Genomic DNA, 55,222 nt, shown 5'->3' with positions numbered 1-55,222 from the left:
GAGGGAATCCACATCGAGCGGCGCACCGGTGCCTCCCGGACGCTTGGTCTCGGACGGCGGCAGCAGGATCAGCATGAGGATCGGACTCCGGGAACGGCAACGCCGCCCGGCGGAACCGGGCGGCGTTGCGACGTGTGTCAGGACTGCAGGCTGGCGTGGCCGGCGACGATCCGCAGTTCGTCGGCCTCCATCGAGAGGAAGCCGTCCTGCGCGCTGGCGACGACCTTCGTGCCGTCCACCTGCGTGATGCGGACCTGGCCCTCGGCGAGGATGGCGAGAACAGGCTCGTGACCGGACATGAAGCCGATCTCGCCCTCGACGGTCTTCGCGACGACGAGGGATGCCTCACCGTGCCAGACCTCCTCCTCGGCGGAGACGAGGGTCACCGTCAGTGCCATGTCAGCTGTTCTCCTTCTGGATCTTCGCCCACTTCTCCTCGACGTCGGAGATGCCGCCGACGTTGAAGAACGCCTGCTCGGCGACGTGGTCGAAGTCACCCTTGACGATCGCGTCGAACGACTCGACGGTCTCCTTGATCGGGACCGTGGAGCCCTCGACGCCGGTGAACTTCTTCGCCATGTAGGTGTTCTGCGAGAGGAACTGCTGGATGCGGCGCGCGCGGGCGACGACGACCTTGTCCTCTTCCGAGAGCTCGTCGACACCGAGGATCGCGATGATCTCCTGGAGCTCCTTGTTCTTCTGGAGGATCTGCTTGACCGCGGTCGCGACCCGGTAGTGGTCGGCACCGATGTAGCGCGGGTCGAGGATGCGGCTCGTCGAGGCGAGCGGGTCGACGGCCGGGTACAGACCCTTCGACGCGATCTCACGGGAGAGCTCGGTCGTGGCGTCCAGGTGGGCGAACGTCGTCGCCGGAGCCGGGTCGGTGTAGTCGTCGGCGGGAACGTAGATCGCCTGCAGCGAGGTGATCGAGTGACCGCGCGTCGAGGTGATGCGCTCCTGCAGCACGCCCATCTCGTCGGCGAGGTTGGGCTGGTAGCCCACCGCAGAGGGCATACGGCCCAGCAGCGTGGAGACCTCGGAGCCGGCCTGCGTGAAGCGGAAGATGTTGTCGATGAACAGCAGCACGTCCTGCTTCTGGACGTCGCGGAAGTACTCCGCCATCGTCAGGGCAGAGAGGGCGACGCGCAGACGCGTCCCCGGCGGCTCGTCCATCTGGCCGAACACGAGGGCGGTCTTGTCGAAGACGCCCGCCTCCTCCATCTCGTGGATGAGGTCGTTGCCCTCACGGGTGCGCTCGCCGACACCGGCGAACACGGACACACCACCGTGGTCCTGCGCGACGCGCTGGATCATCTCCTGGATGAGGACGGTCTTGCCGACGCCGGCGCCACCGAAGAGGCCGATCTTGCCACCCTGCACGTACGGGGTGAGGAGGTCGATGACCTTGATGCCGGTCTCGAACATCTCGGTCTTCGACTCGAGCTGGTCGAAGTTGGGGGCCTGACGGTGGATGCCCCAGCGCTCGGTGATCTCGATGGTCTCGCCGGGCTCGGCGTTGAGCACCTCGCCGGTCACGTCGAAGACGCGACCCTTGGTGACGTCGCCCACGGGCACGCTGATCGGGCCGCCGGTGTCGCGCACCTCCTGGCCGCGGACCATGCCGTCGGTGGGCTTGAGGGAGATCGCGCGCACGAGGTCGTCGCCGAGGTGCTGCGCGACCTCCAGGGTGATCTCCGTCGACGCGCCGTCGATCGTGATGGTGGTCTTGAGCGCGTTGTAGATGTCGGGGATCGAGTCGTGCGGGAACTCGATGTCGACGACGGGGCCGGTGACGCGCGCGACGCGACCGACGACCGTGGTCGCTTCAGCGGTGGCGGTGGTGGTCATGATGTGTCTCTTTCGGTGTGGTCGTTACTTGCCCGATGCCAGGGCGTCGGCGCCGCCGACGATCTCGGCGATCTGCTGCGTGATCTCGGCCTGACGCGCGTTGTTGCGCAGGCGGGTGTAGTCGGTGATGAGCTTGTCGGCGTTGTCGCTGGCCGACTTCATCGCCTTCTGCGTCGCGGCGTGCTTGGCCGCGGAGGACTGCAGGAGGGCGTTGAACACTCGGCTCTGGATGTACACCGGCAGGAGGGCGTCGAGGACGACCTCCGGGCTCGGCTCGAACTCGTAGAGCGGGTACACCTGCGACGGAGCGCCCGCCTCGGCCTCATCGGCTTCGACGACCTCCAGCGGCAGCAGGCGCACCGTTTCGGGCGACTGCGTCATCATGCTGACGAAACGGTTGTACACGAGGTGGATCTCGTCCACGCCGCCGTCTTCACCGCCGAGGTCGTACGCCTCCAGCAGCGCGCCGGCGATCTGCTCCGCCGTGTTGAAGTGCGGAGTGTCGGTGTCGCCCGTCCACTCCCCTGCCCACGGCATCTGCCGGAACTGGAAGTAGCCGACCGCCTTGCGTCCGACGAGGAAGTAGACCGGCTCGCGCCCCTCGCTGCGCAGCAGCTCACCCAGCTGCAGACCCTCACGGAGGATCTGCGAGTTGAACGCGCCCGCGAGACCGCGGTCGGACGCGAAGATGACGACCGCGGAACGGCGGATCACTTCACGCTCGGTGGTGAGCGGGTGCTGGACGTTGGAGTGCGTCGCCACGGCGGCGACGGCCTGCGTCACGGCCCGCGCGAAGGGCGAGGACGCGCGCACGCGCGCCATCGCCTTCTGGATGCGCGAAGCCGCGATGAGTTCCATCGCCTTCGTGATCTTCTTGGTCGTCTGAGCAGAGGAGATCTTCTGCTTGTAGACCCGGAGTTGTGCGCCCATAGGTTCTGCGTCTCAGGTGTCAGACGACGCGGCTCAGCCGCGACGTCCCTTGACGATCTTCTCCTGGTTCACGTCGTCGACGTTGGCCGCCTCGACTTCCTCGTGACCGGGCTTGTTGATGGCCTGGCCCTTGCCGCCCTGGAACTCCAGGACGAAAGCGTCGGTGACCTTCTCGAGCTCGGCGAGCGTGTCGTCGTCGAGGACATTCGTGTCACGCAGCGTGTCGAGGATCGACGTGTTGCGCTTCAGGTAGTCCAGCAGGTCGCGCTCGAAGCGGAGGACGTCTTCGACGGCGATCGAGTCGAGCTTGCCGTTGGTGCCGGCCCAGATCGAGACGACCTGCTCCTCGACGGGGTACGGGTCGTACTGGGGCTGCTTGAGCAGCTCGGTCAGACGCGCACCGCGGTCGAGCTGACGGCGCGAGGCGGCGTCGAGGTCGGACGCGAACATCGCGAACGCCTCGAGCGAGCGGTACTGCGCGAGTTCGAGCTTCAGCGTTCCGGAGACCTTCTTGATCGACTTCACCTGCGCGTCGCCACCGACGCGAGACACCGAGATGCCCACGTCGACCGCGGGGCGCTGGTTGGCGTTGAAGAGGTCGGACTGGAGGAAGATCTGGCCGTCGGTGATCGAGATCACGTTGGTCGGGATGTAGGCCGACACGTCGTTGGCCTTCGTCTCGATGATGGGCAGACCCGTCATCGATCCGGCACCGAGCTCGTCCGACAGCTTCGCGCAACGCTCGAGCAGACGCGAGTGGAGGTAGAAGACGTCACCGGGGTACGCCTCGCGGCCCGGCGGGCGACGCAGCAGCAGCGACACCGCACGGTAGGCCTCGGCCTGCTTGGACAGGTCGTCGAAGATGATGAGGACGTGCTTGCTGTCGTACATCCAGTGCTGGCCGATGGCCGAGCCGGTGTACGGCGCGAGGTACTTGAAGCCGGCCGGGTCGGATGCCGGAGCGGCGACGATCGTCGTGTACTCCATCGCACCGGCGTCTTCGAGAGCGCCCTTGACCGACGCGATCGTCGAGCCCTTCTGGCCGATCGCGACGTAGATGCAGCGGACCTGCTTGTTCGGGTCGCCCGACTCCCAGTTCGCCTTCTGGTTGATGATCGTGTCGATCGCGATCGCGGTCTTGCCGGTCTGGCGGTCGCCGATGATGAGCTGACGCTGGCCGCGGCCGACGGGGATCATGGCGTCGATCGCCTTGATGCCGGTCTGCATCGGCTCGTGGACGCTCTTTCGCGCCATGACGCCGGGCGCCTGGAGCTCGAGTGCGCGGCGGCCGGTGGTCGCGATCTCGCCGAGGCCGTCGATCGGGTTGCCGAGCGGGTCGACGACGCGACCCAGGTAGCCGTCGCCGACGGCGACCGAGAGCACCTCACCCGTGCGGGTGACCTTCTGGCCGGCCTCGATGCCGGAGAAGTCTCCGAGCACGACGACGCCGATCTCGTTCTCGTCGAGGTTGAGCGCGAGGCCCTCCACGCCGTTGTCGAAGCGCACGAGCTCGTTCGCCATGGCGCCGGGGAGACCCTCGACGTGGGCGATGCCGTCGGCGGCGTCGATGACCGTGCCGACCTCGGTCGCGGAGGCCGCGGTGGGTTCGTACGCGGCGACGAAGTCTTTCAGCGCGTCACGGATGACGTCGGGGCTGATGGACAGTTCTGCCATGGTCTTCCTTTGTTGTGAAAGTCGATGCAGGCGATGCCTGCGGTCCGCTCCCCGGTGGGAGCGGGGAAGTTCTAGCCAGCCAGTCGCTGACGCAGATCGTGGAGGCGGGCGGAGACGGTCGCATCGATGACGTCGTCACCGATCTCGATCCGGAGGCCGCCCAGGACGCCCGGGTCGACGACGGTGTTGAGCGCCACATCGGCGCCGTACCTCGTGGCGAGCGACGCCCGCAGCCGCATGAGCTGTTCGGCATCCAGCGGGCTCGCGGCGTAGACCGTAGCGACGGTACGGCCGCGCTGGTCGGCGACGAGGCGCAGTGCGCGATTGAGCAGGGTGCGAACCCGTCGCTCGCGCGGCTGCTGCACGAGCGACGACACGATGAGCGTCGTCGCCTCGCTGGCGCGTCCGCCGAGGATCGACTCGATGAGCTTCCCCTTCGCGGATGCCTCACCCAGACGGCTGCCGAGGGCGAGCTCGAGCTCGGGGTTCGCCGCGACGGTGCGCGTGACCTCGAACAGCTCTCCCTCGACGTCGACCTGCGGAGCGGCGAGCGAGGCGGCGCGGATGGCGAGCGCCTCGATGCCGGCGACGAGGTCGTCAAGCGATGACCAGCGCTGCGCAGCGGCGGTGGTCACGAGTGACGCCGTCACGGGCTGCAGCCCCGCGAACACCTGAGCGGCCACGCCGGCACGCGCGTCGCCCGGGATGCCCCAGGACGAGAGTGCGCTGCTCAGCTGCGACGACTCGCTGATCGTGCGCGCGGCGAGGAACAGCTCCTGAGCGATGCTCAGGTCGCTGATCTTCGCCGTCGCGAGCGCCGCTTCGGTCGCGGCGAGCGCCTGCGTGGTCGCGCTGCCCATTATTTGGCCGTCTCCGACTCGAGGTCGGCGAGGAAGCGGTCTACGACGCTCTTGGCCTTCGTGTCGTCAGCGAGGGTCTCGCCGATGACGCCGCCGGCCAGGTCGAGCGCGAGCGTGCCCACCTCACTGCGCAGCGAGACGAGGGCCGACTGACGCTCGGCCTCGATCTGCGTGTGTGCGGCGGCCGTCAGACGAGCAGCCTCGGTGGAGGCGTTCTCGCGCGCCTCGGCGACGATCTTCTTGCCGTCCTCACGGGCGGCGTCGCGGATCTCACCGGCCTCCTTGCGCGCCTCGGCGAGCTGCGAGGTGTACTCCTCGAGCGCGGCCTCGGCACGACGCTGAGCCTCGTCGGCCTTCGCGATGTTGCCCTCGATGGCAGCAGAGCGCGCGTCGAGCAGGGCCTTCATCCGCGGAAGGGCGACCTTCCAGAAGACGAAGAGGATGACGGCGAAGCAGACACCCGACCAGATGATGTCGTACCAGGCGGGGATGAGGGGGTTCTTGGCCTCCCCCTCCTCCGCGGCCACGATTGAGGCCTGGACAAGAGCGTTCAGCATCCTGTCTCCTTCAGGGTCAGTGCGGGCGGGATCAGAAGCCGAAGATGAAGGCTGTGGCGATGCCGATGAAGGCGAGCGCCTCGGTGAAGGCGATACCGATCCACATCAGGACCTGAAGGCGACCGGCCAGCTCGGGCTGGCGGGCGACGCCCTCGATCGTCTTGCCGACGACGATGCCGACGCCGATGGCGGGGCCGATGGCGGCGAGGCCGTAGCCGACCGTCGCGATGGAACCGGAGACCTCGGCGAGAACCGTAGTTGCGTCCACGGGTGTTTTCCTTTCGGTTGGGTGGGAGGGCGAGTGCCCGCCCGCTCAGTGCTCTTCTGCCACCGCGAGCTGGATGTAGACCGCGGTGAGGATGGTGAAGACGTAGGCCTGGAGGACGGCCACCAGAATCTCGAACAGAGTGAAGGCGAGGCCGAACGCGAGCGAGCCCGCTGCGAGCGCCGACCACCAGCCACCCAGGTCGAGAAGGAAGAACTGCGTCGCTGCGAAGAACAGCACGAGCATGAGGTGACCGACCATCATGTTCATGAGGAGTCGGAGCGTCAGCGTGACCGGCCGGATGATGAACGTCGAGATGAACTCGAGCGGCGTCACCACGATGTAGAGGAAGGGCGGGACCCCGGAGGGGAACAGCGCGTTCTTGAAGAAGTTCTTCGGGCTCTTCCGGACGCCGGCGTAGATGAAGGTCACGTAGCTGACGACGGCCAGCAGGAGAGGCACGGCGATGATGCTCGTGCCGGCGATGTTCAGGAACGGGATGATGCCCGTGATGTTCATGAACAGCACCATGAAGAAGATGGTGGTCAGGATGGGCAGGAACCGCTGCCCGTCCTTCTTGCCCAGCAGATCTTCCGCCACGTTGACGCGTACGAAGTCGAGGCCCATCTCCACGAGGCTCTGGAACCGTCCGGGCACGACCGTCATGCGGCGCGTGCCGAGCCAGAAGATCAGGACGATCGCGATGACCGCGAGGAACTGGATCAGGTGGATACGCGTGACCGGAATGACGCCGAACGCGTTGAAGATGACCTCGGGGAAGAATTCGTCGATCGACGGACCGTGAAACTCAGGGCCTTCTCCGGCGGATGTGGCGATCAGGGTCGCAGTCTGGGTAAACAGCGCTGGCTCCAGCTTCGGGGCACCGGCCAGGGCCGGGGCGACGATGGTCGATTGAGCGGACTCCGCAGTCGCTCCCGGAGGAACAGGGCGGGCTCTGAGGACAGCCTATCAGGCCCCGCGCGGGGTCTCGTCCTCGCGGGGGAGATCTCGTGACGGATCGTCGGCGCTGTCGAGGTCGGCCGCCGTCGGGAGGGTCACATCGCTCGCGTGCGGGATGCGCATCCGCAGCATCACGAGGACGTCGATGACGAGCGACGCGACGACGCTCACGATGAGCGCGACGAAGAACACCGCCGGATCCAGCCAGGGCTGACCGCGCAGCACGACGAGGACAACGATGAAGACCACGAACTTCAGTACCCAGGCGCCCATCACGAGCCCGAAGAAGATCGGCACGTAGAGCGCGTCTCCGTACCAGCGATTGGCGATGAGGATGCTGGCGCCGGTGAAACCCAGGAAGACGGCGGCGAGCAGGACCGCGACGAGCGCGCTCCACAGCCCGTCGGTACCGCGAACGCTCCAGCCGATGAGCGCGCCGATCACCGCCAACACGGCGGTTGCGATCGCGGACCACAGCAGGGTGGTGCGCAGGACCGGGGTACTGGAGACGACGGGGCGATTCATGAGACGGGCTTCCGTTCGGGCTGGGGCGGGAGCGGGACGACCGCGCGAGCGGCGCGGCGCGAGGGCAACAGGGTGACGATGAGGCACGCGGCGACGCCGATCACGGCGAAGGAGAGGCCCGGCCAGTACAGGCCCGGCCAGTCGGCGGTCGTGCCGATGTACATGAGGAGCACCGACAGGCTCACGACCGCCGTCCAGGCGTAGAAGATCAGCACCGCGTCGCGGTCGCTGTGCCCCATGTCGAGCATGCGGTGGTGGAGGTGCTTGCGGTCGGGCGAGAACGGCGATTTGCCCTTCGACATGCGGCGGATCACGGCGAGGCCGAAGTCGAGGAGCGGCAGCAGCACGACGACGATCGGCAGCAGCACGGGGATGAACGCACCGAGGAGCTGCGAGCGGCCGAACTGATCGTTGTCGGCGATGAGCTGATTGGGCAGGCTCCCGGTGACGAGCATCGCCGAGACGGCCATGAGAAGTCCGAGCATGAGCGCTCCCCCGTCGCCCATGAACATGCGCGCCGGGTTCCAGTTGAAGGGCAGGAACCCGACACACGCCCCGACGAGCACGATCGCGATGAACGCGGCGAGGTTGGAGTAGCTCGTGAACTCGAAGTCGCGTGCGAGCAGATACGTGTAGGCGAAGAACACGCCGTTGGCGATCAGGGCGACGCCGGCCACCAAGCCGTCGAGGCCGTCGATGAAGTTGACGGCGTTCATGACGACGACGATGACGAACACCGAGAGGATGACGCTCAGCCACCCCGAGAAGATGGTCTTGCCGCCGATCGGCAGCGAATAGATCTGCACGCCACCGGGGCCGACGATGATCCAGGCGACGAGGAACTGGGCGCCGAGCTTGAGGAACCAGTCGAGGTCCCACAGGTCGTCGGCGACGCCCACGAGGACGATGAGCAGGGTCGATCCGAGGATCGCCCACATGCGTACTGGCTCCTGCCAGATGATCTGGAAGTAGGGCACCGCGGTGGACAGCGCGAAGGCTCCGAGGACACCGAGGAACATCGCCACCCCGCCGAGGCGCGGCGTCGGATTCTTGTGCACGTCACGTTCGCGGATGCCGGGGTAGAGCTTGTAGCGCATGCTCACGCGCCACACGACCCACGTGAGGACGAAGGTGAGCGCCCCCGTCAGGATCAGGATGAAGACGTAGTGCTTCACGCGGAGTCGCCGACCGCGTCGGTGTCGGCGGGGTCGGGTTCGAGGAGGTCGCCGAGCACCTCGCGAAGGGCGGACCGCGCCACGGCACCCTCCCGGAGCACGCGCACGGGGCGGCTCTCGTCGCCGACGAGGCCCGTGGCATCCACGATCGTCGACGCCACTCCTGTGGGCGAGGCGCCGCCGTCGAGGTAGATCGAGACGCTGTCGCCGAGCATGTCGACCGCGTCGTCGACGGTCGTCGCTGCCGCCTTGCCGGTGAGATTGGCGCTCGAGACGGCGAGCGGTCCCGTCTCGGCGAGAAGTTCGAGCGCGATGCGCTCGGCGGGCATGCGGACGGCGACCGTTCCCCCGGTGTCGCCGAGGTCCCACGTGAGCGACGGCTGCGCCGGGAGGACGATCGTCAGCCCGCCGGGCCAGAAGCGCTCGACGAGTCGCTCGACGGCTTCGGGCAGTTCCGCGACGAGCGCACGGAGGGTGGGTACCCCGCCCACGAGCACGGGAGGCGGCGACTGCCGGCCCCGGCCCTTCGCCGCGAGCAAGCGTGCGACGGCGGCGGGGCTGAACGCGTCGGCACCAATGCCGTAGACGGTGTCGGTGGGGAGCACGACCAGCTCGCCGCGGGCGATCGCCTGCCGCGCCTGACGCAGGGCGGGAAGCAGCTGGTCGGCGTCGCGGGTGTCGAACACAGTGGACATAGCGGCTCCAGTCTACGGTCGCCGGGTCGGCGTTCCCTGTGTCGGCCGCCGCTCAGGCCCGGATGGCCGTCGTGGCGCGGTCGCGCATCGTGAGGTCGGGGTGGGTCGCCGCCGCGCGCCAACCGTCGGCGGCCAGCAGCTCGCGGATCGCGGGGCCCTGCCATTCGCCGTGCTCGAGGATCAGGATGCCGCCCGGGTGCAGCAGTCGCCTGCCGACCTCCGAGAGCGTACGCACGACGTCGAGTCCGTCGGGACCGCCGTAGAGCGCGGCCGGCGGATCCCAGTGGCGCACCTCCGGATCGCGCGGGATCGCGTCGTCCGGCACGTAAGGCGGATTGGACACGAGCACCGAGACGCTGCCGTCGAGGTCGGGGAAGGCGGCGGCAAGATCGATGAACGCGAGGGTGGCGCTCGGCGCGTGCTCGGCGAAGTTCTCCTTGGCCCAGACGAACGCGTCGACCGAGTTCTCGGCGGCGAACACGCGGGCGTGCGGCACCTCGGTCGCCAGCGAGAGCGCGATCGCACCCGACCCGGTGCCGAGATCGACCGCGAGGGGAGCCGGCGATGCCGAGGCGCGCAGCGCGTCGATGGCCAGCTGAGCGACGATCTCCGTCTCGGGCCGCGGCACGAACACGCCGGGTCCGACGCGCAGCTCGAGATGGCGGAAGGGCGCCCGTCCCGTCAGGTGCTGCAGCGGCTCGCGGGCAGCGCGGCGCGCGATGAGGCCCTCGAAGACGTCGAGGTCGGCGGGCACCGGGTCGCCGCGGAGCGCTGCAGCGGCCAGGGCCCCGCGCGACAGTCCCCACACGTGGGCGGCCAGCAGCTCGGCATCCACGTCGGGCGTCGGCACGCCGGCGGCGGCCAGGCGCGCGGTCGCGCTGCTCAGCAGCTCGCTCAGGCGCTCGGGCGCGCGGGAGTCGTCGACGGTTTTCATGAGTACGTCCAGCCTAATCGTGAAGAATCGTCATATACGGCTCTCTCCCGGGGCTCGACCGTAGGCTGGTGCGACCGCCTCGGACCAGCCCGAGACGCCCGCGAAAGCTGCACACCCGCACGAAAGGCAGGCCATGTCCGGCATCCACTCCGACATCACGAGCGCATTCGGCAACACCCCGCTCGTGAAGCTCAACCGCGTCACCGAAGGCCTGCCGGGGACGGTGCTGGCCAAGCTCGAGTTCTACAACCCCGCCTCGTCGGTGAAGGACCGCCTCGGGATCGCGATCGTCGACGCCGCGGAGGCGTCGGGAGACCTGAAGCCCGGCGGCACGATCGTCGAGGGCACGAGCGGCAACACCGGCATCGCCCTCGCGATGGTCGGCGCGGCGCGCGGCTACAAGGTGATCCTCACGATGCCGTCGTCGATGTCGGTCGAGCGTCGCCTGCTGCTGAAGGCGTACGGCGCCGAGCTCGTGCTCACCGATCCCTCGCTCGGTATGAAGGGCGCGGTCGCCGAGGCCGAGCGCATCGCCGGAGAGACTCCCGGTGCGGTCCTCGCGAAGCAGTTCGCCAACCAGGCCAACGTGGAGATCCACCGCAAGACCACCGCCGAGGAGATCATCCGCGACACCGACGGGGCCGTCGGCTACTTCGTCGCCGGCATCGGCACGGGCGGCACGATCTCCGGCGTCGGGCAGGTGCTCAAGGAGCGCCTGCCGGAGGCGAAGGTCGTCGCCGTCGAGCCGGCCGATTCACCGCTTCTCACGAAGGGCACGCCCGGTCCCCACAAGATCCAGGGCATCGGACCGAACTTCATCCCGCCGATCCTCGACCAGTCCGTCATCGACGAGGTCGTCGACGTGGCCTTCGACGACGCGATCGCGACGGCGCGCGAGGTGGCCACCAAGGAAGGCATCCTCGTCGGCATCTCCTCGGGCGCCGCCATCTGGACGGCGCTGCAGATCGCCGCCCGCCCGGAGGCCGCGGGCAAGAACATCGTCGTCATCGTGCCGTCGTTCGGCGAGCGGTACCTCTCGACGGCGCTCTACGAGCACCTGCGCGAGGACTGACCCGAGACGTGCCCGGCATCCATCCCGACATCACCACCGCCTTCGGCGACACTCCCCTGGTCCGGCTGAACCGCCTGACGGAGGGGCTCGCCGCCGAGGTGGTGGTCAAGCTCGAGTTCTACAACCCCGGTGCGAGCGTCAAGGACCGTCTCGGGTTCGCGCTCATCGAGGCGGCCGAGGCCAGCGGCGAACTGGTGCCCGGCGGCACGATCGTCGAGTCGACGAGCGGCAATACGGGCATCGCGCTCGCCCTCATCGGCGCGGCCCGCGGGTATCGCGTGATCCTGACGATGCCCGCCTCCATGTCGAAGGAGCGGCGAACGCTCCTGAAGGCGTACGGCGCCGAACTCGTGCTCACCGATCCCTACAAGGGCATGACGGAGGCCGTGGACACCGCTCACCGCATCGTCGCCGACACTCCCGGTGCGATCCTCGCGCGTCAGTTCGAGCACGAGGCGAACGCCGCGATCCACCGCCGCACGACGGCCGAGGAGATCTGGCGCGACACCGAGGGGAAGGTCGACTGGTTCGTCGCCGGCTCCGGAACGGGCGGCACGGTCACCGGCGTCGGGCAGGTGCTGAAGGAGCGCAATCCCGACGTCCGCGTGGTCGTCGTCGAGCCCAAGGACTCCCCCATGCTCAGCGAGGGTCGCGCGGGCGGCCACCGCATCCAGGGCATCGGACCGAACTTCGTGCCCCACGTGCTCGATCGCACCGTGATCGACGAAATCTCCGACGTCGAGTTCGACGACGCGATCGCCACGGCTCGTGACCTCGCGACGCGGGAGGGCATCCTCGCGGGGATGTCGGCCGGCGCCGCCGTCTGGACCGCTCTGCAGATCGCCGCGCGCCCCGAAGCGGCGGGACAGCGGATCGTCGTGATCATCCCGGATGCCGGTGAGCGCTACCTGTCGACCGCGCTCTACGCGCACCTGCGCGAGGATGCCGCGTGAGCGCCGTCGGCCGCGTGGCGCGGGCGCTGCGACGCTCGTCGGCCCGCGTGCGTGAGGACATCGCGGCGGCGAAGCTCCGGGACCCCGCCGCACGGTCCAGCATCGAGATCGCGCTCCTCTACCCCGGTCTCCACGCGATCTGGGCGCACCGCGTCTGGCACGCGCTCTGGGTGCGGCGCGTACGCTTCCTCGCCCGCGGCGGCTCGCAGGTCACCCGGTGGCTCACGGGGATCGAGATCCACCCGGGGGCGCAGATCGGTCGCCGCTTCTTCGTCGACCACGGCATGGGCGTCGTCATCGGCGAGACCGCCGAGATCGGCGACGACGTCATGCTCTACCACGGGGTGACGCTCGGCGGACGCACGCGTGACGCGGGCAAGCGGCATCCCACCCTCGGCGACGGTGTCGCCGTCGGCGCGGGAGCCAAGGTGCTCGGCCCCATCACGATCGGTGCGGGCTCGGTCATCGGGGCGAACGCCGTCGTGACCGTCGACGCCCCCGAGGACTCGGTGCTCGTCGGCATCCCGGCCAAGCCCCGCAAGCGCACTCCCGGAGAGGACACGCGCGCCGTGCTGACGGCGCCCGAGTACTACATCTGACGCGGCGCGTCAGCTGCGGCGCTCGGCGACCTTCTTCTTGATGAAGAGCATCGGCAGCAGGAGCGTTGCGAGCGCGGTGACGAGCCAGACGATGACCGGCGCGATGATCCACGTCCACCAGGGCGCGCCGATCGTGAGCCCGGCACCCGGGATGAGCACCACCACGACGAGCGCGACGAACGTCGACACGATACCGATGCCGCCCAGCAGCGCGGGTGCATTGCGCTGCGCGACGCGCGCGAGCCACGGCGCCAGCACGCTCTGCAGCACCGCGAAGATCACGATCGCGAGGATGAAGCCGATCGGGCTCCGCCACTCGATCGCGAAGCCGGGGAGGACGAGATCGGCGACGATGAGTCCGAGAGCCGCCGACACGAGGAAGATCAGCGCACGCAGCAGGAACATGACCATGACGCGAGCGTAGCGCTCAGCGCCGTCCTGTCGGAGACACGTTTCCGACCGTGTCAGGAGCCGAGCGCCGCCAACCGGGCCTCTTCGTCGGCCGCGATCGCGGACTCGATGATCGGGCCGAGGGCTCCGTCCATCACCTGGTCGAGGTTGTACGCCTTGTAGCCGGTGCGGTGATCGGCGATGCGGTTCTCGGGGAAGTTGTACGTGCGGATGCGCTCGGAGCGGTCCATACCCCGGATCTGCGATCGTCGCGCATCGGATGCCGCCGCGTCGAGCTCTTCCTGCTGCTTCGCGAGGAGCCGCGCCCGCAGCACGCGCATGCCGGCCTCCCGGTTCTGGAGCTGGCTCTTCTCGTTCTGCATCGAGACGACGATCCCGGTCGGCACGTGCGTGATGCGGACGGCCGAGTCGGTGGTGTTGACGGACTGCCCGCCGGGCCCGGACGAGCGGAAGACGTCGATCTTCAGGTCGTTCGGGTCGATCTGGATCTCCTCGGGCTCGTCGACCTCGGGGAAGACGAGCACGCCCGTCGTCGAGGTGTGGATGCGCCCCTGCGACTCCGTGGCCGGCACCCGCTGCACGCGGTGCACCCCGCCCTCGTACTTCAGGTGGGCCCACACGCCCTGCGCGGGGTCGGACGACGTGCCCTTGATCGCGACCTGGACGTCTTTGTAGCCGCCGAGATCGCTCTCGTTGCGTTCGAGGAGCTCGGTCTTCCACCCCTGCGAGGCGGCGTACTGGATGTACATCCGCAGCAGGTCGGCGGCGAACAGCGCGGACTCCGCGCCGCCCTCGCCCTGCTTGATCTCCATGATCACGTCACGCGCGTCGTCGGGGTCGCGCGGGATCAGCAGGCGGCGCAGACGCTCCTGGGCGGCCGCGAGGCTCTCTTCCAACGCCGGCACCTCCGCGGCGAAGGCGTCGTCCTCCTTGGCGAGCTCGCGCGCCGCGTCGAGGTCGTCGGATGCCGCGACCCACGCATCGTGGGCGGCGACGATCCGACTGAGCTCGGCATAGCGGCGGTTCACCCGCTTGGCGCGGGCGGCGTCGGCGTGCACGGCGGGGTCGGAGAGCTCCTCCTGGACCGCCTTATGCTCGTCGATCAGCCCCTGGACGGACTCGAACACGATCGTGGGCGGCGAGGGTCAGCGGATGCTGTTCTCGTGGCCGTGGCTGTGGCCGCCGCCGTGTCCGGTGGGCGTCGGGATCGACTTCTGCATCTGCACGAGGAACTCGACGTTGGACTGCGTCTCCTTGAGCTTCCCGAGGACGACCTCGAGAGCCTGCTGCGGGTCGAGTCCCGCGAGAGCGCGACGCAGCTTCCACGTGATCTTGACCTCGTCGGACGACAGGAGCATCTCCTCGCGGCGCGTGGACGACGCGTTGACGTCGACGGCCGGGAAGATCCGCTTGTCGGCGAGCGAGCGGTTCAGGCGCAGTTCGCTGTTGCCGGTGCCCTTGAACTCCTCGAAGATGACCTCGTCCATCTTGGAGCCGGTCTCGACGAGCGCGGTCGCGAGAATCGTGAGCGAGCCGCCGTTCTCGATGTTGCGCGCTGCGCCGAAGAAGCGCTTGGGCGGGTAGAGCGCCGAGGCGTCGACACCACCGGTGAGCACGCGGCCCGAGGTCGGCGCGGAGATGTTGTACGCGCGGCCGAGGCGGGTGATCGAGTCGAGCAGCACGACGACGTCGCGACCGAGCTCCACGAGGCGCTTGGCGCGCTCGATGGCGAGCTCGGCGACGGTCGTGTGGTCTTCGGCGGGGCGGTCGAAGGTCGAGGCGATGACCTCGCCCTTGACCGTGCGCTGCATGTCCGTGACCTCTTCGGGGCGCTCGTCGACGAGCACGACCATGAGGTGGACCTCGGGGTTGTTCGTCGCGATCGCGTTGGCGATCTGCTGGAGCACGATCGTCTTGCCGGCCTTGGGCGGGGCGACGATGAGGCCGCGCTGACCCTTGCCGATAGGGGCAACGAGGTCGATGATGCGCTGCGTGAGCTTCTCGGGCGCGGTCTCCAGGCGGAGGCGCTCCTGCGGGTACAGCGGCGTGAGCTTGCCGAACTCGACGCGCTCGGCGGCGTCGTCGACGGAGAGGCCGTTGACGGAGTCGACCTTCACGAGGGCGTTGTACTTCTGACGGCTGGACTGCTCGCCCTCGCGCGGCTGCTTGATCGCGCCGACGACGGCATCGCCCTTGCGGAGGTTGTACTTCTTGACCTGTCCGAGCGAGACGTAGACGTCGCTCGTGCCGGGCAGGTAGCCCGTCGTGCGGACGAAGGCGTAGTTGTCGAGCACGTCGAGGATGCCGGCGATCGGGATGAGGACGTCGTCCTCGCCGATCTCGGTCTCGAACTCGTCGCCCGTCTGCGCACCGCGGCGCTTGTTGCGCTGGCGTCCGCGGCCCTGACCCTGGCTCTGGTCGTCGTCGTCGGACGACTCGGCGGGCGCGTTGTTCTGCGCGTTCTGGGCGTTCTGGTTGCCCTGGCCGTTCTGACCGCCCTGGGCGGGCGCGTTCTGCGCACCCTCGCCGCCCTTATTGCGGTTGCGGCTGCGGCTGCGCGAGCGGCTGCGGCTGCGGCCGGAGGTCTCCGCCGTGCCGTCGCCGCTGTCGCCGGACTCGGTCGAGGCCTCGGCGGTCGCGTCGGCGTCGGCGCTCTCGTTCGCGGCGGCGTCGGCCTTCTCGGCGTCGCCCTTCTCCGCGGCGGGGGTCTCGGTGGCGGGGGTCTCGGCCTCGGTGGCCGGCGTTGCGTCGGCCGGCGCCTCGACCGCGGTCTCCTCGCCCGACGCCGCAGCGGCGGCTTCGACGGACGCCTCCGCCTCGGCGGGGGTCTCGGCGGGAGCGGCGGCGACCTCGGTGCTCTTGGCGCGACGCGGGGCGCGCTTGCGGGGCGCCTTGGCGGGCTTCTCGACGGGAGCCTCCTCGGCGGCGGGCTCCTGGGCGGGAGCCTCCGCAGCGGCGGGCTCCTGGGCGGTAGCCTCCGCGACAGCGGGCTCCTCAGCGGGAACGTCCGCAGCGGCGGGCTCCTCGGTGGCAGCGTCCGCCGCGGCGGGCTCTACGTTCTCGGCGGGCTGAGCCGCGTCGGTGGGGACATCCACGGCAGCGTCTTCGCGCGCGGCGTCATCGGTCTGGATCTCGGAGATGGACTCCACGAGTTCTCCCTTTTACATATGGATAGGACTGACCGTGTCTCGGGCCCGTCCATAGCGGCGCCCTCCCGCCCCGCAGTGGCGCGTTCGCGACCGTAGAGGACGGCGATCGCCGAAGCGGGGGGTAACACGGTGGTTCGCAGATTTGCGACGGAGGCCAGATTCACGAGCTGGTCGTGGAACCCTCCGTATACTCCCTCACTGTAGCACCCTTGACGTCGACAGCCAGCAGGAGCGGCTCCCACGGGGTGTCTCCCCCGGCTGCCACCTCGACGGCCTCGAGGCGACGTCCGGGCCCGTCCGCCAGCACGAGGACGCTCGGCCCCGCACCCGAGACGACGGCGGCGAAACCCGCCGCGCGCAGGCGGCGGACGAGCTGGTCGGTGGCCGGCATCGCCGACGCGCGATACGACTGGTGCAGCTTGTCCTCGGTGGCCGCCATGAGCAGTTCGGGGCTCTGCGTGAGGGCCGCGATCAGCAGCGCCGACCTCGAGACGTTGAAGACGGCATCCTCTCGGGTCACCTGCAGGGGCGCGAGCCCCCGGGCGACGCTCGTGGACATCGTGAAGTCGGGGCGGAACACGAGCGGCGAGACGCCGCGGTGCACGAGGAGCTTCTTGTGCTGCGGACCGCTCTCGTCCATCCACGCGATCGTGAGGCCGCCGAACAGGGCGGGCGCGACGTTGTCGGGGTGGCCCTCGAGCTCGGTGGCCAGGCGCAGGAGCAGGTCGGGTCCGAAGTCGACGTCGCCGGCGAGAAGGCCCTTCGCCGCCAGGAGACCGGCGACGACCGCCGCGCCCGACGACCCCATGCCGCGCCCGTGCGGGATCGTGTTGTGCGCGGACAGGTGGATGCCGGGCATCGTGCGGCCGACGGCGGCGTACGCGTGTGCGATCGCTCGGACCACCAGGTGCGACGCGTCGGTGGGCACCTCGTCGGCACCCTCGCCCGTCACGGTGATCTCCAGGCGTCCGGGCTCGGCGAGGGTCGTCACCGTCAGCTCGTCGTACACGCTCAGCGCGAGACCGAGCGTGTCGAATCCCGGACCGAGGTTCGCGCTCGTCGCGGGCACGCGCACCGCGACGGCGCGCGCCGGCGTAGCGGACGCCGCGCCCGTCATGCCGAGGGGGCCAGTCCGAGGACGGAGGCGACCTCGCTCGTCTCGGCGTCGACGACCGTGGGCTTCACCTCGGTGCCGTCCGCCTGGCGCAGGGCCCACTGCGGATCCTTGAGTCCGTGGCCGGTGACGGTGAGGACGACTTTCGAGCCGGCCGGGACGATGCCCGCCTCGGCGCGGTCGAGCAGCCCGGCGACGCTGATGGCCGATGCGGGCTCGACGAAGACGCCCACGGTGCCGGCGAGCAGCTTCTGGGCCGCGAGGATGCGGTCGTCGTCGATGGCGCCGAACCAGCCGTCGGTCGCGTCACGGGCCTCCAGCGCGAGCTCCCACGATGCGGGATTGCCGATGCGGATCGCCGATGCGATCGTCTCGGGGTTGCGCACGACCTCACCGCGGACGAGGGGCGCGGAGCCGGCGGCCTGGAGCCCGAACATGCGCGGGACGCGCGTCGAGACCCCGCGCTCGACCTCTTCGCGGTAGCCGCGGGAGTAGGCGGTGTAGTTGCCGGCGTTGCCGACGGGGATGAAGTGGAAGTCGGGGGCGTCGCCGAGCTGGCTGACGACCTCGTACGCGGCCGTCTTCTGCCCCTCGATGCGGTCGGGGTTGACCGAGTTCACGAGGTGCACGGGGTAGTGGTCGGCGAGTTCGCGCGCGATCTCGAGGCAGTCGTCGAAGTTGCCGCGGATCTGGATGAGCTGTCCGTTGTGGATGACGGCCTGGCTCAGCTTGCCCATCGCGATCTTGCCCTCGGGCACGAGCACGGCGGCCGTGATGCCGGCGTGGGCGGCGTAGGCCGCAGCGGATGCCGAGGTGTTCCCCGTCGAGGCGCAGATGACGGCCTTCGCGCCGTGCTCGACCGCACGGGACAGCGCGACGGTCATGCCGCGATCCTTGAACGAGCCCGTCGGGTTCATGCCCTCGAACTTGACGTAGACGTCGGCGCCCGTGATCTGCGACAGGGACGGCGCCGGGATCAGCGGCGTGCCGCCCTCGCCGAGGGTGACGACCGTCGAGGCGTCGGTGACGCCCAGCCGATCGGCGAATTCGCGGAGGACTCCGCGCCAGACGTGTGCCATGTCAGTTCCCTTCCACGCGCAGGACCGAGACGACGCGCTCGACGACGTCGCTCGCGCCGAGACGGTCGACCGTCTCGGCGAGGTCCTGCTCCTGTGCCTTGTGGGTGCCGATGACCAGGCGCGCCCGGCCCTCCGCTCCCGTGGTCTGCTCCGCGGTGGGCTCGCCGTCGAGCTCCTCCGCGATGATCGACTGCTCGACGGTGGCGATCGAGACGCGTCCGTCGGCGAGGATGCCCGCGATCGTCGCGAGCACGCCCGGACGATCGTCGACCTCGAGGGTGATCTGGTAGCGCGTGACGGCGCGGCCGACGGGCGCGATCGGCAGGTTCGCGCGCGTGGACTCCCCCACCCCGACCCCGCCGGCGATGTGGCGGCGCGCCGCCGAGACGACGTCGCCGAGCACGGCGGACGCGGTCTGGATGCCGCCGGCACCCGCCCCGTAGAACATGAGGTCGCCGGCGGCCTCGGCCTGGACGAACACGGCGTTGTTGGCGCCGCGGACGCTGGCCAGCGGGTGGTCGCGGCGGACGAGGGCGGGGTGCACGCGCACCGAGATCGCCTCGCCGTCGCCGTCGTCCAGCCGCTCGCACACCGCGAGGAGCTTGATGACGTAGCCCGCGGTGCGCGCGGCATCCATCATCTGCGCATCGATGCTGGAGATGCCCTCGCGGTGCACCGCTTCGAGCGGAACGGTCGTGTGGAACGCGAGCGAGGCGAGGATGGCGGCCTTCTGGGCGGCGTCGAAACCCTCGACGTCGGCCGTGGGGTCGGCCTCGGCGTAGCCCAGACGCTGGGCGTCGGCGAGCACATCGGCGTACTCGGCGCCCTCGCTGTCCATGCGGTCGAGGATGTAGTTGGTCGTGCCGTTGACGATCGCGAGGATGCGACGCACGCGGTCGCCCGCGAGGGAGTCGCGCAGCGGCCGGATGATCGGGATCGCGCCGGCGACGGCCGCCTCGTAGTGGACGGACGCGCCCACCTGGTCGGCCGCCTCGAACAGCTCCGGTCCGTGCGTCGCCAGGAGCGCCTTGTTGCCGGTGACGACGTCCGCGCCGGCGTTGAGCGCCTGGAGGAGCGCCGTGCGGGCGGGCTCGATGCCGCCCATGAGCTCGATGACGATGTCGCTGCCGACGATGAGAGGCTCCGCGTCGGTCGTGAACAGCTCCCGCGGCAGCTCGGTGTCGCGCGGGGCGTCGAGGTCGCGCACGGCGATGCCGACGAGCTCGAGTTCCGCTCCGGCCCGATCAGCCAGTTCGGCGGAGTGCTGCAGCAGGAGGGCGGCGACCTGCGAGCCGACGGAGCCGGCCCCCAGCAGTGCCACCCGGAGGCGACGGTTCTCAGTCATCGGTTCCCTCGGTCGTGGTCGGATCGGCGCCCACGTCGCGCGCCAGGATGTCGGAGATCGTCTCGCCTCGCACGATGAGGCGGGCACGTCCCTCTCCGACGGCGACCACCGGCGGGCGGGGCACGGCGTTGTAGTTGCTCGCGAGCGAATAGCAGTAGGCGCCGGTGGCCGGCACGGCCAGCAGGTCGCCGGGGGTCACGTCGGCCGGGAGGTATTCGGCATCCACCACGATGTCGCCCGACTCGCAGTGGCGACCCACCACACGCGCGAGGGCGGGAACGGCATCCGACGTGCGCGACGCGATGCGTGCGGAGTACTGGGCGCCGTAGAGGGCGGGGCGGGCGTTGTCGCTCATGCCTCCGTCGACGCTCACGTACAGGCGGCTGAGGTCGTCGGACACCCGGACGGGCTTGACCGTGCCGACTTCGTAGAGCGTGACGCCGGCGCGGCCGACGATCGCGCGGCCCGGTTCGAAGGCGAGGTTCGGCATGGGGATGCCGCGGACGTCGCACTCGCGGGCGACCGCCTCGACGATGCCGTCGGCGAGTTCCTCGATCGGGGTCGGATCGTCGACGGACGTGTAGGCGATACCGAAGCCGCCGCCGAGGTTCAGCACGGGGACGTCACCGCCCTCGAGGAGTTCGGCGTGCAGTTCGACGAGGCGCGCGGCCGACTCCGCGAAGCCCGCCGTTCCGAAGATCTGGGAGCCGATGTGGCAGTGCAGACCGATGAAGCGCAGCGACGGGATCTCGCGGATACGGGCGACGACGGCCGCCGCGTCGGAGAGGGCGAACCCGAACTTCTGGTCTTCGTGCGCCGTCGCCAGGAAGTCGTGCGTCTCGGCGTGGACGCCGCTGTTGACGCGCACGAGGACGTTCTGCGCCTCGCCGGAGCGGAGCAGGCGTTCCGCGATCGCGCCGAGCCGCTCCACCTCGATGGGGCTGTCGACGATGATCGAGCCGACGCCGACCGAGACCGCCTGCTCGAGCTCCGCGACCGACTTGTTGTTGCCGTGGAGTCCGATGCGGGCGGGGTCGGCGCCCGCGGCGAGCGCGATGGCGAGCTCCCCGCCGGTGGCGACGTCGACGGCGAGGCCCTCGCTCGTGACCCAGCGCACGACCTCGGTCGACAGGAACGCCTTGCCGGCGTAGTAGACGCGGGCCTGCACGCCGTGGCGTCCGGTCGCGGCGGTGAACGCCTCGCGGACGGCGCGGGCGCGGGCGCGCACCTCCGGCTCGTCGAGCACGTAGAGCGGGGTGCCGAAGCGTTCGCGCAGCTCGGCGACGCCGACCCCGCCGATCGACAGGGCGCCGTGGTCGTCACGATGAGCGGATGCCGGCCAGACCGCTGCGACGAGCGCGTTCGCGTCGTCCGGCGCGACGAGCCACTCCGGCACGGGCGCACGGTTCTCAGAGGCGGACACGGTGAGCACCAATCGGGTGGAGACGGGGGCTGCCGGCGGGATGATCACGCCTGGACAGTCCGGACATGCGGTGGTCAAAGTCTAGGGCACGGGGCCACCCGGTCCTGCCCCGATGACGGGCGGCGAGACTCAGCTGCAGGTGCCGTTCTCCTGGGCCGACGCGTCGCGCAGGATCGCGCTGTCGATCTCGAAATCGGCGACGACGGCATCCGGCTCCACCCGCACGCCCGTCAGAGTGACCGCGGCGGGCAGGTACTGCGCGATGCAGACGTCCCAGTCGCGGACGACCGTGGATGCCAGGGCACCGAACTGCTGCACGATCGACTCGGCGGAGATCTCGGCATCCGCGATCCGCAGCGACGCCGGCGACAGGACGAGGTCGCCGTTCTCGGCGCGCGGCGTGAGGGCGACGCCGACGGGCACCTTCGTGACGAGCGCGTTCAGCTCGAACGTCACCGCGACATCGGGGGCGTCGATCTCGACCGTGTCGGCCGGGAAGTCGTCGAGGGTCGCGAGGAGATCCTCCAGCTGGGCTTCGTCGAGGGTCGCCGTGGCGTGCGCACCGCTCCAGTCGCCCCCGCCGTGCACCGGGACGTCCTGCGCGACCACGGAGATGTCCGCCGTCAACTGGCCGAGCGGCACATCGTCGGATGCCACGCGCACCTCGGGCAGGTTCCCCACGATGAGGCCGAGGAGCACGGCGCCGTCGAGCTCCACGTCGATCTGCTGGTCGGCCGGGAGCGACAACTGGGTGATCGCCTGCTCGCGGATGGTCTGCTTGACGATGCTGCGGGCGATCGCGTCGCCCGCGAACCACGCGCCGATCGCGAGGGCCACGACGACGATCAGCGCGACGATCCACGCCCACCGGCGCCGACGGCGTGGCGACGGCGTCGGGCTTGACAGCACCCACTGCGCTCCCGGGTCGGGAAGCGGCTGCGTGGGTTGGCTGTCGGCGCTCATCGCGGCATCCGTCACATGCGCTCGGGGGCGGTGACCCCGAGGAGGGTGAGTCCGTTGCGGAGCACCTGACCGGTGGCGTCATTGAGCCACAGCCGCGTGCGGTGGAGGTCGGTGACCTCCTCGTCGCCGAGCGGCGTGACGCGGCAGTTGTCGTACCAGCGGTGGTAGAGCCCGGCGAGCTCTTCGAGGTAGCGCGCGACGCGGTGCGGCTCGCGCACCTCGGCCGCGAACGCGACGACGCGCGGGAACTCCTGCAGGGCGCCCAGCAGCGCCGACTCGGTCTCGTGGTCGAGCAGCTCGGGCGCGAACGCGTCGCGGGTGACCCCGGCCGCCGCCGCGTTGCGCCCGACGTTGTGGGTGCGCGCGTGGGCGTACTGCACGTAGAAGACGGGGTTGTCGTTCGTGCGCTTCTGCAGCACATCGAGGTCGATGTCGAGGTTCGAGTCGGCCGAGCTGCGCGTGAGGGCGTAGCGGGCCGCGTCGACGCCGACGATCTCGACGAGGTCTTCCATCGTCACGACCGTGCCGGCGCGCTTGGACATGCGCACCGGCTGACCCTCCTTGACGAGGTTCACCATCTGGCCGATGAGGATCTGGAGGTTGACGGACGGCTCGTCGCCGAAGGCCGCCGTCATCGCCATGAGGCGCTGCACGTAGCCGTGGTGGTCGGCACCGAGCATGATGATGCACCGGTTGAAGCCGCGCTCGCGCTTGTCGAGGTAATAGGCGAGGTCGCCCGAGATGTAGGCGGGCTGGCCGTCGCTCTTGATGACGACGCGGTCCTTGTCGTCGCCGAAGTCGGTCGAGCGCAGCCAGGTCGCGCCGTCGGCTTCGTAGATGTGGCCGAGTTCGCGCAGCCGTGCGACGGCCCGGTCGACCGCGCCGGAGGTGTGCAGGTCGTTCTCGTGGAAGTAGACGTCGAAGTCGACGCCGAAGTTGTGGAGCGACGCCTTGATCTCGTCGAACATGAGCCCGACGCCCACCTCGCGGAACGCCTCCTGCTTCGCGGCGGGGTCGAGCGCGTCGATGTCGCCGTCGTAAGCCGCGACGACGCGCTGGGCGATGTCGGCGATGTAGCCGCCGCCGTAGCCGTCTTCGGGCGTGGGCAGTCCCTCGTGCGCGGCGACGAGGCTGCGCGCGAAGCGGTCGATCTGGGCGCCGTGGTCGTTGAAGTAGTACTCGCGGGTCACCTGGGCGCCCTGCGAGGAGAGGATGCGGGCGAGCGCATCGCCCACCGCGGCCCACCGGGTGCCGCCCAGGTGGATGGGGCCCGTGGGGTTCGCGCTCACGAACTCGAGGTTGATGACCTCGTCGCTACGGGAGTCGTTCGTGCCGAACGCGGTGCCGGCCTCGACGATCGTGCGGGCGAGCGCGCCGGCCGCCGCGGCGTCGAGGCGGATGTTGATGAACCCGGGCCCGGCGACCTCGACGCTCGCGACGCCGTCGGTGGCGGCGAGCGCCTCGGCGATCTCGGCGGCGAACTCGCGCGGGTTGGCGCCGACGACCTTGCTGAGCTTGAGGGCGGCGTTGGAGGCCCAGTCGCCGTGGTCGCGGCTCTTGGGACGCTCGAGCACGAAGTCCTGCACCGTGAGGCTCTCGCTGGAGCCGGGGCGTCGGGCCTCCGCGAGGGGGGTGACGACGGCGAGCAGGGCGACGGCGAGCGCTTCAGGATTCATAACCCTCCGATTCTACGAGGGTGCGGCGTTTCGTCTCGCTCCGCTCGCTCAACGACCGAGGTCTGCCCCCGGTCGTTGAGCGAGGGCGCACAGCGCCCGAGACGAAACGCCGCCGCCCCCGCCGCTCCCCCGTCCGCTCCCCCGGTCGTTGAGCGAGGGCGCACAGCGCCCGAGACGAAACGCCGCCGCTCCCGTCCCCGAACGGGTCAGGCGAGCTGAACGAGCGATCCGAAGTCGTCGAGGGTCGGATCGGATGCCGCGGCCGCGGCATCCAGGGCTTCCACATCGGCCGTGTCGTCGGGCACCACGAGCGCGTCGACGCGCATCCGCTGCAGGCCCACATACCCGCCGTGGTAGCTGAGGAAGGCGCAGTCCGCGGCATCCCGGCCCGTCGCGATGCGCACGAGCGAGCGCCGGTTCGCGAGACGCGTGGCGTCGATGACGTACCAGGTGCCGTCGTGGTAGGCCTCGGCGACGGCGTGGAAGTCCATGGGGCGCAGGCCCGGCGCGTAGCAGGCGGCGTAGCGGGCGGGCATGTCCATGGCGCGCAGGAGCGCGATGACGACGTGCGCGTAGTCGCGGCAGACGCCCTGGCCCGTCATGAGGGTGGTGACGGCCGAGTCGGTGCCCTGGCTGAGTCCGGGCGTGTACGTGGTCGACGTCGCGACGAACTCGCTCACCGCCGTGATCAGCTCTTGGCCCTGCAGGCCACGGAACTGGCGACGTGCCTGCGAGAACACCTCGTCGGACTGGCAGTAGCGGCTCGGGCGCAGGTAGGTGATGGCTTCGAGGTCGCTCGTGGCGCGTGGGGAGACCTGTCCGTCGATGAGCGCTTCGTAGCGGATCTGGAGCGGCCCCGCCTCGCCCTGGAGGCGGTGCAGGCGGCTGCCGGACTGGTCGACGATCTCCGTCGGCATGTACACGCGATCCCCCTGGAGGAAGGTGAGCTCCTCGCGCACGACGGGTGCGGGCTGGGCCGCCGCGATCTGGAAGATGAGGTCGACGGGCGACCCCAGTTCCAGGTCGAGTTCGGCGGTGACGATGCGATGCACCGGGATATCCTCGCATGCCCTCAGGGGTGGTGGTTGACCCCCACGAGAGGAGGGGTCAAGAAACCGTTTCCCCCTGTGGGATTCGTGACATACCCTCATCGCATGGGGACGATGGGGCTCTCGACGCGGCGCGCGCCCGCACGCCTGCCCGCCTGGGCGATCGCGGCCCTCGCGGTGCTCGTCGCGGTCATCGCGGTGCTCGCGTTCTGGCGCCCGTGGGCTCCCCCGCCGGCCGCGCTCGTCGCCGGCGCCGACGAGGTCGCCGTGGCCACGCCGCCCGAGCCGATCACGCTGCCCGAGGGCGCACGGGTGCTGATCTTCGGCGACTCATGGACCTGGGGAGAAGCCGCCGCGCCGGGCCAGGGGTACGCGTACGTCGTGGCCGAGCTCACCGGCTGGACCACGGTGGTCGACGGCATCCAGGGCAGTGGATACCTCCGCCCCGGCAAGAGCGGCCTCACCTTCGGGCAGCGCATCGACCTGCTCGACCCGGCGCTCGACCCCGACCTCGTGATCGTGCAGGGGTCGATAAACGACCGCAAGCTCTACCCCGAGGGCTACCGGGATGCCGTCACAGACGCGTGGGACGAGCTCGCCGCGCTCTACCCCGAGGCGCCCATCGTGATCCTCGGCCCGGCGCCCCACATCCTCCCCCTCGAGGAGTCGACGGCCGCCGTCGACGCCGAACTGGCCCGCCTCGCCGCCGCGCGCAGCTGGTGGTACATCTCCCCCGTCGCCGAGAACTGGATCACGGATGCCGATTACCTCGACGTGATCGACACCAGCGAGATCGGTCGGCTCCACCCGTCGACGCCAGGACACCGCTACCTTGCCGAGCGGCTGGCCGCGGCGGTCGAGGCCATCACGCGGTGATAACCTCGATCAGTGCGCCTCCGTAGCTCAGGGGATAGAGCGTTGGTTTCCGGTACCAAAGGTCGCAGGTTCGATTCCTGTCGGGGGCACTTACTCTTCGGAGTTTGGGATTACTCGGCGTCAGCAGCCTCTGCGATAGGCAGCTGAGGTCGGGCCTGTCCTCTCTCGGGTGGTGGCGAACGAAGACCTTAGTCGCGGCCCACTACGTGTGCTTGCGAGATGTACAAGCGAGCAGACTCTGCGAAGTGGCGCTCAGAGTCTTCGGGATTGGTCCCTTCGCCAATTGCCCAACGGAGACGTGAAACGTGGATGTCGCCGACCTTCAGCGATGGGTGAAGTACCTCCATCTGAGCGAAGTCTGCGATAACCGCGTGCGGACTCTTGTATGCCGCGGCGAACAGGACGGCTTGGGCGAGGTCCTGGCGATTCCAGCTCCGATCACCAACTTTGTACTTGACGTCCCCCGTGAATGGAGGCGGCCCTATCTCAAGGTCTGGATTCACCGATACAAACGCTGGTAGCAGGTGGCGTCCACCGGTCTTGACGACGCGCATCGGGGCGAGTGCATCGGCGAGCACCTCGCGGATCGCATCCTCGGCAACGGCTGCCGAGTTGAAGAGGAACGTCCCAGAGGCGTGGTCGCCGGACTCGAGGGAGCGGCCGACCCCGGTAAGGATGTCGAACGCGTACTTCAGAGCTGTCTGGTAATGGCGATAGCGCGCGGGGAGTCGTTCGAGATCGACGTCGTCCCGCGCTTCACGGGACGCAGACGGAAGCTCGCGTGCAAAGTAGGCCAGCCTCATCCGAAGGCGGTCGTCAACCGCCGGGGAGCGAATCGACTGGGAAACAGCCGCTGCCAAGTACTGGTTGAACGGTGTGGCTTCGGTGAAATCGTCGAACTCGCAGTCCACGAGCACACGGCCCTGCAGCCACTGGCGGGATGTTGTCACCAAGTTGACATGCCCCCGCACGTGCGGAAGCCGTTCCGACGAATGCACGTAGTCCTTCACAAGACCCCGACGGAATACCGTGTCGAGCTCTCCAACGAACCATTCGATTACGAGTCGCTGAAGACCTGCAGCAGCATCGAGCGACGACATCGACGAGTCGACGCGAGGCATGCCGTTTGACCGGGCGAGCAGGTGCATGAAGTGCTGCATGCCAATCTTCGGTTCGACGATGATCGTCAGGTCCGGAAGTCCGACGACGCCAACTACGTTGCCAACTTCGATACTCCAGCTGCCTCCGAAGAGTTTGGTCAGCCGGAAGACGGATCGGAAATCGTCGCTGTGCGCGCCGTTGCTTCCCCACCACCGCGGCTCCCCCGCGAGCTTCTTACCGAGGAGAGCGAGCCTCCCCGCTTGGTCGTCGGTGAGCACATGTGTGGCTGTTCGCGCCTCCATGAGGCGGAGTATCTTCATTCGCCGAAGAGGGTCTCAACGCTTAGGCCATCAAGACTCGCGACGTTGCCGCCGACATAGTCCTCCAGTAGCGGCTGCACCTGCCGTTCCCACACTGCCCGGAGAGTTGCCCGACTCATTCGATCCAGCATGAAGTAGCTGTGGCCGATGCCGTGGTGACGATCACCCATGAGCGCGAAGACTGCTTCATTCAGGGCATCGAATCCGGAGTACAGGGACGGTCCGAGCTCATTCACATGAACGTCCTCGGAGTAGTGCGCCTTCAGAATCTCTGATGATGGGGTGACATCGAAGAAGTCGAAGCGCCTTCGTAGCGCGAAGTCGACGCTCCGGATACTCCGGTCCGCAGTGTTCATGGTTCCGATGATGAACAGCTGTTCCGGCAACGCGAACCTGTTCCGGTACATGAGTCGGACTTCCTGCTCGCGGTATTCAAGCAGGTAGTACAGCTCGCCGAATACTCGGGGAAGATTCGCCCGATTCATTTCGTCGATGATGAGTACGCGCGGCTGGCCGTCTTCTGCGATCGCGTCGGCCAGTTGGACGATCGTCCCGGCAACCGGGGCGAACTCGAACGCGCCGGTGGAGCCAACCGTAGGCCGGAGACCCTCGACGAACTCCTCATACCCGTAGGTCGGATGGAACTGTACAACTTCGATCTGCGGATTGTTGTCGACGTACCCCGCTTGCCCGAGAAGGTAGGCAGCAAGGTGGCGAGCAACGAAGGTCTTGCCCGTCCCTGGAGGTCCCGCCAACACGATCTGCGGACTCGCGTCCCGAAGGCTCTCAACCGTGTTCAGGATCTCGTCCTCAGACCAGTGGATCGCGTTTCGGATCGTCCTGAGTTCCGCCTCCTCCGCGTCTTGGAACGCCGGAGCCTCGCGGACTGCCGGCTCCGCCGGAGTGCGATTCTGACTGGGAAGTGCGTTGGTAGTCGGAAGAATCGTTAAGAGCTCTGACAGCCAGCGAAGGTGCCGTTTGATGTCCCCGTCACTCGGAATCTCGTCTCGGCTGTATCTGAAGGCCAGCAGGTTGCCGCGAGCGTATTGGGCGCCGAGACCGGGGTCGCGGAGGTCAACATCGCGAGTTGCTTCGTCCATCAATGGAGTCCTCGAGGCGGGCGATTCGGACACTCGCCCCCATCCATCTGAAACGTTAACTTCGATGCCTCCCGCATCCAGCTTGGTTACGCCCTGGTTGAGCGACAGATAGGCCGCAGATCCGTCCGCGGCGAAGAGGAGCACGACGTACCAGCCGAGTGTTGGTCGGGGCGATTGAGCAGGATCGAAAACCCGCACCCAAGGCACCTTTGCATTGTTGCCGGCCCCATTGCTTCCCTTCACCTGCGATACATGATCATCCGACGAAGCGAGAAGAGAGACGAACTCACCTGCGATTGCGTTGATCAGTTCGCGACGGCGCGACATCGCGGGCGAAGCCAGGGGGGTGAAGTGGACTTGGAGCTCGAGCACTCCCTGGATCAGTTCGCCAAGGCCACGCGGGAGGCTTTGGGGTTCGTCTGTCATCTCGCCAACCTATTGCAGGCGCTACTCCGGTGGGCGGAGCCATCCCGGTGCCCCGCGGGCGAGGGATCACACCATCAATAGCGGGGTCACCCGCTGCCCGATCCCCAAGCGGTGACATCGGGGGGAGTAACGGGACTTGAACTCGTTACTCACTCGACGACATACCCGTGGGTCATCGCGACCATCATGCCACGTCGGCGCGCCGCGGCATGATGGTCGAGTGCGCTCGTCAACCGGCAGCGCGGGGACGTGGGGAGAAGCATGGGCTGGCTCGATTGGCTGTTCGGCGGCGGTAGCGCGAAGAAGGATGCGGCGGCTTCGCGGGTAGTGCCGCCGCCGCCGGCTTCGCGCCCGCCCTACTTCGCCATCGTCGACTTGGAGACGACGGGCCTGTCACCGAAGAAGGACCGGGTGCTGGAGCTTGCGGTCGTCCGGGTGGATCGAGGTGGCAACGTCGTCGACGAGTGGTCGACTAGGTTCAACCCCGAGGGGCCTGTCGGCGCAACGCACATTCACGGCATAACGCAGGCCGATGTCGCGAACGCGCCTCTGTTTCGCGATGTCGCGGCATCCGTCGTGCCGTACATCGCGGGGCTGCCCATCGCTGCGCACAACGCACGCTTCGATCTCGCGTTCCTCCGCGCGGAGTTCCGCCGCGCTGGATGGGACGTGCCTTGGCTTCCGGCGTACTGCACGCTCGACGGTAGCCATCACTACCTGCCGAATCTGGACCGGCGTCGTCTGGTCGACTGCTGCTGGAGCGCTCGCGTCCCGCTGAACGATGCCCACTCGGCGCTCGCCGATGCTCGTGCGACCGCGGGACTTCTTCGTCACTATCTGCAGGCGCAAGGTCGAGTGCGTCCGCACCCGGCACTTGTCTCGGTGCAAAGTGACGCACGAGGCGTGGTGTGGCCCTCAGGACCGAGCCGGGCACCGCTTGCATTGTTGCCCGACGAGCGGGTCTCGGCTCGGTCGCGTCCGATCAGGGTCACCAAGGCGAAGCCGAAGCAGCCTGCGCTTATCACGCAGCTGTCGAAGCTCAGCCTCGTCGAAGTGCTTGACGAAGGCGCACCCGTAGGATCACTCACGTACGTCGAAACCCTGCTGGATGCGCTCGAGGACGGCGTCATCTCCGGAGACGAAGCCGCCGCTTTGCAGGACCTCGTCGAGGTCTACGAGCTCGGTGACGCCGATGTGGCTGACGCTCACCAGGCCCTCGTGCTCGCCCTCGCGCACAAGGCGCTCGACGACGGCCACGTTTCCCGCGACGAGCGGACCGAACTCGAGTCCATCGCATCGTCGCTGCGACTGTCGGGCGAACTCGTTCCGAAGCTGATCGCCGACGCAGACGCCGCGCGCGCAACACGGCTCAGCGCGAAACTCGTTCCGCTTCCTGCGGACTGGGCACTCGGGGAGCCGCTGCGCGTCGGCGAGAAGGTCGTATTCACGGGCTTCGATGGGCGCGAGCGTGAACGAGCACGGCTGGAGCAACGAACCCAGGAACTCGGCGTCCGCGTGATCGGAGCTGTTTCCGGCCTCACCGCGATGCTCGTCAGTGACGGCTCCTTCGCAGGGGGCAAGCTCGCGCGAGCGCACGAACTTGGGACCCGGATCGTTGATCCCGAGACGTACGCCATACTGCTCAACCACCTCCAACCCGCGAAGGCCTCCACACCCGAGACGAGACGTGCCTTAACAGCGGCCACGAAAGCGGTCGCTGGGAGCACGCCCGTCACGGTTCAAACGTCCACCTCTCCCGGTGAGATCCGCGCATGGGGCATCGAGAACGGCTACACCGTCGGAGTGCGCGGCAGGCTCTCGACCGAACTTGTTCAAGCATACGAACTTGCGCTGCTCGATGCGCAGAAGGAGCCCACAAGCCCGTAGGCCGATCCGCATGCGGGCAAAGTCGGTAAGCGGACGGGGTTCGTGCTGCGATCGAGCCACTAGGGTTTGGATGGACATTCGACGGGTCGCCTGAGCACACTCGGCACGGGTTCGGCGGCTTTCCAAAGGTGACCGAGCATTAGTCGCGAACCAGCCGCGCTCCGGGCCGCGGGTTGCTCGTCGTGGTTCTCCCTGCGGCGATCGTGCTCGGTGTTGTCGTCGTCGAGGCGGCGCTCCTGTTCCGACGAGACTTCGGTGGCCGCTGTTGCCATGGGTAGGAGCGAACCCGAACCGCCCACGTGCGGCCGCCCGGAGAAGAGCCGCCGTCGCTCGACGTGGGCTTTATCGTCGGGTTGAACGCGCCGGAGCGGCCGCCGCGGCTCGTGACTCAGCGAGTGCGCTCCGCACGAAAGCGAACCTCATCGTGCCGGTTCGCTGGCTCATCTACACCGATGTCGTTAGCCCCGAGCAGAATCTGGGGTGTGTGGAACGGGGCGAGTATGGGCGACGAGCCCGTCTTTGATTCGTTCGGGCTGAGGATGAAGTCGCCTGCCGCGCTGCCCCGCGCAACTCCTAGGGCGGGTAGAAGCACCTACTTCGAAATCCCGCTCGGAGGCTTGCCGTGGGCAGGAACGGTCATGCTCGACTGGAACATCAGCGCTCGCATCGAGAACATTCATCGGCGGCAGGCGCGTTTCGAGCCGTTGAACCTGACTTCAACCGAGATCCAACGGCTGCGCCGCCTCGTATTGGCAATTCCGAGAGGCGCGGCGGTTCTGGGGGCGTTCGCCGCAGCGGAACCTGAGACACGTCGTGCGCCTCAGGCGCACGACGTGTCTCGCTACAACGCTCGCACCGATGTCGCCTCGGTGTATTTGGCACAGGCACCGGGCTACCTCCTGCACCTACTGGATGGCGGGGATAGCGGCGGTCTGGTGATCGACTCAGTGGCCGACGACTACCCATATGAGCCTGATCCATTCCGGGCATGGTTCATGATCTCGTACGCGACATTCCTGAAGGCAGCCAGCCTCCATCGCGAGCGGCTGAACTCCCGTCGGGAGCGTGTGGAGCGCTTCGCAACGTGGCTAGAGCATGAACTCCGTGTCTCGCCTGGCCAGGAAGCATGGATCGGCTTCAAGCTCCTGGCAGGCCGCGGCGATCAACCCGGCAAAGCCGAACGGCTGCTCAAACTCGGCCGGCCGCGCGGCAGTGCGGACGCGGTCTGGGGAGCAACCTGGGACCTGATGTACACCCGGATCCCCGCGATGATGACCGTTCCGCCGTTACGAGGAACGTGGCCGCTTCCGATCTTGTTTGTCACCGACGACGCTGCGCTGGTCGATGTGTTCGACGGAAGAAGCTCCCCGTTCCTCGTCACGAACGCGAATGGAGTGACACTCGACGGCGGTCACGTCGACCTCACCCTCCTGCACGACGACGTGCAACCGATCGTCCGCAACTACCTCAAACGCGAGAAGCTCAGGGTCCTCACAAGGAGTCCGGGTGTAACCGATGACGCAATGAATCGCGCTGCGGCGCTCGCTCAATCCCTCGAGCCTCTCTTCGAATAGGCGATCCCGGAACGCGCACCCGTTCCGGGACGCCTGCCGGGCGGGCGCGCTCCGGTCGTATAGTGCGGCATACGTCTGGTCAGCGTGTAGCTGAAGTCTCCCGCCGAGCGACGCGGCCGAGCGATGCGTCGAGAATCGACGGGCCGACGCACGCGCTACCAGTGGCGCACTGGTACCGGTTCCCAGCGTCCGCAGTGCGGCGCTACGGGGTCGGCGTGGGCGTCCCTTGACTCGGTGCTAGCGTCGCGGCTGGCGTCGGCCACGCATCGTCCACCTCGGCGACTTGACGCCGGAGATCGGTCAGCTGACCACTAAGATCGTCAAGCCGAGGCTGCAGAAGCGCCAACGGCACAGCGACCAGGGCAACAGCTCCGAGCACAATCGTTGCGAGTCCTGCCCAGGCGATGTTGCGTGCCCTCTTCGCTTCCTTCTTAGCGTCTCGAGCATCCAGCGCAATCTCGGCCGTGCTGGCCCCAGGCACCCGGTCGGCGCCGACGGCATCGTTGACGTACTCGACCGGACCCTTGTCCTTCATGGCAGGGCTGGGGAACGGCACATATGCGCCGCTGCGTGGGAGTGCCCCGCCCAGCATTGCTACGTCTGCCCATCGGGGCGAAGGGCTGAGCTTTGTGAATTCAACCCAGATCGTTCCCTCCCCCGCCTCGAGCACGTAGTCGCGATCAGTCAGGTTGTGGAGCGGGAGCGAGATCCTCCCCACAAAACCCGGGTCAATGAGGGGACCCGTTCCAACCAACAGACCGCGGTAGATGTTCTTGATCTTGAGGTTGTGGCGTAGTGCGATGTAATCGGGCAGGCGAAACTTCGGCTCCACGGACATGTACGCGATGCTGTTTCGAGGCAACAGGAAGGGCTTGTCCTCAGTCAGAGTGCCGTGCACCACTCCACCTTCCGGAGTGTGCATGACGTAGTCGCCCAGGATGCTCACTTCATAGCTCGCGGACTTCAACTTCGCCGGGTCGAACGGATGGATCATCCCTGTTGCTGACACGTAGTCGGCGATGTCCGCGGAGTTAAGAAGTGCAGGAGGGACATCCGGGAACGGATCCCGCATGCGGAAGTCGGCGAACTTCTCTGCCGCTTCCGTGTCGCTCGTCGCGTAGTTGAGGCGGGAGTTCGCATTGTGCGCGGCAACACGGTCCGCCTCAACATCCACGTAATCAGAGCGCAGGCGGGACTCCACCGCCGACGTTCGATCTCCACCGTCGGGAGTCTGCTCGACCCGCGTCACACGCTTGCGCGCGTTTCGCTTGCTTCCCCACATCAACGCCTCCAGCCCAATCAGGTCTTGACTCACCGTGACCAGACACTATCGGTGCCTAGCCGCCGCGCTGCTGAGCTCCCTCGGCTCTTGCTGAGTTCCCTCGGCTCTTCCGGGTCCTGCAGGTCTTGGGTGATGTCGCCATGATCGCTCACGGCGGAGGGCGTACCATCTCGGACCGGGAGACTCGGCGTCGTTAACCATCCGCCTCGACCGTACCGTCGAGACAACGCGTGTGGCAGAATCCGAGCATGGGCGACGTACTCGATGGCACACGGACCCACGCCGGCCGGAAGCATCCGCAGCCCGAGTTAGATCTGGGACTTCCGCCTCGTGTGTCACCGTCCAGCGGCCGAAGGCCGCGACACAGTGAAGCAATGGAGTCGGTCGCGGACTTTCACCGACGGTTCGCGCTACCAATTTCAAGCCGCCCCCGCGGTCATGTGGATCCGGTTCTCGCTCAGTTGCGCGTTGATCTCCTCGTCGAAGAGGTCGAGGAGTTTCGAGAAGCCACGCACGAAGGCAACGCCGTTGGTATTGCGGACGCTCTCGCCGACATCGTCTATGTCGCGTACGGAGCTGCCCTCACGTATGGTATCGATCTAGATGCGGTCATCCGTGAGGTCCATCGGTCGAACATCAGCAAGCTGGGCGCGGACGGGCGCCCAGTGAGGCGTGCAGACGGGAAGATCCTCAAACCATCTACCTATCGGCCCCCGGACATTCACGCTGTTTTGCTTGATCAGCCGCCGCTGTTCTTGGACTGACGATCGGGCATGTCGCAGGAGGTCGCCGAGCGAGTCGGGCTCAGCCATCAGGGTCGTTACTGGTCGAACCGGTCGGTGCTGGCGTTCGCGGCCGGCAAAGATCCGATCGTTGCCGCTCGTGAGGTGGCGCGAGAACTTTACGACGCCGCTCTCGAGGCGGGCGCGGGCGGTCCGCCGGTCGACGTGCTGGCTCTCGCCGAGCGCCTCGGCCTGGCCTTGAACCCGCGCGACGACCTCATCGACGCCCAAATTCGAGTCATCGACGGTCGAATGTCCATCGAGTACAACCCGGGCAGGCCACGTGGCCGGCTTCGGTTCAGCATCGCGCATGAGCTTGCGCATTCGCGATTCCCCGATGTAGCCGACCAACCGCGACATCGAACGGCCGCTGGGTCGGTCGAGTCAGTCGTGGCTAGCGACGACTGGGAACTCGAGCTGATTTGCGACATCATCGCTGCAGAACTCCTCATGCCCGACTCTTCCGTAGCTGGTCTGCTGACCATCGACCCCGACATCGACTTCTTCATGGAGGCGCGACGGCGCCTAGATGTTTCAACGGAGGCGCTATTGCGGCGGGTCGTTGGCGAATCTAGTCGCCCCATATTGCTCGTCGCGGCGTCTCGACCGATGGACATGGGCGGGCAGGACATCCGGGTGGACTACGTTGATCGGTCACCCCGGTCCGTTGAGCTCCTTCCTGCTCTCGAGCATGGTGAGCGAGTCGACGGGTTGACGACTCTCCTTGCATGTTCCGCCGTGGGCCAGACGTCGCGGGGCATGGAAAATGTCAAAGGCGTCGATGTCCGCGTTCAGGCGGTTGGTGTTCCCGCCTACCCTGGCCGCCGCTGGCCAAGAATCCTGGCGCTAGTCGAGCCCATATCTACTCCGAGCTCTGCCGAGGGTATTGAATTCGTTACTGGAGATATCGTCACAGCAGGGTCGAACGCGGGCCCAGTGATCATTGCCCACGTCGTCCCAGACTCCACACGCGGTTGGAGCCGCTTCGGAGTGGGTGGCGCCTTGACCCGCGCGTTTCCCTTGTCGGCGAGCTCATATCGCGGCTGGGTTCTTTCCGATCCCGCCAACCAGAAGCTCGGCAACGTGCATTTCTCGCAGCCCCCGGGCACGGGAGGATCCACAACGATCGCAAGTCTGGTTGCTCAAGCAGGTTTCGGCCGAAGTACACAACCCCGTCTCGACTACCATGCCTTGTCCGCCAGCCTCGCGTCCGTCGCGGATGTGGCACTTCGAGATGGCGCAACCGTGCATGTCCCGCGGTTGGGAGCCGGCCAAGCAGGCGGCCGCTGGGACATGATCCAGGACATCCTCCTTCACCAACTCACCAGCAAGGGTGTGCCAGTCGTTGTACACACGTTGCCCGCGAGCGGGGGTTCACGATAAGTATGGGCTCAGTGGCGGAGTCCGCTGGCGAGCCGTCGCCGCGGATCGTTGTTCTTAGCGGTCAGGTCGGATCCGGCAAGTCAACACTTGGTCAGGGTCTGGCTGGTCGATTCGATGTCACGTATGTCCGCACCCAGGAACTCATGTACGACGCTGCAGCGCGCGCTGGCGAAGCTCTGCCGAACGAGCGACGGGCGCTGCAGGAATACGGTGAGAGGCTCGACCGCGACACTAGGGAACAGTGGGTCGCCGAGGGCGTCTCGGCGCTGGTGGCGCGCGGTGGCGCTGCTTCCTCACTGGTCGTGGTCGACGCAGTCCGCACCGTTGGGCAAATCGAGGCTCTTCGCGCAGCCTTCCCCTCGCTTGTGACGCACATCCATGTGCACGCTCCGCGATCGGTGCTTGGCTACAGATACGCGAACCGAAGCGACAGCGGAATCGCCGAGCTCGAGAACTATGACGCCGTTGCAATGAACGCCACGGAAGCTAACGTCACCTCTTTGCAGGCCAACGCGGACGTTGCCATCGATACCGATCGAAGTTCTATCGCTGATGTCCTCACGCGCGCGGCTGCCGCTCTCGGCATGTGGAGTTCTCGAGCCGAGCGACTGGTCGATGTGTACGTCGGCGGTCAATATGGCAGCGAAGGCAAGGGGAACATCGCCTATCACCTTGCCCACGAGTACGACGTGCTGATGCGCGTGGGGGGGCCCAACGCTGGCCACAGAGTGCCAACGGAACCCCCGTACACGCATCGGTTGCTCCCGTCTGGGACGCTAGCAAACTCGAACGCGCTCCTGTTGATCGGTCCAGGTACCACTCTGGATCTCGACGTTCTCATGGGAGAGATCGCAGACTGCGCTGTAGAAGCGGATCGGCTCGTGATCGACTCGCAAGCGATGGTTATCGAGGCGGAGGACGTGGCTGCCGAAGCGACGTTGAAGGCGACAATCGCATCCACTGGGAAAGGCGGCGGGTCGGCGGCATCGCGTCGCATCATGGGCCGTAGCGCGCAGCACGAACCGCCGGTTCGTCTCGCGAGGGACGTCCCGGAACTGGCGCCCTACGTCGGCTCCACGGCCAGCCGTCTCGAGCAAGCGTTTGCAGCCGAGAAGCGGGTGATGCTCGAGGGAACTCAGGGCACCTTGCTTAGCCTCTTCCATGGCTACTACCCCTTCGTGACCAGTCGCGACACCACTACCGCGGCGTGTCTCTCCGAGGCTGGAATCGGTCCGCACCGCCTCCGCCGAGTCATCATGGTGGTCCGGACGTACCCAATTCGTGTCGGGAATCCCGCCAACTCGACCTCCGGGCGTATGTCGCAAGAGATCGATTGGGACGTGGTCGCGGAGCGTTCAGGTCTGAACGGGGATGACCTGCGGCGGGTCGAGAAGGGATCTGTCTCGCAGACCGACCGACGCGTGAGCGAGTTCGACTGGGAGATGCTGCAGCGTGCATCGGAGTTGAATGGCGCTACGGACATCGCTCTGACCTTCGTTGACTATCTCGACGGGTCGAACATGAACGCCCGACGGTTCGACCAGCTGGCAAAAGGCACAATCCACTTCGTGGAAGAGGTCTCGCGAGTCGCTGGAGCGCCCGTTTCGCTAATCAGTACAGGCTTCGACACCCGGAGCTTGATCGACCGGAGGGAGTGGTAGCGGTGGATCGCGAAGACCTAATCGCTCGGCATCCGCGGCTCTTTCACATGGCCGAGGCTGGCAGTTGGCATGGGATTCGGCAGCACGGACTGATTACCACTGAGGAGCTGGTGCTGTCGGCAAATTTAGAGGAAGCAGAATCGCACGCTCTTCTGTCGGAGCGTCGATCAGGCTCGACCGTGATAGATCACCCTCTGTACGGTCGTGTAGTCATCCGCGACCAAGGCCCTCTCAATCTCACGCACCTCCGGAACGCTCTGGAAGACGTCACCGTGGAGGAATGGCTGCGCATCCTCAATTCAAGGGTGTTCTTTTGGCTGCATCCCGAAAAGCTGCAAGGCCTTCTGAAGGCGAGACGGTATAGGCATCAGCAACAGGATGTGATTACGGTCGATACCCGGAGTCTGCTTGACGCTGTAGGGGATCGCGTAAGACTGTCACGGATGAACTCAGGGGCAACGTTGTATCCGAGTGCGCCTCCTCGCGGATCCACAACGTTCACAGCGATCGAGGATTACGACTACGTCGCTCAACGTCGACGTCGCGGGGCCATGAACGCGATCGTCGAGCTCGCGGTCATTGAAGGTGTGAGGGACCTGCTCCCCCACGTCGTAGAGGTGCGTCGGGTCCAAGGCGGAGTCGAGGTCGAGCGGCTCTACCCATAGCAGCGAAATGCCGCGCCCCCAGTCGCGCAGTGAAGCCGTCTGGCCTACCGACCGAGCGAGGCGGGGAACCCTTGTCGTGCGTTCATCAGCGCGTCCAATCGATGCGACGCGTAGTGGTACTCATCCGCTTATGCCGGCTTCGGACGAGCACTCATCCCTGTGATTTCCTCGAATCCCTCCGCAGTCTGACACCGCCGTGACCTGACGGGCCGTACACACCGCCCCCTCGGACGCTCGGACGTCAGCCGCGACGCTGCCACACGGTGTCGTGCACGGCGACGACGATCCCGTGACCGAGGAGCGCCGGCACGAACGCGCCGATCGCGACCCCGGCCATGGATGCCGTGAACGTCAGCGACGCATCGAATCCCACCAGCAGCCCTACCCACACCGCCGCGCCCACGCTGAGAATCAAGACGAGCACGGCGATGGCGTAGAGCCAGGCGATCGGCTGCGGCAACGGCGGACGTGAGGTGGTCGCGTGAACGCTCATGGGCTGCTCCGTTCGAGGGCGAAGGTGTCACTGCCGACCATAGCGAGCCGCGCGTCCGAGCCGAAGGAAGAAGAGGAGGCGGGGGGGCCGGCGAGCGCCGGTCCCCCCGCCTCCCGGCTGGCCCCGGGGGGAAGGACAGCCCGAGGCCCGTCACGCGTGAGGGAGGACGCGGGGACGAGCACATCTGTGGGCCTTCTTTAGTTCGTTCTCGAACGAATAACTAGACTGTACCCGCGGAAGACGAGATGCGCAAGAAGTTCGTTCGCGGACGTAGTGTTGTGTCACAGCGAAGGACGGAGGAACGAGATGTCGACGAACCGTGGTCCCGGATTCGTGTCCCAGGCCGAGTACGAGCACGCGACGCAGGACGTTCTCGCGCGCTACGAGGGCTCCCTCGACCGCGACTCGTTCCGCGCCGTCTGGCTGCTCCACCAGGCCGCCGATGCCGCCCGCTCGTTCCAGACGGCCAACGTGCTCGACGAGTACGGCCTGTCCTGGCCGCAGTTCGAAGTGGTGTGGAACCTCTGGCTGTTCGGCGAGCGGGATGCCGGATGGGTGGCGCAGGCGGCCATGGTGTCCAAGTCGGGACTGACGACGATCCTGGCGCAGCTCTCCGCGCGCAACCTCATCATGCGGCGCGGCGACCCGGACGACGCACGGCGGAGCCTCGTGCGGCTCAGCGACGAGGGCGACCGCATGATGCTCGACCTCTTCCGACTCATGAACACGGTAGAGAAGCAGTTCTCCTCCGCCCTGGACGACGACGGCAAACGCCGCCTCGCCGACCTCCTCAGCGCACTGCTTGCCGGGTGGGAAGACCGACGCGCGCAGCCGTAGCCCCCCCTCCCCCACCCGTCCTGACGGCCGAGTCGGCATTTTCCGCAGCAGACCGTCAGATTTTCGCCTCGCCGCCGTCTTCTCTCCTGAGGAGAGGGGAGGCTCCGGTGGCTTCGGCATCCCATCGTCACGCGCGGCCGACTTTGGCGCGTGCGCTGCGCCTCGGCGACGTCATCCGCGTGTCTATCTCTTCCGTAACTCCGGCGTCGTCGGTCGTGGTGATCCTGCCCGCCGTCCTGTTCGCCCTCCACTGGGGCGCGCCGATCGCCTTCCTGGCCGCCGGACTCCTGTGCGTGCCGCTCGCGTACTGCTACTCGTCGCTCGGGCGTCGGTTCCCGAGCGCGGGCGGCGAGTACGCGTTCGCCCGCCGGCTCCTCGGAACCGGAGTCGCCCGCTCCACGTGGGCGGTCACGATCGTCGGGCTCGTCCTCGCGATCGCTGCGATGATCCAGGGGGCGGCAGGGCTGCTCTCCGGCATCCTCGGGCCTGGCACCGAGACGTGGTCGGCGCTGGCGCTGTGCGCCGTGGTGGCGCTCGTCGCTCCCCAGCACGTGCGACGCGGCGCCCGCATCACCTCCGTGATGCTGTTCATCGAGATCGTCGCGGTGCTCGGAATCACCGCCGTGGGGATCGTCGCGTTCGCGAACTCCGAGGCATCCGTCGGCAGCTGCGTCGACGCGGCACGGTCATCGCTCGCGACGCTCGATCCGGGCGTGGTGCTGGCGTTCGTCGCGGTCGCGTACTTCGCGCTGGCGGGCTTCGGGTCGGCGGTGATCCTCGGCGAAGAAGACCTCGACGCCGGTCGGCTCGCCGCCCGCGCCGTCGGGTGGACTCTCGCCTTCACATTCGTGCTCGAGTTCGTGCCGCTCCTGGCCCTCCTACTCGGCAACTGGTGCGGCCCGGTCGCGCCAGACGCCGACGGCGGACTCCTCACCGCGCTTTCGGGATTCCACGCGTCGCCCGCCCTTCAGGCCGCCGTCCTCGGCAGCGCGGCCATCGCCTGTCTCAACGCTGCGATCGTCATCGCCATGCAGGGCGCGCGCATCATCTTCTCCGCGGCGCGCGACGAGGTGCTGCCCGCGGCGGCCTCGCGACGACTGGGCCGGTTGCGCCAGAGCACCCGCGCGCCCCTGACGGCAACGATGCTCCTCGTCTCGGTCGCCGGCGCCGCCGCGCTCCTCCTTCCCGGCGACCGCGTGATCGCCGTCGCGAGCGCGGCGCTCATCGTTCCCCCCGCCGTGGTCGCGGCCAGCCGGATGGCGTGGGGCGGAGGACCGTCCGGGGTGTTCCGTCGCTGGGTGGTGCCGGGGTTGGCTCTGCTCGCGCTGGGCCTCGTCGCCGCGTTCGGGATCGCCGCCGACCCCTTCCCGTTCGCCGTCCCCGCTGTCGCGTGGCTCGTCGGGCTCGGCTACGACCGATGGCACCGGCACCGCTCAGCCCGAAAAGTGACGCCCCTCGGCCCGTGACGCCGCAGGTGCTTGGGCGCTATCGTCAGATGAGAGCGTTCTCATCTGGGAGGGGAGCCCGTGGCCAGAACGATCCGCGTCGCGGGCGTGCCCGCCGACTTCCGCGTGCCCCGCGGATGGCCGGTGCCGACCGACCGCTGGATCCGCACGAACGCGTTCTGGGTGCCGCCGGCCGACTGGACACCCACGACCCACCTCCGACCCGCGCCCCGAGGATGGCGGTTCTGGCAGCCCAACCCCCTCTGGACGCAGAGCCAGGCTCAGCTCTACCGGCGGACGCGCATCTGGCTGCACGCCGGCTTCACGCTGATGCTCCTCGGGGTCGGCTCCCGGATCCTCGGCAGCGTGACGCGCGACGACGCGTTCGCCCTCGCCTCGTTCGCCCTCCTCGGCGTCGCCCTGGCGAGCTACATCGTGTACGCCGTCGTCTGGGCCCGCATCACGCGCCGCGCCCTCCGGCGGTTCGCCGAGATCGCCGAGGAGAGCCGGCGCCAGTACCTCACGCGCGAGTACCAGCGCTATCTCCTGGATGCCGGATGACCCTCGACGAAGCACGCACCTGCCTGGGCCTCGGCCGCGACGCGAGCACCAGCGACATCCACCGGGCGTTCCGCGCACGGGCCCGCGACGTCCATCCCGACCGTCACCCCGGCGCACACGACGCCGACCGCGCCCGGCTCGCGAGCGAGTTCGACCGCGCACGGGCCGCCCGCGACGCGCTGCTCTCGTGGGTCGCGCTCGCACCGGCGTCGCCGGGTGGGGCGTCGGGTGCTGCGCCGGCTGGGGCGCGGGGTCCGGAGGCTGCATCGCACCGCGCGTCATCGGCATCCTCGCCCTGTGACGCACCCTCGCCGCCGGAAGCGGCCCCGGCCGATCCCCCGCCGCGCCCGCGCGCCCGTCCGCGCACGAGCGAAACCCGACGTCCGGAGGCGGCGCCCCGCGTGACGATGCGGTTCGAGGAGTTCGTCGCCTTCACGGATGCCGCGGGGTTCGGCATCGGCAGACGTTCGCGGCGCTGGATCGATTGGCCCCGCGTCATCGCCTGGTCCAGCGTCGGCGTTCTCGCCGCCGCGATCGCCGTCGCGGCGGCGATCACCGCACTGCTCTAGCCCGCGGGGTCGCGGGTGCGCCACCTGCGGGTGCCGCCCGCGGGTGCCACCGCCCACCACGGATGCCAAAACTGCGGAGATGTGCACGATCGCGGAGGCTGCGGCATCCGGAGCTCCGCGATCCTGCACATCTCCGAAATCCTGCGCGTGGGAGCACGCGAGTGCGCCGCACGTGGGTGCGATACACGGCGCGGGTGCACCATCCCTCCACGGATGCCAAAACCGCGGAGATGTGCACGATCGCGGAGGCCGCGGCATCCGGAGCTCCGCGATCCTGCACATCTCCGAAAACCTGCCTCGGGCGCACGCGAAGATCGCCCCGGAACCGAAGCTCCGGGGCGATCATCAGTGCGTTCTCGGTTCCTGTGTCGGTTCCTCTTTCGAGGTTCTTTCGTTTCCGTTTTCCTTCGCGAGACCAAAGATACTCAGCCCGGAATCCGCGTCAATACTTCGCCCGAAAGTCACCTCTCGTTCACGTTGAAGGTGAAACTGGGGTGCTTCTCGCGCACAGGATCATCCTTCCGATGGATGCCGATGCGACCCGCGGGCGACGCGGCATCCGCACGCCGATTCGTACCGTCGAATCATGGCCACCGCGACCGTTCCACTCCCGCTCTCCCCCGCCCGATCCGCACGGACGGTCGCTGCTCGCGGGGCGTCGGCGACGGGCGCGGCGGTGCTGTCGATCCTCGGCAGCATGGCGGCCATCGGCATCGCCGCGCTCGGCCTGCTGGTGGTGCCGGTCGCAGCACTGGTCGTGTTCGGACCGGTGCTGCTAGACCTTCTGCGCTGAGGAGGCGCGTTTCGTCTCGCTCCGCTCGCTCAACGACCGAAGGGGAGGGCTGAGGGGGTGCGTTTCGTCTCGCTGCGCTCGGGGGGCCGTTTCGTCTCGCTGCGCTCGCTCAACGACCGGGGGACCTGCGCTCGCTCAACGACCGACGGGCGTCAGTGCTCGCCGACGAGTTTCAAGCCCACGACGCAGCCGACGAGACCGAGGATGAGCAGGGTCTTCACGATCGAGAAGTCCTCGTCGCCGGTGATCATCGCCCACGCCACGGTGAGCGACGCACCGATCCCCACCCACACGGCGTAGGCCGTACCGGTGGAGATGTCGCGCATGGCCCACGCGAGACCGCCCATGCTGGCGGCGAGCGCGACGCCGAAGACGACCGTCGGCCACAGGCGCGTGAAGCCTTCGGACTTGCCGAGCGCCGTGGCCCACACGGCCTCGAGCACTCCGGACACGATGAGGATGACCCACGACATGACGAGCTCCTTGGCCAGTCTTGTCGCTCACCGGGTACTGATCCGTCGTCCGGGGACCCTGTCGAGGTCCGCGATCGAGGCTACCGGAGCGCCCTGATCACCACCTGTGCACCGGCAGCGCCCACCGCGGTCAGGGCGCGGCGACGAGGAAGAGGCCGTCGAGGAGCCCCGGGTTGTGCGCGTGGACGAGCACCCCGAACACGACGGCGTCGAACAGCAGGTGCACCGTCACGACGTAACCGAGCGATCGGGTGCGCAGGAAGATGATCGCCTGGAGCAGCGCGAACGGGATGGTGAGCACCGGTCCCCACGCCTGGTACCCCAGCTCCCACAGGAACGACACGAACACGATGGCCTGCAGCACGTTCGCGGTCGCGTCGGCCACGTGACGACGCAGCAGCACGAAGCAGGTGCAGATGAAGAACAGCTCGTCCCAGATGCCCACGGCTCCCACGCCGACGAACAGCCGCGCGATGAGGTCGGGCGTGTCCACCACGGGCCAGTTCTGATAGACGCCGGACGTGATGAAGTAGAAAGGCAGGATCAGCCAGCCGAGCACCAGCACGGCACCGAGCCACGCCCACTGCCAGCCGCGCCACCGTCCGCCACCGCGCCACGGGAAACGGATCGCATGGTCGCGGTAGACCCACCGTGACAGCACGTACGGCACGACGACGGCACCGCCGAGGGCCAGCGTGAACCGCAGCATGGCGAGGTTGTCGAGCTCGGCCTTCAGCGGCACCGAACTCACGATCAGCAGCCCCACGGCGATGAGCGAGAGGTCGCGGGTGAGCGACGGACCGGCATCCCTCACGCGTCCACGTTCGCGAACGAGGGCGATCCCGAGTCCCGCGGCGAGGAGGAGCCACCCGAGCCACGGCAGCAGCAGCACGAAGAACGCCGGTGCGGCCAGGCACACGAGGAGGGCCGGCACGACGTCGAACGAGACGAGCGGACGAGGGGATGCCGGGGCGCGTTCGATCATGGAGCCATCACCCCCGGGGGAGGCGCCGGTAGGCGAGGTCGCGGATCTCCCGGCCCTTCGCGAGCCCCTTGCGTTCGAAGGCGGTCATCGTGCGCCCCGCGAACCGCGGCGCCCACTCCCCCTCGAAATCGGGCTCGAAGTCGGCCGCGAACACGTCGGCATCCGAGAGCACGTCGCGCATCTGCAGCGCATAGTCCTCCCAGTCGGTCGCGAGCCGCAGCACCCCGCCGTCGCGGAGCGCCCGCGCCACCTGCGGCACGAAGGCGGGCGCGATCAGGCGCCGCTTGTTGTGCTTGGCCTTGTGCCACGGGTCGGGGAAGAAGACCCAGATCTCATCGACCGACCCCTCGGGCAGGAGGTGCTCCAGCACTTCGGGCGCGTTGGCCTCTACGAGCCGGAGATTGTGCACGCCGGCGCGGTCGGCGTCGAGCATCGTGCGCGCGAGTCCCGCGCGGAACACCTCGACGGCGAGGAAATCGACCTCGGGCTGCGCGCCCGCGGCGTGGACGATCGCGTGCCCCTGACCCGATCCGATCTCGACGACCAGCGGCGCGACACGTCCGAAGACGGCCCCGGGATCGACCGTCGACCCGGGAAGGACGCTCGTGGATGCCGCGTCGCGCTCGACCGGAAGGAGATACCGTCCCGACAGCTCCTCCCAGGCACGGTCCTGCGCGTCGCTCATGCGCCCGCTGCGGCGCACGAAGGAGACGGGCTTGTCGCGGTAGCGGGGGGCGGCCGGGGACGGTTCGGGCTCGGTCACCCGTCCAGGCTACCCAGCGACAGGGCTGCCGACCGTGTCAGCCGTCGACCGTGACGAAGTCGATGAGCTCCTCGACGCGGCCGAGCAGCGCCGGGTCGAGGTCGCGGTAGCTGTGGACCCGGCCGAGGATGCGCTGCCAGTTGCGCGCGAGGTCGACGGGCGTCTCGGCGGGCCACCCGAGCGCGCGGCTCACGCCGACCTTCCACTCGATCCCGCGCGGCACCTCCGGCCACGCCGGGATGCCGAGGGCACGCGGAGTGACGCACTGCCACACGTCGACGTGCGGGTGACCGACGATGCGGACGTACCGGCCGTGCGGGCCGCGGGCGACCGCCTCGGCGATGCGGGTCTCCTTGGAGCCGGGCACGAGGTGGTCGACGAGCACGCCGTAGCGTCGGTCGGCCGACGGCGGGTCTTCGCGCAGGACGGCATCGAGCAGGTCGACCCCCTGCAGGAACTCCACGACCACGCCCTCCGCGCGCAGGTCGTCGCCCCACACCTTCTCCACGAGCTCCGCGTCGTGCTTCCCCTCCACGAGGATGCGCGACGCGCGGGCGACGCGGGCCCGGGCCTGGGGTGCGGCGAACGAACCGGATGCCGTCCGCGTCGGAGCCGCCGGTGCCGCCGCGGCGGGCGCGACGAGCTGCACGGCCTCACCGTCGACGAGGAACCCGCTGCCGAGCGGGAAGAGCCGCCGCCGGCCGTGCCGGTCTTCGAGTGCGACGTGACCGGCCTCGATGCCGACCACCGCCCCGCAGTACCCGTCGCCGGCGACCTCGACGACGAGGTCGCGGTCGGCCGGCACCGTCGGCACCACGCGCCGCCCGACGTCGCGCCACCCTGCCGCGAGCACGCCGCTTCCGTATCTGTCGTCCATCGAATCCTCCGAGTGCGCGAGCCTAACCCGGATCGCGGAGAGGCTCGGGGAGGCACGCGCACGGCGACCCCGGCGCATCCTTCGGAGCCCGTTCGGAGCGGTCGCGCGAACACGACGGAAGGTCTGGGCGGATCCACAGGCGGCGGGCGCCGGATCGCCTATCGCCGCATGCGCGACGGGGCATAGACTCGCCGAAGGGGCGGGGCGCAGGTCCCCGAACGAGGAGGATCCACCGATGCGATCGCGTTGGATGTTGGCGCTCGCAGCCACCGTCTCGATCGTGCTCGGCAGTGCCCTGCCGGCATCCGCGACCGACCCGATCCCGCTCGGCAGCGGTCGCGTCCTCGACGAGGCGGGCGTCCTCTCCAGCTCGCAGGAGCAGGCGGTGCAGGCCCGCTCGGAGGGCCTGTCGGCATCCTCCGGCGTCGACCTCTGGGTCGTCTACGTCGACGAGTTCACCGATCCGACGAGCGCGGAACGCTGGGCCAACGACACCGCCGAGCTCAACAACCTCGGCCCCACGCAGTACCTCCTCGCGATCTCCACCGAAGGGCGCGCGTTCTTCCTGTCCGGATACTCCGAAGGCCCCGTCTCGTTCGATCAGCTCGGCGCGATCGAGCAGGACCGGATCGCGCCGGCACTGCAGTCCGGCGACTGGGCAGGTGCGGCCACGGCCGCGGCGGACGGACTGGCGGATGCCGTCGGCGGCGGCTCCGGCGGCGACGGGAACGCGTCCGGCGGCCTGGGCGGCATCCTGTTCGTCGTGCTGCTCGTGGTCGTCGTGGGCGCGCTCATCTTCTTCGTCGTGCGCGCGCGCCGGAAGTCGCGCGTCACCACCGGAGGCGCGACCCCGCAGGCACCGCAGGTGCCGCTGGAGGAACTCGCCCGGCAGGCCTCCTCGGCGCTCGTCGACACCGACGACGCCGTGAAGACCAGCGAGCAGGAGCTCGGCTTCGCACGCGCCCAGTTCGGCGACGCGGCCGCCGCGGAGTTCGAGACCGTGCTCGCGCAGGCCAAAGCCGACCTCGACACGGCGTTCTCGCTCAAGCAGCGCCTCGACGACGAGAACCCCGACAGCGAGCAGGACGCCCGCGCGTGGAACACGCAGATCCTCGAGCTCTGCGCCCGCGCCAACGCCGCGCTCGACGAGAAGGCGGCCGCCTTCGACGAGCTGCGCCAGCTCGAGCAGAACGCCCCCGAAGCGCTCACCCGCGTGCAGGAGATGCACACGACGGTCGCCGCGACGATCGACGCCGCCGCCGCTCGGCTCACGCAGCTGCAGACCGCGTACGCCCCCGAAGCCCTCGCTCCCGTCGTCGACAACCCCGAGCAGGCCCGTCAGCGCCTCACCTTCGCGCAGGAGCAGCTGAACGCCGCCCAGACCGCCATCGGCGCCGGCGACGGCGGCGAGGCGGCCGTGAGCATCCGCGCGGCCGAAGACGCCGTCGCGCAGGCTCGCACGCTTCAGGATGCCATCGGGGTGCTCGCCGACGACCTCGCCGAGGGCGAGCGCGACGCGGCGGCGCTCCTGGCCGAACTGGAGAAGGACATCGCGACGGCGAGCGCCCTCCCCGACGCGGACGGCCGCGTCGCCGGTGCCATCGCGGCGACCCGGCAGCAGATCGACGCGGCCCGCCCGCTCCTGGCCGGGTCGGCCAAGCGCCCCCTGTTCGCGCTCGAGAACCTCGAGAAGGCGAACGCGGAGATCGACGCCGTGCTCGCCGACGTCCGCGACGCGCAGGAGAAGGAGCGGCGCGCGGCTCAGCAGCTCAGCCAGCTGCTCGCGCACGCCCAGGCGCAGGTCTCCGCCGCGGAGGACTACATCAGCTCCCGGCGCGGCGCAGTGGGAGCGACGGCGCGCACCCGGCTCGCGGAGGCCGGCTCCTCCCTCGTCCAGGCACGCCAGCTCGCGGCGACCGACCCGGCGCAGGCGCTCGCGGCCGCCCAGCGCGCGAACGATCTCGCCGCCCAGGCCCTCCAGCACGCGCAGAACGACGTCGGCGCGTTCGGCGGCGGTGGGTTCGGCGGCGGCAACGGCGGCGGGGGCGGGAACGTCATGGGCGCCGTGCTCGGCGGCATCCTCATCAACTCGATGCTCGGCGGCGGAGGCGGCCGGCGCGGGGGCGGCGGCATGCCCTCGTTCGGAAGCCGCGGCGGCGGCATGAGCTCCGGCAGCTTCGGCGGCGGCGGCACCCGCTCCCGCCGCGGAGGAGGCCGATTCTGACCCCCCTCGACCATGTGCGCGGGCGACGCCCCGCACCTCACACCACCCACACCTCCCGCTAGGAAAGGAAAACCGATGGCAAAGCAGTCCATCTTCGGCCGCATCTCGACCCTCGTGAAGGCGAACATCAACGCCCTCATCGACCAGGCCGAAGACCCCCAGAAGATGCTCGACCAGCTGGTCCGCGACTTCACCAACAACATCGCCGACGCCGAGTCGGCGATCGCCGAGACGATCGGCAACCTGCGCCTCCTCGAGCGCGATCACGCCGAGGACGTCAAGGCCGCCGCCGAGTGGGGCAACAAGGCCATCGCCGCCAGCCGCAAGGCCGACGAGCTGCGCGCGACGGGCAACACGACGGATGCCGACAAGTTCGACAACCTCGCGAAGATCGCCCTGCAGCGTCAGATCGGCGAAGAGAAGGAAGCGGCGGCGATCGCGCCGTCGATCGCCGCGCAGACGGAGGTCGTCGACAAGCTCAAAGACGGCCTGAACGGCATGAAGCAGAAGCTGGAGCAGCTGAAGACGAAGCGCTCCGAGCTCCTCGCCCGCGCCAAGACCGCCGAAGCGCAGAACAAGGTGCACGACGCGGTCAAGTCGATCGACGTGCTCGACCCGACGAGCGACCTCGGCCGCTTCGAGGACAAGGTGCGCCGTCAGGAGGCCCTCGCAGCCGGCAAGGCGGAGATCGCCGCGTCGTCGCTGGACGCCCAGTTCAACGAGCTGGAGGATGTCGGCGAGCTCACCGAGGTGGAGGCGCGCCTGGCCGCGCTGAAGACCGGCGGCACGTCCGCACCTGCTCTCGAGCAGTAAGCAACCGCACGCAGCGCCGGGTGTCGTCCGCGACGCCCGGCGCTGCGTCGTCGTGCGGCGGGCTGCGAGGCCGTCGCACGGGAGGAAGATGACATCATGACGCGTTTCCTGGTCGTGCCCCAGTGGCAGGGTTCGCCCGCCGCCCGGGCCATGCTGCTCGTCGACGGCGCCGACGCGATCGCCGGCGACCTCCCCCGCGCATCGTGCACGCGCGTGGAGGTTCCCGTGGAGGCCGGCGAATCGCTGGAGACCGGCATCCGTCGCTTCAGTGCGCTCCGACGCGTGCGGGAGAGTCTCACCGAGGCGCTCGACGCGTCCGAGGAGGTCGCTCTCGTCGTCGGCGGCGACTGCGGCGTCGCGGCGCCCGCGATCGCGCACGCGGCAGCCCGGCATCCGAATCTCGCCGTCGTCTGGTTCGACGCCCACGGCGACTTCCACACCCCCGAGACCTCCCCGTCGGGAGCGTTCGCGGGCATGGTGCTGCGCGCGGTCACCGACGGCGGTCCTCTCGGCGAGGCGAGCGTGCCCGCCGAGCGGGTCGTCCTCGCCGGTGCGCGCGAGTTCGACGAGGCCGAAGCGGATGCACTTGCCGCCGCGGGCGTGCACCACGTCCCCTCCGCCGCCCTGGGCGACCCTGCCGCCCTCCTCGCCGCGGTCGACACCCTCGACGCCGACGCGCTCTACGTCCACGTCGACCTCGACGTGCTCGATCCCGCCGCGCTCTCCGGCGTCGCGCGTCCCTTTCCCTTCGGGCTGCAGCCGGAAGAGCTCACCGGCGCGATCCGTGCCCTCCGCGAGCGCCTCCCGCTCGCCGGCGCCTCGATCGCGGGCTTCTCGCCCTCGTCGCCGCACGCGGCCGTGGACGACCTGGGCACGATCCTCCGCGTCGTGGGATCTCTCGCGTGATCGCCCGCCCACCGGCCGGGTGGCGTGATCGCGCCGCCCTCGCTGTGACGCGGGGCGAACGGATCGACCGGTGGATTCCCGGCATCCTGCTCGACTCCCCCCTGAGCCTCCTCGGCTACGCGTGGGGCACGACGGTCGGGTGGGTGTGGGGATCGGTGTGGTCGACCGGGCGCGTCGAACGCCGCGAGGGCCTGTGGGTGTTCACGGGGATGCCGTCGTGGAGCTACGGTCGCGGCGGTGTCTGCGTGGGCGGGTGCTTCCTCACGGGAACCGCACCCGTCACCGACGCGCTCCTCCGGCACGAGGCGACGCACGCACGCCAGTGGCGGCGGTACGGCTTCCTGATGCCGTTGCTCTACCTGCTGGCGGGACGCAATCCGCTCACCAACCGCTTCGAGATCCTCGCGGGCCTCGAAGACGGCAACTACGTGCCTCGCGGCGCGCGCTGACCAGCGGGGGTACCCGGGTCAGCGCGAGGTGGCGAGTCCGAAGCGGGCGGGGGTGTGGATGCCGTCGGCATCCATTCCGAGCACGTCGGTCAGGTGGTCGAGGATGTCGGCGGTGCCGAGGAATCCGCCCAGCAGGTGCACCTGCGTGTGGTGGCCGTGTCCCTGCTCGTCGTCGCAGAGCATCTCGTCGGCCCAGGCGGTGACCGCCCGCGCGAGCGCCTGACCGGGAGCGCACGCCCGACCCGAGCCCGGGGCACCGGAGCGCGAAGAGCGGTCCAGCCACGTCACGATCATGCGCGGGGGGACGACGAGCTCGCCGATCGCCGCGGCATCCGGAACTTCGACGAACACCCGGCCGGTCGAGCAGATGGGCAGCGTCGACAGCAGGAGTTCCAGATCGCCGAGCGACTGATCGTCGGCGGTGATCAGGTGCTGGACGCGCGTGTGCTTGGCGGCACGACAGACTCCGGGACCGTGTGCGACGGAACCGGGAGCGGTGGTGGGCATCGTGGACATGACACCCCCATCATACCTCGCGGGTAAGGCATGCCTCACCTCAGTCCGTGATGAGTGACCGCCGCAGTTCTCGCACGTCGTCGTCGGACAGTCCGCGCGCACGGAGGAACTCGACCGGTGCGCCGAATCGAGCGCGAAGATCGTCCAGCAGCCCTCGCATGACGGGGGCCGGCGAGCGCGTCGCGAGATCGGCGAGATTGCGCGCCTCCGGGTGAAGGCGTTGCAGATAGGACAGCACGCGGGCGTTGCGGTCGGCCGGGAGGAGCGTCTCGGTGCGCGCGTAGTCCGCCACGATCGCGTCTTCGTCGACCCCCGCCGCCGCGAGCGTCAGCGCCACCGCGACCCCCGTGCGGTCCTTCCCTACCGTGCAGTGGACGAGGAGCGGCGCATCGTCGACGACCCCGCGCACGATCTGGACGATCGCCTCCGATGAGCCGTCGACGAGCGTGCGGTAGAGGTCGGCGAGAGTCACGTCCTCTTCGAAGAACGACGACGCGGAGCCGGCGAACAGGGGCACGCGCCGGGTGACGACGGGAAGGTCGCCCAGGTCCGTCGGCTCGTACGCGATCTCGGCGTCCTCCCGGAGGTCGACGATGTGGCGCAGCCCCAGCGACCGCAGCGCCGCACGCCCCTCCTCACCGACGCGGGCGAGATTGCCCGAACGGAACAGGACGCCGTGCCGCGTGACGCCCGACCCCGCCGGGAGACCGCCCACGTCGCGGAAGTTGAGCGCTCCCGCGACGTCAGCCATCGGCAGCGGTCGACCGCCGCGGAGGCACGGGGTACTTGCCTGCGATCGTGATGCGGTTGAACGCGTTGATGGAGACGAGCAGCCAACTGATCGCCACGTACTCCGATTCGGACAGGATGCCGCCGACGTGGTCGTACACGTCGTCGGGAAGACCCTCTTCGTGGATGAAGACGTAGCGTTCGGCCAGCTCCAGCGCCGCGCGCTCCCGCGCCGAGAACACGCCCGACTCCCGCCACGTGGCGAGCTGGGCGATCTCGTCGGCGCTGATGCCGGCGGCCACGGCCCGATCGACGTGGATGCGCACGCAGTAGGCGCAGCCGTTGAGCTGGGAGCTGTGGATCAGCGCCAGCTCCTTGAGGCGGTCGTCGATGCCTGCCTCCGCGGCGAGCTTCCCCACGGTCTGCGAGAACGCGTCCAGCGCGTCGTACGCCGGCCGCGCGGAACGGGAGAGGTGCACGCGTCGTTCCTCGGTCATGCGCTCAGCCTACGGCGGCACCCCGTGCAGGAGCGGGGTGTGTTGCGTCCCGTCTCGACGTCACGCCCCTCGCGCCGGCTATCCGGCAGGATGTCGGCATGAGCGACGAGTTCCAGTTCCTTCCCGCGCAGGCCGCCGACGTCGGTGTCGCCGCGCCGCCCGTACGTCGGGTGACGCACACCCTGCCGGACGGGCGCGCCGTCAGCGCGCTCGCGTACGGCGACGGCGAGCCCCGGGTCACGTTCCTCCACGGCGCCGGACTGAACGCCCACACGTGGGACACGACGATCCTCGCGCTCGGCCTCCCCGCCCTCGCGATCGACCTGCCCGGCCACGGCGACTCGTCCTGGCGGGACGACGCCGCCTACGCGGGCCGCCCCCTCGCCGACGACATCGCGCCGGCGCTGGCGGCGTGGACCACGACACCGCAGGTGCTCGTCGGTCAGTCGCTGGGAGGGCTGACGGCGGCCGCGCTCACCGCCGCCCACCCCGAGCTCGTCCGCGCACTCGTCGTGGTCGACATCACGCCGGGCATCGACCCGCAGGGGGATGCCGCGGGGATCCGCGCCTTCTTCGCCGGCCCCGTCGACTGGGCCAGCCGCGACGAACTCGTCGATCGGGCGCTGGCTTTCGGCCTCGGCGGCTCCCGCGAGGCCGCCACGCGCGGCGTGTACCTCAACTCTCGCGTGCGGGAGGACGGCCGCGTCGAGTGGAAGCACCACTTCGCGCGCCTCGCGAACGCGGCGGCCGCCGACCCCGCCGGCGCGGCGGCCACCCAGCAGCAGCACGACGCGCTCCGCGGCGCGCTCTCCGCCTCGGGATGGGACGACCTGGATGCCGTCGGCGTCCCGATCACCCTCATCCGCGGCGATCGGGGTTTCGTGACCCCCGGCGACGCGGAGGAGTTCTCCCGCCGCGTGCCGACGGCATCCGTCGTGGTCGTGGCCTCAGGCCACAACGTTCAGGAGGAGCTTCCCGTCGAGCTCGCGCGCCTCGTCGGCGCGATCGCCGCGTGACGATTGCCGAACGTTCGTGACGCCGGATGTCCGCAGCACGCCCGTCGGACTCTAGGCTGTAACGCGCACCAGAGTCGGCAGCTCGCCGCGACGCACCGTGAAGCCCGGTGCCCCGAACCGTCGCGCGACCTGCCCTTGCGAAAGGATCGCCACCCCATGCTCCGTCGTCCCACCCTCGTCGCCGCCGCCCTCCTTGCGGCCGGCGCCTTGCTGCTGTCGGGCTGCACCGGCGATCCCGCGCCGGAGGCCACCGCGACCGCGATCACGCCCGACCCGAACGCGTCGGTCGACATCCGCCTCGTGCTCGAGCCCGGAAACCTCGACATCCGTGAGACGGCCGGCGCCGCGCTCGACCAGATCCTGATCGACAACGTGTACCAGGGGCTCGTTTCCCGCACGCCCGAGCAGGACATCGAGCCGTCGCTCGCGAGCGACTACGAGGTCTCCCCCGACGGCCTCACCTACACGTTCACGCTCCGCGAGGGTGTGCTCTTCCACAACGGCGAGGAGCTGACGCCGGAAGACGTCGTGTGGTCGCTCGAGCAGGTGCGCGACACCGAGACGTTCCGCGACTCGGCGCGCCTCGTGAATGTCGAGTCGATCACCGCCGACGGGCAGACGATCACGCTGTCGCTGAGCGCGCCGGACTCGACGCTTCTGTGGAACCTCACCGGTCGTGCGGGTCTCATCCTCAAGAAGGGCGACAAGACCGACCGCAAGACGGCGGCCAACGGCACCGGCCCCTTCAGGCTCGAGAGCTGGAAGCAGGGCGACAGCATCACCTTCGCCCGGAACGAGGACTACTGGGGCGAGAAGGCGAAGGTCGCCGAGGTCGTCTTCAGCTACCTGCCGGACAATCAGGCGGCTCTGGCGGGTGCCCTCGCCGGCGACTTCGACGCGCTCACCGGATTCGACGCGAACCTCACCGACCAGATCGAGGCGGGCGGCGACTTCACCGTCGAGCTGGGCGCATCGACCGACAAGGGAACGCTCGCCTTCAACTCCAAGAAGGCACCGCTGGACGACGTCCGCGTGCGTCAGGCGATCCGTCAGGCCATCGACAAGGAGGCGATCGTCACGGCCCTCGGCGCGGGCACGACCCAGTACGGCCCGATCCCCGAGCTCGATCCCGGCTACGAAGACCTCTCGTCTGTCGCCCCCTACGACCCGGAGGCGGCGCGTGCGCTCCTCGCCGAAGCCGGCGCGGAGAACCTGTCGCTGACGCTCACCCTGTACAGCGGCTACGGCACGACCGTGTCGCAGATCCTCGTCTCGAATCTCAACGACGTCGGGATCACGCTCAAGGTGGATGCCGTCGAGTTCCCGACCTGGATCAACGACGTGTACATCAACCAGGACTACGACCTGAGCTTCGTGCTCCACACCGAGGCGCGCGACTTCGAGAACTGGGCGAACCCCGCCTACTACTTCACGTACGACAACCCCGAGGTGCAGCGTCTCTACGCCGAATCGATCGCGTCGACCGATGAGACCGCCGCGGCCGACCTGCTGAAGCAGGCAGCCCGGATCGTGTCGGAAGACCACGCTGCCGACTGGCTGTACAACGGGGCTTCGGTCGTCGCCGTGAGCAGCGGAATCGCGGGGCTCCCGTCGGTGAACGTGAACGAGCGCCTCGACGTCGCCGAAGTGGTCAAGAGCGCGGAGTGATCCGCTACGCGCTGACGCGGCTGGCCCTGCTCCTGCTGGGTCTGCTCGTCGCCAGTGCGCTGATCTTCCTCACGCTGCGGGTTCTCCCCGGCGATGTGGCCCAGCTCATCGCCGGGCTGAACGCGACACCCGAGCAAATCGAAGCGATCCGCGACCGGCTCGGTCTCGACGCTCCCCTCGTCGTGCAGTACCTGCAGTGGATCGGCGGCATCCTCACCGGCGATCTCGGCAGTTCGCAGCTCACCGGAACCCCTGTGATCGACGAGCTCCTCCAGAAGGCCGAGGTGACGATCCC

The 55,222-nt window shown here is 68.7% G+C and carries 56 protein-coding genes, 1 tRNA gene and 1 riboswitch (2 of these 58 only partly in view); of the genes, 23 read left to right on the top strand and 34 right to left on the bottom strand.

All coding sequences use genetic code 11. The features are described 5' to 3' along the window. The 13 genes from ACSQ18_RS04110 to prmC all read right to left on the bottom strand — a co-directional run. Nucleotides 1–75, bottom strand: the beginning of a protein-coding gene (locus ACSQ18_RS04110) for a YaaA family protein (RefSeq protein WP_436035895.1). The gene continues 675 nt to the left of window position 1, outside the view; 75 of the gene's 750 nt are visible here — the first part of the coding sequence; it begins with the start codon at nt 73–75; its stop codon lies beyond the left edge, outside the window. Between the two features lie 62 nt (nt 76–137). Then, nucleotides 138–398: a F0F1 ATP synthase subunit epsilon gene (locus ACSQ18_RS04105; RefSeq protein ID WP_144807433.1), complete on the bottom strand. Its 261-nt coding sequence runs from the start codon at nt 396–398 to the stop codon at nt 138–140. 1 nt (nt 399) lies between these two features. Further along, a complete protein-coding gene (atpD, locus tag ACSQ18_RS04100) occupies nt 400–1,848 on the bottom strand; it encodes a F0F1 ATP synthase subunit beta (RefSeq protein WP_436035894.1) in 1,449 nt (482 codons plus the stop codon). A 24-nt stretch (nt 1,849–1,872) separates the two neighbouring features. Continuing rightward, nucleotides 1,873–2,778, bottom strand: coding sequence for a F0F1 ATP synthase subunit gamma (locus ACSQ18_RS04095; RefSeq protein WP_144807431.1), 906 nt, complete (start codon nt 2,776–2,778; stop codon nt 1,873–1,875). A gap of 33 nt (nt 2,779–2,811) precedes the next feature. Beyond that, on the bottom strand, nt 2,812–4,452 hold the full coding sequence (atpA, locus tag ACSQ18_RS04090; protein WP_144807430.1) for a F0F1 ATP synthase subunit alpha: 1,641 nt from the start codon (nt 4,450–4,452) through the stop codon (nt 2,812–2,814). 71 nt (nt 4,453–4,523) lie between these two features. Further along, complete coding sequence (locus ACSQ18_RS04085; protein WP_436035893.1) at nt 4,524–5,312, bottom strand: F0F1 ATP synthase subunit delta; 789 nt, start codon at nt 5,310–5,312, stop codon at nt 4,524–4,526. Continuing rightward, nucleotides 5,312–5,869, bottom strand: a complete 558-nt coding sequence (locus tag ACSQ18_RS04080; RefSeq protein WP_301039583.1) for a F0F1 ATP synthase subunit B — start codon at nt 5,867–5,869, stop codon at nt 5,312–5,314. The genes ACSQ18_RS04085 and ACSQ18_RS04080 overlap by 1 nt, the downstream gene beginning before the upstream one ends. A gap of 31 nt (nt 5,870–5,900) precedes the next feature. Beyond that, a complete protein-coding gene (atpE, locus tag ACSQ18_RS04075) occupies nt 5,901–6,137 on the bottom strand; it encodes an ATP synthase F0 subunit C (protein ID WP_301039582.1) in 237 nt (78 codons plus the stop codon). A gap of 45 nt (nt 6,138–6,182) precedes the next feature. Further along, a complete protein-coding gene (gene atpB, locus ACSQ18_RS04070; RefSeq protein WP_301040659.1) occupies nt 6,183–6,995 on the bottom strand; it encodes a F0F1 ATP synthase subunit A in 813 nt (270 codons plus the stop codon). A gap of 108 nt (nt 6,996–7,103) precedes the next feature. Further along, complete coding sequence (locus ACSQ18_RS04065) at nt 7,104–7,619, bottom strand: hypothetical protein (RefSeq protein ID WP_436035892.1); 516 nt, start codon at nt 7,617–7,619, stop codon at nt 7,104–7,106. Beyond that, a complete protein-coding gene (locus ACSQ18_RS04060) occupies nt 7,616–8,794 on the bottom strand; it encodes an MraY family glycosyltransferase (protein WP_436035891.1) in 1,179 nt (392 codons plus the stop codon). The genes ACSQ18_RS04065 and ACSQ18_RS04060 overlap by 4 nt, the downstream gene beginning before the upstream one ends. Then, nucleotides 8,791–9,489: an L-threonylcarbamoyladenylate synthase gene (locus ACSQ18_RS04055; RefSeq protein WP_436035890.1), complete on the bottom strand. Its 699-nt coding sequence runs from the start codon at nt 9,487–9,489 to the stop codon at nt 8,791–8,793. Before ACSQ18_RS04055 ends, ACSQ18_RS04060 begins: the two co-directional genes overlap by 4 nt. A 52-nt stretch (nt 9,490–9,541) precedes the next feature. Then, complete coding sequence (gene prmC, locus ACSQ18_RS04050; protein WP_436035889.1) at nt 9,542–10,423, bottom strand: peptide chain release factor N(5)-glutamine methyltransferase; 882 nt, start codon at nt 10,421–10,423, stop codon at nt 9,542–9,544. Nucleotides 10,424–10,556: 133 nt separating this feature from the next. Between prmC and cysK (ACSQ18_RS04045) the strand changes: the two genes are divergently transcribed. From cysK (ACSQ18_RS04045) to epsC, 3 genes are read left to right on the top strand one after another with little or no spacing between them, the layout of a single operon-like run. Further along, on the top strand, nt 10,557–11,495 hold the full coding sequence (gene cysK, locus ACSQ18_RS04045) for a cysteine synthase A (protein ID WP_144807422.1): 939 nt from the start codon (nt 10,557–10,559) through the stop codon (nt 11,493–11,495). A gap of 8 nt (nt 11,496–11,503) precedes the next feature. Then, nucleotides 11,504–12,448: a cysteine synthase A gene (gene cysK, locus ACSQ18_RS04040; protein WP_436035888.1), complete on the top strand. Its 945-nt coding sequence runs from the start codon at nt 11,504–11,506 to the stop codon at nt 12,446–12,448. Further along, a complete protein-coding gene (gene epsC, locus ACSQ18_RS04035; protein ID WP_301039575.1) occupies nt 12,445–13,047 on the top strand; it encodes a serine O-acetyltransferase EpsC in 603 nt (200 codons plus the stop codon). Before cysK (ACSQ18_RS04040) ends, epsC begins: the two co-directional genes overlap by 4 nt. Nucleotides 13,048–13,056: 9 nt before the next feature. Here the strand turns inward: epsC and ACSQ18_RS04030 are convergent, their stop codons facing one another. The 10 genes from ACSQ18_RS04030 to ACSQ18_RS03985 form a co-directional block, all read right to left on the bottom strand. Beyond that, complete coding sequence (locus tag ACSQ18_RS04030; protein WP_301039574.1) at nt 13,057–13,458, bottom strand: hypothetical protein; 402 nt, start codon at nt 13,456–13,458, stop codon at nt 13,057–13,059. 53 nt (nt 13,459–13,511) lie between these two features. Then, nucleotides 13,512–14,585: a peptide chain release factor 1 gene (prfA, locus tag ACSQ18_RS04025; RefSeq protein WP_144807419.1), complete on the bottom strand. Its 1,074-nt coding sequence runs from the start codon at nt 14,583–14,585 to the stop codon at nt 13,512–13,514. A gap of 18 nt (nt 14,586–14,603) precedes the next feature. Then, entirely contained in the window at nt 14,604–16,607 is a 2,004-nt protein-coding gene (gene rho, locus ACSQ18_RS04020; RefSeq protein ID WP_436035887.1) for a transcription termination factor Rho, read from the bottom strand. Between the two features lie 160 nt (nt 16,608–16,767). After that, nucleotides 16,768–17,724 carry a homoserine kinase gene (thrB, locus tag ACSQ18_RS04015; protein ID WP_436035886.1) on the bottom strand — a complete coding sequence of 319 codons (957 nt, stop codon included), beginning with the start codon at nt 17,722–17,724 and terminating at the stop codon, nt 16,768–16,770. Further along, nucleotides 17,721–18,800: a threonine synthase gene (gene thrC, locus ACSQ18_RS04010; protein WP_144807417.1), complete on the bottom strand. Its 1,080-nt coding sequence runs from the start codon at nt 18,798–18,800 to the stop codon at nt 17,721–17,723. Before thrC ends, thrB begins: the two co-directional genes overlap by 4 nt. A gap of 1 nt (nt 18,801) precedes the next feature. Beyond that, complete coding sequence (locus tag ACSQ18_RS04005) at nt 18,802–20,145, bottom strand: homoserine dehydrogenase (protein WP_436035885.1); 1,344 nt, start codon at nt 20,143–20,145, stop codon at nt 18,802–18,804. Continuing rightward, nucleotides 20,138–21,568, bottom strand: a complete 1,431-nt coding sequence (gene lysA, locus ACSQ18_RS04000; protein WP_436038382.1) for a diaminopimelate decarboxylase — start codon at nt 21,566–21,568, stop codon at nt 20,138–20,140. Before lysA ends, ACSQ18_RS04005 begins: the two co-directional genes overlap by 8 nt. A 129-nt stretch (nt 21,569–21,697) precedes the next feature. Continuing rightward, on the bottom strand, nt 21,698–22,531 hold the full coding sequence (locus ACSQ18_RS03995; RefSeq protein WP_436035884.1) for an LmeA family phospholipid-binding protein: 834 nt from the start codon (nt 22,529–22,531) through the stop codon (nt 21,698–21,700). 11 nt (nt 22,532–22,542) lie between these two features. Further along, nucleotides 22,543–24,207, bottom strand: coding sequence for an arginine--tRNA ligase (gene argS, locus ACSQ18_RS03990; protein ID WP_436035883.1), 1,665 nt, complete (start codon nt 24,205–24,207; stop codon nt 22,543–22,545). A gap of 206 nt (nt 24,208–24,413) precedes the next feature. Further along, nucleotides 24,414–25,259 carry a transglutaminase-like domain-containing protein gene (locus ACSQ18_RS03985; protein WP_436035882.1) on the bottom strand — a complete coding sequence of 282 codons (846 nt, stop codon included), beginning with the start codon at nt 25,257–25,259 and terminating at the stop codon, nt 24,414–24,416. A 102-nt stretch (nt 25,260–25,361) separates the two neighbouring features. On the opposite strand from ACSQ18_RS03985, the gene ACSQ18_RS03980 reads away from it, so the two are divergent. Further along, entirely contained in the window at nt 25,362–26,132 is a 771-nt protein-coding gene (locus ACSQ18_RS03980; RefSeq protein ID WP_436035881.1) for an SGNH/GDSL hydrolase family protein, read from the top strand. A gap of 16 nt (nt 26,133–26,148) precedes the next feature. Further along, nucleotides 26,149–26,221: transfer RNA gene (locus tag ACSQ18_RS03975), tRNA-Arg, on the top strand. A gap of 99 nt (nt 26,222–26,320) precedes the next feature. Here ACSQ18_RS03975 and ACSQ18_RS03970 read toward each other — a convergent pair. Both ACSQ18_RS03970 and ACSQ18_RS03965 read right to left on the bottom strand, forming a co-directional pair. Beyond that, nucleotides 26,321–27,553: a 5-methylcytosine restriction system specificity protein McrC gene (locus ACSQ18_RS03970; protein WP_436035880.1), complete on the bottom strand. Its 1,233-nt coding sequence runs from the start codon at nt 27,551–27,553 to the stop codon at nt 26,321–26,323. Beyond that, a complete protein-coding gene (locus tag ACSQ18_RS03965) occupies nt 27,550–29,079 on the bottom strand; it encodes an McrB family protein (RefSeq protein ID WP_436035879.1) in 1,530 nt (509 codons plus the stop codon). Before ACSQ18_RS03965 ends, ACSQ18_RS03970 begins: the two co-directional genes overlap by 4 nt. Nucleotides 29,080–29,340: 261 nt before the next feature. Between ACSQ18_RS03965 and ACSQ18_RS03960 the strand changes: the two genes are divergently transcribed. After that, complete coding sequence (locus ACSQ18_RS03960) at nt 29,341–30,966, top strand: exonuclease domain-containing protein (protein ID WP_436035878.1); 1,626 nt, start codon at nt 29,341–29,343, stop codon at nt 30,964–30,966. A 638-nt stretch (nt 30,967–31,604) separates the two neighbouring features. Beyond that, on the top strand, nt 31,605–32,540 hold the full coding sequence (locus ACSQ18_RS03955) for a hypothetical protein (RefSeq protein WP_436035877.1): 936 nt from the start codon (nt 31,605–31,607) through the stop codon (nt 32,538–32,540). Between the two features lie 202 nt (nt 32,541–32,742). Here the strand turns inward: ACSQ18_RS03955 and ACSQ18_RS03950 are convergent, their stop codons facing one another. Beyond that, nucleotides 32,743–33,855: a hypothetical protein gene (locus ACSQ18_RS03950; RefSeq protein ID WP_436035876.1), complete on the bottom strand. Its 1,113-nt coding sequence runs from the start codon at nt 33,853–33,855 to the stop codon at nt 32,743–32,745. Nucleotides 33,856–34,196: 341 nt separating this feature from the next. Here ACSQ18_RS03950 and ACSQ18_RS03945 point away from each other — a divergent pair, with 341 nt between their 5' ends. Genes ACSQ18_RS03945 through ACSQ18_RS03930 form a run of 4 tightly spaced genes read left to right on the top strand, consistent with a single transcriptional unit; the run spans nt 34,197 to nt 38,313 of the window. Beyond that, nucleotides 34,197–34,586 (top strand): hypothetical protein, encoded by a 390-nt coding sequence (locus ACSQ18_RS03945; RefSeq protein ID WP_436035875.1) that lies wholly within the window; start codon nt 34,197–34,199, stop codon nt 34,584–34,586. Between the two features lie 9 nt (nt 34,587–34,595). Then, entirely contained in the window at nt 34,596–35,987 is a 1,392-nt protein-coding gene (locus ACSQ18_RS03940; protein WP_436035874.1) for an ImmA/IrrE family metallo-endopeptidase, read from the top strand. An 11-nt stretch (nt 35,988–35,998) separates the two neighbouring features. Then, nucleotides 35,999–37,648 (top strand): adenylosuccinate synthetase, encoded by a 1,650-nt coding sequence (locus ACSQ18_RS03935; protein ID WP_436035873.1) that lies wholly within the window; start codon nt 35,999–36,001, stop codon nt 37,646–37,648. After that, nucleotides 37,642–38,313 carry a DUF7002 family protein gene (locus tag ACSQ18_RS03930; protein ID WP_436035872.1) on the top strand — a complete coding sequence of 224 codons (672 nt, stop codon included), beginning with the start codon at nt 37,642–37,644 and terminating at the stop codon, nt 38,311–38,313. Before ACSQ18_RS03935 ends, ACSQ18_RS03930 begins: the two co-directional genes overlap by 7 nt. A 241-nt stretch (nt 38,314–38,554) precedes the next feature. On the opposite strand, the gene ACSQ18_RS03925 is transcribed toward ACSQ18_RS03930, so the two are convergent. Beyond that, nucleotides 38,555–38,806, bottom strand: coding sequence for a hypothetical protein (locus ACSQ18_RS03925; protein ID WP_436035871.1), 252 nt, complete (start codon nt 38,804–38,806; stop codon nt 38,555–38,557). 306 nt (nt 38,807–39,112) lie between these two features. Here ACSQ18_RS03925 and ACSQ18_RS03920 point away from each other — a divergent pair, with 306 nt between their 5' ends. The 5 genes from ACSQ18_RS03920 to ACSQ18_RS03900 all read left to right on the top strand — a co-directional run bounded on the left by ACSQ18_RS03920 (nt 39,113) and on the right by ACSQ18_RS03900 (nt 43,011). Beyond that, nucleotides 39,113–39,643 (top strand): MarR family winged helix-turn-helix transcriptional regulator, encoded by a 531-nt coding sequence (locus ACSQ18_RS03920; RefSeq protein ID WP_436035870.1) that lies wholly within the window; start codon nt 39,113–39,115, stop codon nt 39,641–39,643. Nucleotides 39,644–39,822: 179 nt separating this feature from the next. Beyond that, nucleotides 39,823–41,109 carry an APC family permease gene (locus tag ACSQ18_RS03915; RefSeq protein WP_436035869.1) on the top strand — a complete coding sequence of 429 codons (1,287 nt, stop codon included), beginning with the start codon at nt 39,823–39,825 and terminating at the stop codon, nt 41,107–41,109. A 60-nt stretch (nt 41,110–41,169) separates the two neighbouring features. Further along, entirely contained in the window at nt 41,170–41,649 is a 480-nt protein-coding gene (locus tag ACSQ18_RS03910) for a hypothetical protein (protein WP_436035868.1), read from the top strand. Next, nucleotides 41,646–42,218, top strand: coding sequence for a DnaJ domain-containing protein (locus ACSQ18_RS03905; protein ID WP_436035867.1), 573 nt, complete (start codon nt 41,646–41,648; stop codon nt 42,216–42,218). Before ACSQ18_RS03910 ends, ACSQ18_RS03905 begins: the two co-directional genes overlap by 4 nt. A 586-nt stretch (nt 42,219–42,804) precedes the next feature. Continuing rightward, nucleotides 42,805–43,011: a hypothetical protein gene (locus tag ACSQ18_RS03900; protein WP_436035866.1), complete on the top strand. Its 207-nt coding sequence runs from the start codon at nt 42,805–42,807 to the stop codon at nt 43,009–43,011. A gap of 152 nt (nt 43,012–43,163) precedes the next feature. On the opposite strand, the gene ACSQ18_RS03895 is transcribed toward ACSQ18_RS03900, so the two are convergent. From ACSQ18_RS03895 to ACSQ18_RS03880, 4 genes are all read right to left on the bottom strand, one after another. Next, nucleotides 43,164–43,484, bottom strand: a complete 321-nt coding sequence (locus tag ACSQ18_RS03895; RefSeq protein WP_144807394.1) for a DMT family transporter — start codon at nt 43,482–43,484, stop codon at nt 43,164–43,166. A gap of 9 nt (nt 43,485–43,493) precedes the next feature. Next, a riboswitch (guanidine-III (ykkC-III) riboswitch) is annotated at nt 43,494–43,558 on the bottom strand. Nucleotides 43,559–43,614: 56 nt separating this feature from the next. After that, nucleotides 43,615–44,469 (bottom strand): CPBP family intramembrane glutamic endopeptidase, encoded by an 855-nt coding sequence (locus tag ACSQ18_RS03890; RefSeq protein WP_436035865.1) that lies wholly within the window; start codon nt 44,467–44,469, stop codon nt 43,615–43,617. Between the two features lie 7 nt (nt 44,470–44,476). Continuing rightward, on the bottom strand, nt 44,477–45,154 hold the full coding sequence (trmB, locus tag ACSQ18_RS03885) for a tRNA (guanosine(46)-N7)-methyltransferase TrmB (RefSeq protein WP_436038381.1): 678 nt from the start codon (nt 45,152–45,154) through the stop codon (nt 44,477–44,479). A gap of 115 nt (nt 45,155–45,269) precedes the next feature. Then, entirely contained in the window at nt 45,270–46,109 is an 840-nt protein-coding gene (locus tag ACSQ18_RS03880; RefSeq protein WP_436035863.1) for a DUF3097 family protein, read from the bottom strand. 235 nt (nt 46,110–46,344) lie between these two features. Between ACSQ18_RS03880 and ACSQ18_RS03875 the strand changes: the two genes are divergently transcribed. The 4 genes from ACSQ18_RS03875 (at nt 46,345) to ACSQ18_RS03860 (ending at nt 50,501) form a co-directional block, all read left to right on the top strand. Beyond that, entirely contained in the window at nt 46,345–48,333 is a 1,989-nt protein-coding gene (locus ACSQ18_RS03875; RefSeq protein ID WP_436035861.1) for a TPM domain-containing protein, read from the top strand. Nucleotides 48,334–48,408: 75 nt separating this feature from the next. Beyond that, on the top strand, nt 48,409–49,146 hold the full coding sequence (locus ACSQ18_RS03870) for a PspA/IM30 family protein (RefSeq protein WP_301039537.1): 738 nt from the start codon (nt 48,409–48,411) through the stop codon (nt 49,144–49,146). Nucleotides 49,147–49,242: 96 nt separating this feature from the next. Beyond that, on the top strand, nt 49,243–50,052 hold the full coding sequence (locus tag ACSQ18_RS03865; RefSeq protein ID WP_436035859.1) for an arginase family protein: 810 nt from the start codon (nt 49,243–49,245) through the stop codon (nt 50,050–50,052). Continuing rightward, nucleotides 50,049–50,501 (top strand): Fe-S oxidoreductase, encoded by a 453-nt coding sequence (locus tag ACSQ18_RS03860; RefSeq protein WP_436035858.1) that lies wholly within the window; start codon nt 50,049–50,051, stop codon nt 50,499–50,501. Before ACSQ18_RS03865 ends, ACSQ18_RS03860 begins: the two co-directional genes overlap by 4 nt. 18 nt (nt 50,502–50,519) lie before the next feature. Here ACSQ18_RS03860 and ACSQ18_RS03855 read toward each other — a convergent pair whose 3' ends face one another. From ACSQ18_RS03855 to ACSQ18_RS03845, 3 genes are read right to left on the bottom strand one after another with little or no spacing between them, the layout of a single operon-like run. Continuing rightward, nucleotides 50,520–51,017: an SIP domain-containing protein gene (locus ACSQ18_RS03855; protein WP_436035856.1), complete on the bottom strand. Its 498-nt coding sequence runs from the start codon at nt 51,015–51,017 to the stop codon at nt 50,520–50,522. Between the two features lie 40 nt (nt 51,018–51,057). Beyond that, a complete protein-coding gene (locus tag ACSQ18_RS03850; RefSeq protein WP_436035855.1) occupies nt 51,058–51,768 on the bottom strand; it encodes a tyrosine-protein phosphatase in 711 nt (236 codons plus the stop codon). Further along, a complete protein-coding gene (locus ACSQ18_RS03845; RefSeq protein ID WP_436035854.1) occupies nt 51,761–52,243 on the bottom strand; it encodes a carboxymuconolactone decarboxylase family protein in 483 nt (160 codons plus the stop codon). The genes ACSQ18_RS03850 and ACSQ18_RS03845 overlap by 8 nt, the downstream gene beginning before the upstream one ends. Nucleotides 52,244–52,341: 98 nt before the next feature. On the opposite strand from ACSQ18_RS03845, the gene ACSQ18_RS03840 reads away from it, so the two are divergent. The 3 genes from ACSQ18_RS03840 to ACSQ18_RS03830 form a co-directional block, all read left to right on the top strand. Beyond that, the gene (locus ACSQ18_RS03840) at nt 52,342–53,259 is read left to right on the top strand and encodes an alpha/beta fold hydrolase (protein ID WP_436035852.1); all 918 of its coding nucleotides are present in this window, start codon (nt 52,342–52,344) and stop codon (nt 53,257–53,259) included. Nucleotides 53,260–53,415: 156 nt separating this feature from the next. Continuing rightward, nucleotides 53,416–54,927, top strand: coding sequence for an ABC transporter substrate-binding protein (locus ACSQ18_RS03835; protein WP_436035851.1), 1,512 nt, complete (start codon nt 53,416–53,418; stop codon nt 54,925–54,927). After that, on the top strand, nt 54,924–55,222 hold the 5' portion of the coding sequence (locus ACSQ18_RS03830) for an ABC transporter permease (protein WP_301039530.1). 652 nt of this gene lie beyond the right edge of the window; only the first 299 of its 951 coding nucleotides appear in the window; it begins with the start codon at nt 54,924–54,926; its stop codon lies beyond the right edge, outside the window. Before ACSQ18_RS03835 ends, ACSQ18_RS03830 begins: the two co-directional genes overlap by 4 nt.

The organism is Microbacterium sp. LjRoot45 (assembly GCF_964253325.1).
Lineage (GTDB): Bacteria > Actinomycetota > Actinomycetes > Actinomycetales > Microbacteriaceae > Microbacterium.
The sequence above is the reverse complement of the archived record's forward strand: the minus strand, read 5'-3'. Positions and strand labels throughout refer to the sequence as shown.

What these genes read in the sequence shown, in the direction of transcription:
- ACSQ18_RS04105 (WP_144807433.1), bottom strand. Translation starts at nt 398, where the DNA reads ATGGCACTGACGGTGACCCTCGTCTCCGCCGAGGAGGAGGTCTGGCAC.
- atpD (WP_436035894.1), bottom strand. Translation starts at nt 1,848, where the DNA reads ATGACCACCACCGCCACCGCTGAAGCGACCACGGTCGTCGGTCGCGTC.
- ACSQ18_RS04095 (WP_144807431.1), bottom strand. Translation starts at nt 2,778, where the DNA reads ATGGGCGCACAACTCCGGGTCTACAAGCAGAAGATCTCCTCTGCTCAG.
- atpA (WP_144807430.1), bottom strand. Translation starts at nt 4,452, where the DNA reads ATGGCAGAACTGTCCATCAGCCCCGACGTCATCCGTGACGCGCTGAAA.
- ACSQ18_RS04085 (WP_436035893.1), bottom strand. Translation starts at nt 5,312, where the DNA reads ATGGGCAGCGCGACCACGCAGGCGCTCGCCGCGACCGAAGCGGCGCTC.
- ACSQ18_RS04080 (WP_301039583.1), bottom strand. Translation starts at nt 5,869, where the DNA reads ATGCTGAACGCTCTTGTCCAGGCCTCAATCGTGGCCGCGGAGGAGGGG.
- ACSQ18_RS04065 (WP_436035892.1), bottom strand. Translation starts at nt 7,619, where the DNA reads ATGAATCGCCCCGTCGTCTCCAGTACCCCGGTCCTGCGCACCACCCTG.
- ACSQ18_RS04055 (WP_436035890.1), bottom strand. Translation starts at nt 9,489, where the DNA reads ATGTCCACTGTGTTCGACACCCGCGACGCCGACCAGCTGCTTCCCGCC.
- prmC (WP_436035889.1), bottom strand. Translation starts at nt 10,423, where the DNA reads ATGAAAACCGTCGACGACTCCCGCGCGCCCGAGCGCCTGAGCGAGCTG.
- cysK (WP_144807422.1), top strand. Translation starts at nt 10,557, where the DNA reads ATGTCCGGCATCCACTCCGACATCACGAGCGCATTCGGCAACACCCCG.
- ACSQ18_RS04030 (WP_301039574.1), bottom strand. Translation starts at nt 13,458, where the DNA reads ATGGTCATGTTCCTGCTGCGTGCGCTGATCTTCCTCGTGTCGGCGGCT.
- thrB (WP_436035886.1), bottom strand. Translation starts at nt 17,724, where the DNA reads ATGACGGGCGCGGCGTCCGCTACGCCGGCGCGCGCCGTCGCGGTGCGC.
- thrC (WP_144807417.1), bottom strand. Translation starts at nt 18,800, where the DNA reads ATGGCACACGTCTGGCGCGGAGTCCTCCGCGAATTCGCCGATCGGCTG.
- ACSQ18_RS04005 (WP_436035885.1), bottom strand. Translation starts at nt 20,145, where the DNA reads ATGACTGAGAACCGTCGCCTCCGGGTGGCACTGCTGGGGGCCGGCTCC.
- ACSQ18_RS03995 (WP_436035884.1), bottom strand. Translation starts at nt 22,531, where the DNA reads ATGAGCGCCGACAGCCAACCCACGCAGCCGCTTCCCGACCCGGGAGCG.
- argS (WP_436035883.1), bottom strand. Translation starts at nt 24,207, where the DNA reads ATGAATCCTGAAGCGCTCGCCGTCGCCCTGCTCGCCGTCGTCACCCCC.
- ACSQ18_RS03980 (WP_436035881.1), top strand. Translation starts at nt 25,362, where the DNA reads ATGGGGACGATGGGGCTCTCGACGCGGCGCGCGCCCGCACGCCTGCCC.
- ACSQ18_RS03970 (WP_436035880.1), bottom strand. Translation starts at nt 27,553, where the DNA reads ATGAAGATACTCCGCCTCATGGAGGCGCGAACAGCCACACATGTGCTC.
- ACSQ18_RS03965 (WP_436035879.1), bottom strand. Translation starts at nt 29,079, where the DNA reads ATGACAGACGAACCCCAAAGCCTCCCGCGTGGCCTTGGCGAACTGATC.
- ACSQ18_RS03960 (WP_436035878.1), top strand. Translation starts at nt 29,341, where the DNA reads ATGGGCTGGCTCGATTGGCTGTTCGGCGGCGGTAGCGCGAAGAAGGAT.
- ACSQ18_RS03955 (WP_436035877.1), top strand. Translation starts at nt 31,605, where the DNA reads ATGCTCGACTGGAACATCAGCGCTCGCATCGAGAACATTCATCGGCGG.
- ACSQ18_RS03945 (WP_436035875.1), top strand. Translation starts at nt 34,197, where the DNA reads ATGGAGTCGGTCGCGGACTTTCACCGACGGTTCGCGCTACCAATTTCA.
- ACSQ18_RS03940 (WP_436035874.1), top strand. Translation starts at nt 34,596, where the DNA reads ATGTCGCAGGAGGTCGCCGAGCGAGTCGGGCTCAGCCATCAGGGTCGT.
- ACSQ18_RS03925 (WP_436035871.1), bottom strand. Translation starts at nt 38,806, where the DNA reads ATGAGCGTTCACGCGACCACCTCACGTCCGCCGTTGCCGCAGCCGATC.
- ACSQ18_RS03920 (WP_436035870.1), top strand. Translation starts at nt 39,113, where the DNA reads ATGTCGACGAACCGTGGTCCCGGATTCGTGTCCCAGGCCGAGTACGAG.
- ACSQ18_RS03905 (WP_436035867.1), top strand. Translation starts at nt 41,646, where the DNA reads ATGACCCTCGACGAAGCACGCACCTGCCTGGGCCTCGGCCGCGACGCG.
- ACSQ18_RS03900 (WP_436035866.1), top strand. Translation starts at nt 42,805, where the DNA reads ATGGCCACCGCGACCGTTCCACTCCCGCTCTCCCCCGCCCGATCCGCA.
- ACSQ18_RS03895 (WP_144807394.1), bottom strand. Translation starts at nt 43,484, where the DNA reads ATGTCGTGGGTCATCCTCATCGTGTCCGGAGTGCTCGAGGCCGTGTGG.
- ACSQ18_RS03890 (WP_436035865.1), bottom strand. Translation starts at nt 44,469, where the DNA reads ATGATCGAACGCGCCCCGGCATCCCCTCGTCCGCTCGTCTCGTTCGAC.
- trmB (WP_436038381.1), bottom strand. Translation starts at nt 45,154, where the DNA reads ATGAGCGACGCGCAGGACCGTGCCTGGGAGGAGCTGTCGGGACGGTAT.
- ACSQ18_RS03880 (WP_436035863.1), bottom strand. Translation starts at nt 46,109, where the DNA reads ATGGACGACAGATACGGAAGCGGCGTGCTCGCGGCAGGGTGGCGCGAC.
- ACSQ18_RS03875 (WP_436035861.1), top strand. Translation starts at nt 46,345, where the DNA reads ATGCGATCGCGTTGGATGTTGGCGCTCGCAGCCACCGTCTCGATCGTG.
- ACSQ18_RS03870 (WP_301039537.1), top strand. Translation starts at nt 48,409, where the DNA reads ATGGCAAAGCAGTCCATCTTCGGCCGCATCTCGACCCTCGTGAAGGCG.
- ACSQ18_RS03865 (WP_436035859.1), top strand. Translation starts at nt 49,243, where the DNA reads ATGACGCGTTTCCTGGTCGTGCCCCAGTGGCAGGGTTCGCCCGCCGCC.
- ACSQ18_RS03855 (WP_436035856.1), bottom strand. Translation starts at nt 51,017, where the DNA reads ATGTCCACGATGCCCACCACCGCTCCCGGTTCCGTCGCACACGGTCCC.
- ACSQ18_RS03850 (WP_436035855.1), bottom strand. Translation starts at nt 51,768, where the DNA reads ATGGCTGACGTCGCGGGAGCGCTCAACTTCCGCGACGTGGGCGGTCTC.
- ACSQ18_RS03845 (WP_436035854.1), bottom strand. Translation starts at nt 52,243, where the DNA reads ATGACCGAGGAACGACGCGTGCACCTCTCCCGTTCCGCGCGGCCGGCG.
- ACSQ18_RS03840 (WP_436035852.1), top strand. Translation starts at nt 52,342, where the DNA reads ATGAGCGACGAGTTCCAGTTCCTTCCCGCGCAGGCCGCCGACGTCGGT.
- ACSQ18_RS03835 (WP_436035851.1), top strand. Translation starts at nt 53,416, where the DNA reads ATGCTCCGTCGTCCCACCCTCGTCGCCGCCGCCCTCCTTGCGGCCGGC.